Source organism: Arthrobacter sp. Soil761, from assembly GCF_001428325.1.
In the GTDB taxonomy this organism is placed as follows: domain Bacteria; phylum Actinomycetota; class Actinomycetes; order Actinomycetales; family Micrococcaceae; genus Arthrobacter.
In genome coordinates, this window is record NZ_LMSF01000005.1 from 56,797 (window position 1) to 112,527 (window position 55,731).

Annotated in this window: 53 protein-coding genes, 1 tRNA gene and 2 riboswitches (1 of these 56 only partly in view); of the genes, 18 read left to right on the top strand and 36 right to left on the bottom strand. The window is 66.7% G+C overall.

Features of this window, described 5'->3' with window-relative positions; genetic code table 11:
* The 8 genes from ASG79_RS05475 to ASG79_RS05510 form a co-directional block, all read right to left on the bottom strand.
* On the bottom strand, nucleotides 1–295 hold the start of the coding sequence (locus ASG79_RS05475; RefSeq protein WP_056389098.1) for an SDR family NAD(P)-dependent oxidoreductase. The gene continues 482 nt to the left of window position 1, outside the view; the window shows 295 of its 777 coding nt (coding positions 1–295); the start codon lies at nucleotides 293–295; its stop codon lies beyond the left edge, outside the window.
* A gap of 9 nt (nucleotides 296–304) precedes the next feature.
* Complete coding sequence (locus ASG79_RS05480) at nucleotides 305–1,654, bottom strand: MFS transporter (protein WP_026265817.1); 1,350 nt, start codon at nucleotides 1,652–1,654, stop codon at nucleotides 305–307.
* A 219-nt stretch (nucleotides 1,655–1,873) separates the two neighbouring features.
* Entirely contained in the window at nucleotides 1,874–2,605 is a 732-nt protein-coding gene (locus tag ASG79_RS05485; RefSeq protein WP_018769573.1) for a FadR/GntR family transcriptional regulator, read from the bottom strand.
* A 191-nt stretch (nucleotides 2,606–2,796) separates the two neighbouring features.
* Entirely contained in the window at nucleotides 2,797–3,699 is a 903-nt protein-coding gene (gene sucD / locus ASG79_RS05490; RefSeq protein ID WP_018769572.1) for a succinate--CoA ligase subunit alpha, read from the bottom strand.
* 11 nt (nucleotides 3,700–3,710) lie between these two features.
* Nucleotides 3,711–4,880 carry an ADP-forming succinate--CoA ligase subunit beta gene (gene sucC, locus ASG79_RS05495; protein ID WP_018769571.1) on the bottom strand — a complete coding sequence of 390 codons (1,170 nt, stop codon included), beginning with the start codon at nucleotides 4,878–4,880 and terminating at the stop codon, nucleotides 3,711–3,713.
* 225 nt (nucleotides 4,881–5,105) lie between these two features.
* A complete protein-coding gene (locus ASG79_RS05500; protein ID WP_026265816.1) occupies nucleotides 5,106–5,822 on the bottom strand; it encodes a hypothetical protein in 717 nt (238 codons plus the stop codon).
* A gap of 20 nt (nucleotides 5,823–5,842) precedes the next feature.
* A complete protein-coding gene (pcrA, locus tag ASG79_RS05505) occupies nucleotides 5,843–8,398 on the bottom strand; it encodes a DNA helicase PcrA (RefSeq protein WP_082581686.1) in 2,556 nt (851 codons plus the stop codon).
* Nucleotides 8,399–8,488: 90 nt separating this feature from the next.
* A complete protein-coding gene (locus ASG79_RS05510) occupies nucleotides 8,489–9,319 on the bottom strand; it encodes an inositol monophosphatase family protein (protein ID WP_056389107.1) in 831 nt (276 codons plus the stop codon).
* Between the two features lie 32 nt (nucleotides 9,320–9,351).
* On the opposite strand from ASG79_RS05510, the gene ASG79_RS05515 reads away from it, so the two are divergent.
* Nucleotides 9,352–9,978, top strand: coding sequence for a hypothetical protein (locus ASG79_RS05515; RefSeq protein WP_056389110.1), 627 nt, complete (start codon nucleotides 9,352–9,354; stop codon nucleotides 9,976–9,978).
* Here ASG79_RS05515 and ASG79_RS05520 read toward each other — a convergent pair.
* Complete coding sequence (locus tag ASG79_RS05520) at nucleotides 9,975–10,748, bottom strand: DUF998 domain-containing protein (RefSeq protein ID WP_056389113.1); 774 nt, start codon at nucleotides 10,746–10,748, stop codon at nucleotides 9,975–9,977. The two genes, ASG79_RS05515 and ASG79_RS05520, sit on opposite strands and share 4 nt — an antisense overlap.
* Nucleotides 10,749–10,831: 83 nt before the next feature.
* On the opposite strand from ASG79_RS05520, the gene ASG79_RS05525 reads away from it, so the two are divergent.
* The 3 genes from ASG79_RS05525 (at nucleotide 10,832) to ASG79_RS05535 (ending at nucleotide 11,834) form a co-directional block, all read left to right on the top strand.
* Nucleotides 10,832–10,904, top strand: a tRNA-Arg gene (locus ASG79_RS05525).
* Nucleotide 10,905: 1 nt separating this feature from the next.
* Complete coding sequence (locus tag ASG79_RS05530) at nucleotides 10,906–11,400, top strand: DUF6314 family protein (RefSeq protein WP_018769565.1); 495 nt, start codon at nucleotides 10,906–10,908, stop codon at nucleotides 11,398–11,400.
* The gene (locus ASG79_RS05535; protein ID WP_018769564.1) at nucleotides 11,397–11,834 is read left to right on the top strand and encodes an NUDIX hydrolase; all 438 of its coding nucleotides are present in this window, start codon (nucleotides 11,397–11,399) and stop codon (nucleotides 11,832–11,834) included. Before ASG79_RS05530 ends, ASG79_RS05535 begins: the two co-directional genes overlap by 4 nt.
* 10 nt (nucleotides 11,835–11,844) lie before the next feature.
* On the opposite strand, the gene ASG79_RS05540 is transcribed toward ASG79_RS05535, so the two are convergent.
* Both ASG79_RS05540 and ASG79_RS05545 read right to left on the bottom strand, forming a co-directional pair.
* Complete coding sequence (locus ASG79_RS05540; RefSeq protein ID WP_018769563.1) at nucleotides 11,845–13,758, bottom strand: ABC transporter ATP-binding protein; 1,914 nt, start codon at nucleotides 13,756–13,758, stop codon at nucleotides 11,845–11,847.
* On the bottom strand, nucleotides 13,755–15,422 hold the full coding sequence (locus ASG79_RS05545; protein ID WP_056389119.1) for an ABC-F family ATP-binding cassette domain-containing protein: 1,668 nt from the start codon (nucleotides 15,420–15,422) through the stop codon (nucleotides 13,755–13,757). The genes ASG79_RS05540 and ASG79_RS05545 overlap by 4 nt, the downstream gene beginning before the upstream one ends.
* A gap of 250 nt (nucleotides 15,423–15,672) precedes the next feature.
* Between ASG79_RS05545 and ASG79_RS05550 the strand changes: the two genes are divergently transcribed.
* Complete coding sequence (locus ASG79_RS05550) at nucleotides 15,673–16,404, top strand: hypothetical protein (protein WP_056389121.1); 732 nt, start codon at nucleotides 15,673–15,675, stop codon at nucleotides 16,402–16,404.
* A complete protein-coding gene (locus ASG79_RS05555; RefSeq protein ID WP_056389124.1) occupies nucleotides 16,401–17,138 on the top strand; it encodes a hypothetical protein in 738 nt (245 codons plus the stop codon). The genes ASG79_RS05550 and ASG79_RS05555 overlap by 4 nt, the downstream gene beginning before the upstream one ends.
* Nucleotides 17,139–17,350: 212 nt before the next feature.
* Here the strand turns inward: ASG79_RS05555 and ASG79_RS05560 are convergent, their stop codons facing one another.
* The 10 genes from ASG79_RS05560 to ASG79_RS05605 form a co-directional block, all read right to left on the bottom strand.
* Nucleotides 17,351–20,383, bottom strand: coding sequence for an alpha-mannosidase (locus tag ASG79_RS05560; protein ID WP_056389126.1), 3,033 nt, complete (start codon nucleotides 20,381–20,383; stop codon nucleotides 17,351–17,353).
* Nucleotides 20,384–20,508: 125 nt separating this feature from the next.
* Entirely contained in the window at nucleotides 20,509–21,387 is an 879-nt protein-coding gene (gene fdhD / locus ASG79_RS05565) for a formate dehydrogenase accessory sulfurtransferase FdhD (protein ID WP_056389129.1), read from the bottom strand.
* Between the two features lie 50 nt (nucleotides 21,388–21,437).
* Nucleotides 21,438–22,946, bottom strand: a complete 1,509-nt coding sequence (locus tag ASG79_RS05570; protein WP_056389132.1) for a molybdopterin molybdotransferase MoeA — start codon at nucleotides 22,944–22,946, stop codon at nucleotides 21,438–21,440.
* Nucleotides 22,943–23,239, bottom strand: a complete 297-nt coding sequence (locus ASG79_RS24020) for a DUF6457 domain-containing protein (RefSeq protein WP_018769556.1) — start codon at nucleotides 23,237–23,239, stop codon at nucleotides 22,943–22,945. Before ASG79_RS24020 ends, ASG79_RS05570 begins: the two co-directional genes overlap by 4 nt.
* Nucleotides 23,236–23,910, bottom strand: coding sequence for a molybdenum cofactor guanylyltransferase (locus tag ASG79_RS05580; RefSeq protein WP_056389135.1), 675 nt, complete (start codon nucleotides 23,908–23,910; stop codon nucleotides 23,236–23,238). Before ASG79_RS05580 ends, ASG79_RS24020 begins: the two co-directional genes overlap by 4 nt.
* Nucleotides 23,911–24,005: 95 nt before the next feature.
* Nucleotides 24,006–24,506: an HNH endonuclease gene (locus ASG79_RS05585; protein ID WP_018769554.1), complete on the bottom strand. Its 501-nt coding sequence runs from the start codon at nucleotides 24,504–24,506 to the stop codon at nucleotides 24,006–24,008.
* A gap of 268 nt (nucleotides 24,507–24,774) precedes the next feature.
* A complete protein-coding gene (locus ASG79_RS05590; RefSeq protein ID WP_018769553.1) occupies nucleotides 24,775–25,542 on the bottom strand; it encodes an NlpC/P60 family protein in 768 nt (255 codons plus the stop codon).
* Nucleotides 25,543–25,705: 163 nt separating this feature from the next.
* Entirely contained in the window at nucleotides 25,706–26,383 is a 678-nt protein-coding gene (locus tag ASG79_RS05595; RefSeq protein ID WP_018769552.1) for a C40 family peptidase, read from the bottom strand.
* Between the two features lie 70 nt (nucleotides 26,384–26,453).
* Nucleotides 26,454–26,649, bottom strand: a riboswitch (cyclic di-AMP (ydaO/yuaA leader).
* A 112-nt stretch (nucleotides 26,650–26,761) separates the two neighbouring features.
* Entirely contained in the window at nucleotides 26,762–27,583 is an 822-nt protein-coding gene (locus ASG79_RS05600; protein WP_082581687.1) for a M23 family metallopeptidase, read from the bottom strand.
* A 10-nt stretch (nucleotides 27,584–27,593) separates the two neighbouring features.
* A riboswitch (cyclic di-AMP (ydaO/yuaA leader) is annotated at nucleotides 27,594–27,838 on the bottom strand.
* Between the two features lie 107 nt (nucleotides 27,839–27,945).
* Nucleotides 27,946–28,647 (bottom strand): metal-dependent transcriptional regulator, encoded by a 702-nt coding sequence (locus ASG79_RS05605; RefSeq protein WP_018769550.1) that lies wholly within the window; start codon nucleotides 28,645–28,647, stop codon nucleotides 27,946–27,948.
* A 293-nt stretch (nucleotides 28,648–28,940) separates the two neighbouring features.
* Between ASG79_RS05605 and serC the strand changes: the two genes are divergently transcribed.
* Nucleotides 28,941–30,071, top strand: a complete 1,131-nt coding sequence (gene serC / locus ASG79_RS05610; protein WP_056389141.1) for a phosphoserine transaminase — start codon at nucleotides 28,941–28,943, stop codon at nucleotides 30,069–30,071.
* A gap of 60 nt (nucleotides 30,072–30,131) precedes the next feature.
* Here serC and ASG79_RS05615 read toward each other — a convergent pair whose 3' ends face one another.
* Complete coding sequence (locus tag ASG79_RS05615) at nucleotides 30,132–30,680, bottom strand: DUF3027 domain-containing protein (RefSeq protein WP_056389144.1); 549 nt, start codon at nucleotides 30,678–30,680, stop codon at nucleotides 30,132–30,134.
* 7 nt (nucleotides 30,681–30,687) lie between these two features.
* A complete protein-coding gene (locus ASG79_RS05620; protein ID WP_018762148.1) occupies nucleotides 30,688–31,071 on the bottom strand; it encodes a cold-shock protein in 384 nt (127 codons plus the stop codon).
* Between the two features lie 226 nt (nucleotides 31,072–31,297).
* Here ASG79_RS05620 and ASG79_RS05625 point away from each other — a divergent pair, with 226 nt between their 5' ends.
* From ASG79_RS05625 to ASG79_RS05635, 3 genes are read left to right on the top strand one after another with little or no spacing between them, the layout of a single operon-like run.
* Entirely contained in the window at nucleotides 31,298–31,531 is a 234-nt protein-coding gene (locus tag ASG79_RS05625) for a hypothetical protein (protein ID WP_056389147.1), read from the top strand.
* Between the two features lie 10 nt (nucleotides 31,532–31,541).
* Nucleotides 31,542–34,016 carry a helicase-associated domain-containing protein gene (locus ASG79_RS05630; protein WP_056389150.1) on the top strand — a complete coding sequence of 825 codons (2,475 nt, stop codon included), beginning with the start codon at nucleotides 31,542–31,544 and terminating at the stop codon, nucleotides 34,014–34,016.
* Nucleotides 34,017–34,028: 12 nt separating this feature from the next.
* Nucleotides 34,029–35,675 (top strand): DNA repair helicase XPB, encoded by a 1,647-nt coding sequence (locus tag ASG79_RS05635; RefSeq protein WP_018769544.1) that lies wholly within the window; start codon nucleotides 34,029–34,031, stop codon nucleotides 35,673–35,675.
* Nucleotides 35,676–35,694: 19 nt separating this feature from the next.
* Here the strand turns inward: ASG79_RS05635 and ASG79_RS05640 are convergent, their stop codons facing one another.
* Nucleotides 35,695–36,564 (bottom strand): FHA domain-containing protein, encoded by an 870-nt coding sequence (locus ASG79_RS05640; RefSeq protein ID WP_056389153.1) that lies wholly within the window; start codon nucleotides 36,562–36,564, stop codon nucleotides 35,695–35,697.
* Between the two features lie 5 nt (nucleotides 36,565–36,569).
* A complete protein-coding gene (locus ASG79_RS05645; protein ID WP_056389156.1) occupies nucleotides 36,570–36,827 on the bottom strand; it encodes a hypothetical protein in 258 nt (85 codons plus the stop codon).
* 245 nt (nucleotides 36,828–37,072) lie between these two features.
* Between ASG79_RS05645 and ASG79_RS05650 the strand changes: the two genes are divergently transcribed.
* The 4 genes from ASG79_RS05650 (at nucleotide 37,073) to ASG79_RS05665 (ending at nucleotide 40,265) form a co-directional block, all read left to right on the top strand.
* Nucleotides 37,073–37,573, top strand: coding sequence for a DUF427 domain-containing protein (locus tag ASG79_RS05650; protein WP_026265813.1), 501 nt, complete (start codon nucleotides 37,073–37,075; stop codon nucleotides 37,571–37,573).
* A gap of 73 nt (nucleotides 37,574–37,646) precedes the next feature.
* A complete protein-coding gene (locus ASG79_RS05655; RefSeq protein WP_018769540.1) occupies nucleotides 37,647–38,357 on the top strand; it encodes a response regulator transcription factor in 711 nt (236 codons plus the stop codon).
* Nucleotides 38,358–38,359: 2 nt separating this feature from the next.
* Nucleotides 38,360–39,871, top strand: coding sequence for a sensor histidine kinase (locus tag ASG79_RS05660; protein WP_018769539.1), 1,512 nt, complete (start codon nucleotides 38,360–38,362; stop codon nucleotides 39,869–39,871).
* 106 nt (nucleotides 39,872–39,977) lie between these two features.
* Nucleotides 39,978–40,265, top strand: a complete 288-nt coding sequence (locus ASG79_RS05665) for a WXG100 family type VII secretion target (protein ID WP_018769538.1) — start codon at nucleotides 39,978–39,980, stop codon at nucleotides 40,263–40,265.
* A 25-nt stretch (nucleotides 40,266–40,290) separates the two neighbouring features.
* Here the strand turns inward: ASG79_RS05665 and ASG79_RS05670 are convergent, their stop codons facing one another.
* Nucleotides 40,291–41,412, bottom strand: a complete 1,122-nt coding sequence (locus tag ASG79_RS05670) for a ribonuclease HI family protein (protein WP_056389159.1) — start codon at nucleotides 41,410–41,412, stop codon at nucleotides 40,291–40,293.
* Between the two features lie 293 nt (nucleotides 41,413–41,705).
* Between ASG79_RS05670 and ASG79_RS05675 the strand changes: the two genes are divergently transcribed.
* Nucleotides 41,706–43,016, top strand: coding sequence for an ABC transporter substrate-binding protein (locus tag ASG79_RS05675; protein ID WP_056389162.1), 1,311 nt, complete (start codon nucleotides 41,706–41,708; stop codon nucleotides 43,014–43,016).
* A gap of 150 nt (nucleotides 43,017–43,166) precedes the next feature.
* On the opposite strand, the gene groL is transcribed toward ASG79_RS05675, so the two are convergent.
* From groL to ASG79_RS05700, 5 genes are all read right to left on the bottom strand, one after another.
* Complete coding sequence (groL, locus tag ASG79_RS05680) at nucleotides 43,167–44,801, bottom strand: chaperonin GroEL (RefSeq protein ID WP_018769535.1); 1,635 nt, start codon at nucleotides 44,799–44,801, stop codon at nucleotides 43,167–43,169.
* A gap of 290 nt (nucleotides 44,802–45,091) precedes the next feature.
* A complete protein-coding gene (locus ASG79_RS05685; protein ID WP_056389165.1) occupies nucleotides 45,092–46,405 on the bottom strand; it encodes an ABC transporter substrate-binding protein in 1,314 nt (437 codons plus the stop codon).
* Entirely contained in the window at nucleotides 46,405–46,611 is a 207-nt protein-coding gene (locus ASG79_RS05690) for a cold-shock protein (RefSeq protein ID WP_134165653.1), read from the bottom strand. The genes ASG79_RS05685 and ASG79_RS05690 overlap by 1 nt, the downstream gene beginning before the upstream one ends.
* Nucleotides 46,612–46,664: 53 nt before the next feature.
* Entirely contained in the window at nucleotides 46,665–47,303 is a 639-nt protein-coding gene (locus ASG79_RS05695) for a LytR C-terminal domain-containing protein (RefSeq protein WP_056389168.1), read from the bottom strand.
* A gap of 51 nt (nucleotides 47,304–47,354) precedes the next feature.
* Entirely contained in the window at nucleotides 47,355–47,684 is a 330-nt protein-coding gene (locus ASG79_RS05700) for a DUF3263 domain-containing protein (protein ID WP_018769531.1), read from the bottom strand.
* 140 nt (nucleotides 47,685–47,824) lie between these two features.
* On the opposite strand from ASG79_RS05700, the gene ASG79_RS05705 reads away from it, so the two are divergent.
* Nucleotides 47,825–48,595 (top strand): uracil-DNA glycosylase, encoded by a 771-nt coding sequence (locus tag ASG79_RS05705; protein ID WP_056389170.1) that lies wholly within the window; start codon nucleotides 47,825–47,827, stop codon nucleotides 48,593–48,595.
* 14 nt (nucleotides 48,596–48,609) lie between these two features.
* Nucleotides 48,610–49,449 carry a siderophore-interacting protein gene (locus tag ASG79_RS05710; RefSeq protein ID WP_018769529.1) on the top strand — a complete coding sequence of 280 codons (840 nt, stop codon included), beginning with the start codon at nucleotides 48,610–48,612 and terminating at the stop codon, nucleotides 49,447–49,449.
* Here ASG79_RS05710 and ASG79_RS05715 read toward each other — a convergent pair.
* From ASG79_RS05715 to ASG79_RS05725, 3 genes are all read right to left on the bottom strand, one after another.
* Nucleotides 49,446–50,933 carry a threonine/serine ThrE exporter family protein gene (locus tag ASG79_RS05715; RefSeq protein WP_018769528.1) on the bottom strand — a complete coding sequence of 496 codons (1,488 nt, stop codon included), beginning with the start codon at nucleotides 50,931–50,933 and terminating at the stop codon, nucleotides 49,446–49,448. The two genes, ASG79_RS05710 and ASG79_RS05715, sit on opposite strands and share 4 nt — an antisense overlap.
* A gap of 34 nt (nucleotides 50,934–50,967) precedes the next feature.
* Nucleotides 50,968–52,284, bottom strand: coding sequence for a peptidoglycan bridge formation glycyltransferase FemA/FemB family protein (locus ASG79_RS05720; RefSeq protein ID WP_056389173.1), 1,317 nt, complete (start codon nucleotides 52,282–52,284; stop codon nucleotides 50,968–50,970).
* A gap of 132 nt (nucleotides 52,285–52,416) precedes the next feature.
* Nucleotides 52,417–53,550: a lipid II:glycine glycyltransferase FemX gene (locus ASG79_RS05725; RefSeq protein WP_056389176.1), complete on the bottom strand. Its 1,134-nt coding sequence runs from the start codon at nucleotides 53,548–53,550 to the stop codon at nucleotides 52,417–52,419.
* A gap of 121 nt (nucleotides 53,551–53,671) precedes the next feature.
* Here ASG79_RS05725 and ASG79_RS05730 point away from each other — a divergent pair, with 121 nt between their 5' ends.
* Nucleotides 53,672–54,217: a TspO/MBR family protein gene (locus tag ASG79_RS05730; protein ID WP_056389195.1), complete on the top strand. Its 546-nt coding sequence runs from the start codon at nucleotides 53,672–53,674 to the stop codon at nucleotides 54,215–54,217.
* Nucleotides 54,218–54,263: 46 nt separating this feature from the next.
* On the opposite strand, the gene ASG79_RS23815 is transcribed toward ASG79_RS05730, so the two are convergent.
* Nucleotides 54,264–54,371: an L-serine ammonia-lyase, iron-sulfur-dependent, subunit alpha gene (locus tag ASG79_RS23815; RefSeq protein ID WP_156400172.1), complete on the bottom strand. Its 108-nt coding sequence runs from the start codon at nucleotides 54,369–54,371 to the stop codon at nucleotides 54,264–54,266.
* A partial coding sequence (locus ASG79_RS05735; RefSeq protein WP_056389197.1) for an L-serine ammonia-lyase occupies nucleotides 54,365–55,731 on the bottom strand: 1,367 nt, incomplete at its 5' end. The genes ASG79_RS23815 and ASG79_RS05735, both read right to left, overlap by 7 nt.

Genomic DNA, 55,731 nt, shown 5'->3' on the forward strand with positions numbered 1-55,731 from the left:
CGGCCAGGTTGACCAGTCCGACGATGGGCGGAAGCGCCTCCTCAATTTCCGTGATGGCGCGGTCAACCGATCCCTCGTCGGAGACGTCGGCGCCCACGCCGATGGCCTTGACGGCACGGCTGGAGCCGATTTCGGCAGCCGCGGCCTTCGCGTCTTCGGCATTGATGTCCAGGATGGCGATGGACCAGCCCTCGCTGGCCAGCCGGTCAGCGGTTGCCCGGCCAATGCCGCGGGCAGATGCTGCCCCGGTGAGGACAGCGGTGCGCTCTGCGGGGAAGGTGTGCTGTGTAGTCATTGATGCGTCCTAGTGGGTTTCGGCGGCAGGAACTGTGACCCCGGGGGCGGAGACACCCTCCGGCCGCTTGCGTGCGTAAAGGTAGGTGGCGGCGGCGGTCACGGCGAGGCAGGCGGCCAGGAAGACCAGCCCGCTCTGGCTGTTTCCGGTGGCGTCCTTGAGGATGCCCACGATGTAGGGCGCCACGAAGCCGCCCAGGTTGCCAAGGGAGTTGACCATGGCGAGGCCGGCGGCGGCTGCAGCACCGGTGAGGGCTGCGGAGGGCATGGCAAGGAACGGCGCGATGGCGGAGTAGATGCCCATGGCCGCGAGGGTCAGGAACACCATGGCGAGCACGGCATTGACCGGCAGCAGGTAGCCTGCGCCCAAGAGGCCGACGGCGGCGAGCACCATGCTCATGCTGGCATGCCATACCCGGTTGCCGGTGCGGTCCGAGCGCTTGCTCCAGAAGTAGACGAAGACGGCAGCGATGGCGTACGGGATAAAGACGATGAAGCCCACCTGGGTCGAGTCGAACTTGCCCAGCGCCTTGACGATGGTGGGCAGCCAGAGGCCCAGGCCGTAGATGCCGCATACCAGGCCGAAGTACAGGGCCGAGTATGCGATGGTGCGGGGGTCCTTCAATCCGGCAAGGAAGTTGTGGTTGCCGGACTTCTGCTTGTGGGCCAGTTCGGCGCTCATGGTGTTGGAGAGCCACTCACGCTCTTCCGGCTTGAGCCACTTGGCGTGTTCGGGCCGGTCCGTCATGACGAAGGGGGTGATGATGCCCAACAGGATGGCGGGAATGCCTTCCAGGATGTAGAGCCACTGCCAGCCGTGCAGGCCTGCCACGCCCTCCAGGTTCAGGAGCATGCCGGACACCGGGGCGCCGAGGGCGTTGGAGATGGGCTGGGCCAGGATGAAGATGCCCAGCACCGTCACGCGCTGCGCCGCGGGGAACCACAGGGTCAGGTAGAAGAGGATGGCCGGGAAGAAGCCTGCCTCGGCGGCTCCGAGGAGGAAGCGGATGATGTAGAACGTCGCTTCACCGTTCACCAGGAACATGGCGGTGGCAAAGATGCCCCAGCTGATGAGGATGCGGGCGATCCACTTGCGGGCGCCATAGCGGTACATGCCGCCGTTCGACGGGATCTCAAGCAGTGCGTAGCCGAGGAAGAAGATGCCGGCGCCCAGGCCGTAGGCGGCCTCGGTCAGTCCGATGTCCCCCTGCATGCCGAGCTTGGCGAAACCAACGTTGTTCCGGTCCAGGTAGGCAATGAAGTACAGGAGGACGATCAGGGGCATGAGCCTCCGACGAACCTTGCGGAGGGTGGTCTCGCCCAACTCGCTGAGAGCGGGGGCAGCAGCACGGGAGGTCATCGCAGGCCTCCCAGGGTGGTGTGGGGACCCTCGAAAAGGGAATGCGCGCGCATGACGACTCCTTTGGCTGGCGGCATTTTTTGGGGGTGATATCAGATGTCTGATGTCTGTATGAGATTCTAATCACAGGGGACGGGAGCGTCAACACGGCTGCGGACGCGCCCTGGTGGGGATGCCGCTGACAGGGAATACCCCGATGGGACGGGCCCGGACAGGCGGCTAGCGGGCCGCGGCTCCGCTACGGCTGGACACGGCAAGGTAGTGCTCGTAATCCTCGAAAGTCTGGGTAATATGTGCATCCATGGTGGAGCGGGCGGTGGCCGGGTCTCCGGCGGCGATGGCGGCCAGGACCATCTTGTGGTGGTGGATGGCGTGCCGCTGCACGTCGGGGAACGCCGAGGTTTCGCGCCGCATGGCGTACAGCAGGGTGGACAGCTGGCCCAGCAGGGCCGGCACGAACGGGTTGCCGGACGCGCGCAGAACGGTGTCGTGGAAGGCGATGTCTGCCACGGTCAGCGCGTCCACGTCGCCGGCATGGTGGGCCGCTTCCATCTGCTCCACGCTGTCCTGCAGCGCGGCGAGGTCAGCCGGCCGGTGCCGGGAGGCAGCGAGTTCGGCCGCGCCGGTCTCCACCATGCGGCGGACCTCGAGCAAACGGAGTGCCACCTGGTCCGAGGCCACTCCCCTGGAGGCTGCGCGCATGATGGCGTCCAGTCCGGTCCAGCGCTCGGGCGGGTTGACGAAGGTGCCCAGGCCGCGCCGGACGTACACCACGTCCTGCGCTTTCAATACCTTCATGGCCTCGCGGGCCGTCAGCCTGCTGACACCGGACTCCTTGGCGATATCCGCTTCAGGCGGCAGGGCGTCGTCGGCCTTGATCTCTCCGCTGAGGATGTGCTCAAGGACTTTGTCGACGACGGCGTCGACCAGGGTCGGTCGCTTCTCTGCCATCCGTCATCCCCTGCCTGCGCGCGCAAGGCGCCCTGATTTTCCTTCCTCAACATTACTCGACGCACTCGGGCGCGCGCTGCCCGCCGTCGTCGTGCGTCAAACAGTCAGGTGGGTTAAACAGCAAACGCGGGGCCGCCCTGCCGGCCCCCAAAGGGGAACCGGGCCGGGTGGCCCCGCGTTGTGCAGGACTGCTAGAGGGCTGCGTAGACCTCACGGAGCAGCTTGGCTGTCTCGGACGGCGTCTTGCCGACCTTGACACCGGCAGCCTCGAGGGCTTCCTTCTTGGCCTGGGCGGTACCGGCGGAACCGGAGACGATGGCACCTGCGTGGCCCATGGTCTTGCCTTCGGGCGCGGTGAAGCCGGCCACATAGCCGACGACCGGCTTGGTGACGTTGGCCTTGATGAAGTCGGCTGCACGCTCTTCGGCGTCGCCGCCGATTTCGCCGATCATCACGATGGCCTTGGTCTCGGGGTCAGCCTCGAACGCGGCCAGGGCGTCGATGTGCGTGGTGCCGATGATGGGGTCGCCGCCGATGCCGATGGCGGTGGAGAAGCCCAGGTCGCGCAGTTCGTACATCATCTGGTAGGTCAGGGTACCCGACTTGGAAACCAGGCCGATGGGGCCCTTGCCGGTGATGTTGGCCGGGGTGATGCCAACCAGCGCTTCGCCGGGGGTGATGATGCCGGGGCAGTTCGGGCCGATGATGCGGGTGACCTGGTTGCCGTCGGCATCCACCTTGGACTGGGCCAGGGCCCAGAATTCGGCGGAGTCCTGGACGGGGACGCCTTCGGTGATGACCACGACCAGGCCGATGCCGGCCTCGATGGCTTCCACAACGGCGTTCTTGGTGAATGCCGGCGGCACGAAGACGATGGAGACGTCGGCGCCGGTTTCCGCCATGGCTTCCTTGACGGTGCCGTAGACGTTGATTTCCTTGTCGCCGTGCAGGACCGTGGTGCCGGCCTTGCGGGCGTTGACGCCGCCGACGATGTTGGTGCCCGCCTTAAGCATCAGCGCGGTGTGCTTGGTGCCTTCGCCGCCGGTGATGCCCTGGACGATGACCTTGGAGTCCTTGTTCAGATAGATAGACATGGTGCGTCCCTTTACTTAGCTGCGTTGGCGAGCTCGGCGGCCTTGTCGGCGCCCTCGTCCATGGTGGCGGCCAGGGTTACCAGCGGGTGGTTGGCCTCGGTGAGGATGCGGCGGCCTTCCTCGACGTTGTTGCCGTCAAGGCGGACTACCAGCGGCTTGTTGGCGGAGTGGCCCAGCTCGGCCAGCGCGCCAACGATGCCCTTGGCGACGGCGTCGCACGCGGTGATGCCACCGAAGACGTTGACGAACACGGACTTGACCTGCTCGTCACCCAGGATGACGTCCAGGCCTGCGGCCATGACCTCTGCGGAGGCTCCGCCGCCGATGTCCAGGAAGTTGGCGGGCTTGACGTTGCCGTGGTTCTCGCCGGCGTAGGCCACGACGTCGAGGGTGGACATGACCAGGCCGGCGCCGTTGCCGATGATGCCTACTTCGCCGTCGAGCTTGACGTAGTTGAGGTCCTGCGCCTTTGCCTTGGCCTCAAGCGGGTCCGCTGCGTCCTTGTCCTCGAGCTGCGCGTGCTTCGGGTGGCGGAAGTCGGCGTTCTCGTCGAGGGAAACCTTGCCATCGAGGGCCAGGATGTCACCGTTGCCGGTCTTGACCAGCGGGTTGACCTCCACCAGGGTGGCGTCTTCCTTCTTGAAGACGTCCCAGAGCTTCAGGATGACGCCGGCCACCTGGCCGCGGAGTTCCTCGGCGAAGCCTGCAGCTGCGACGATCTCGTCCGCCTTGGCCTGGTCGATGCCCACGGCGGGGTCGATGGCAATCTTGGCCAGCGCTTCGGGGCGTTCGACGGCGAGCTGTTCGATTTCCATGCCGCCCTCAACCGAGCACATGGCCAGGTAGTTGCGGTTGGCCCGGTCCAGCAGGACGGAGAAGTAGTATTCCTCGGCGATGTCCGCACCCTGGGCAATCATCACCTTGTTAACGGTGTGGCCCTTGATGTCCATGCCCAGGATGTTGGTGGCGTGCTCAAACGCTTCGTCGGCGGACTTTGCCACCTTGACGCCGCCGGCCTTGCCGCGGCCGCCTACCTTGACCTGTGCCTTGACAACGGTTACGCCGCCGATCTTCTCGGCGGCTGCCTTTGCTTCTTCTGGGGTGTACGCCACGATGCCGGCAAGCACGGGTACACCGTGCGCCTCGAACATATCGCGCGCCTGGTATTCAAACAGGTCCACGGTTTAGTGTCCTTCTACGTCGAAGTAGTTTCTGTACAGTCGGACACCATCCGAAAAGACGATGACCGGGCTGCGGATTGCACGCACCGGCGGCCTGTCTGGAAACGAGCCACGCGGCGTAATGCTCCATGGGGAACTCTAGTCCTTTGGAGGGACCGGGCCGTCCCAGACTACCTCTTATGTGAGTAAGCACACTATTCTATGGAGCGTAGAAAAACCGCGGATTTACGGGGTTTTTGGGCCCTCTGCCTGCGGGGATGCACTGCTTTTGGCGGGGCCCGGGACCAGTTCGTAACGTTCGGGGGAGATGAAGAATCCCACGCCGGCGGAGACGTTTCCGCACGCCACGCCGCCGTTGTAGGCGGAACAGCGCAGCCCGTTCCGTTCGAGGTTCTGACCGTCCGCAAGCACAGGCAGCTGGGCCAGCGGGCCGGCCTTGGTCCCCTTGGGTCCGTAGGCCGCTTCCATCGACGTGACGCCGGAGCGGCATTCGCCGTAGCGTGCACTGTCCGGGGCCAGCAGGGCCACGCCGCCCAGGTAGCCCAGGTGGGTTCCGGCGCAGTCATCCCTAACGTCCCCGGGTTGGGGAGGCTGATAGGTGGCCAGCTCGCAGTGGGCCACCGGGACAATGGGCAGCTTGTTGTTGGCAGCGTCGCCGTAGCGGTTCTGCTGGTACGGCAGGTTCACGTGGTCCCCGCGCGCGGACGTCAATGAACAGGCGATGGTGCGGTCCGCGGTGATGAAGGAGAGGACGTCGCCACCGCTGGAGTATGTCTTGGCGTCGGCCAAGGGCGCCTTTTCCAGTTGTTCCATGGGCGGCAGCGGGGCCGGTGGAACGTAGGAGGGGTCCTTGGTGGTCACGCTGCATCCCGTGGCGGTGACAGCAATGAGGAGGAGAAGGGCGGCGAGCATCCCCCAGACATTCCGTCGCATGGGCTCCATTATGCCCGGCCGGGGGCGGCTTAGGCGTCGAGCTTGGTCAGCGGCGCGTACCGCAGCAACAGGCGCTTCTCGCCGACGTCGAACTTCACCTTGGCCACGGTCTTGTCCCCCACTCCTTCAAGCGCCAGGACCGTGCCGTTGCCGAAGCTGGTGTGGTTGACCTTGTCTCCCACGCTGACGGCGATGATTTCCTTTTGCGGCTGCACCCGGTTCTTGGCGATGAACGCCGGAACGTCGGCGTTGAATCCCGCCGAGGAGTCCGCTGCCGCGCCACGGGCAGTGCCGGCGCCCCAGAAGGACCCGCTGTAGCGGCCGGACCCGATGGAACCGCCGCCCCAGCCGCCGGCCTGCCTGCTGGTTCCTTCACGCTTCCATTCCAGGAGCTCCGCCGGGATTTCCTCGAGGAACTGGCTGGCGGGGTTGTACTGGCTCTGGCCCCACATGCTGCGCACCTCGGACCGGGTCACGTAGAGCCGCTTGCGGGCACGGGTCAGTCCCACGTACGCCAGGCGTCGTTCCTCGGCCAGTTCCTTGGGGTCGGTGGCGGAGCGCTGGTGCGGGAAGAGGCCGTGCTCCATGCCGGTCAGGAAGACCACGGGGAATTCCAGGCCCTTGGCCGTGTGCAGGGTCATGAGGGTCACCACGCCCAGCCGTTTGGCCTCGGCGACGGCGGCGTCGATGTCCGCACCGGGAGCATCCGGGATCTGGTCGGCGTCCGCTACCAGGGAGACCTGTTCCAGGAACGCGCCAAGGCTTCCTTCCGGGTTCTCCTGCTCGTACTCGCGAACTACGGCCACGAGTTCAGCCAGGTTCTCCACGCGGGACTCGTCCTGCGGATCGGTGCTGGATCGCAGCGCGGCAAGGTAGCCCGTCTGTTCCAGCACGGCTTCCAGGGCGGCGGCCGCTCCGGATCCGGAGGCAACCTCGGCCAGGTCGTCCAGCATCTTCACGAAGCCCAGGACGGCGTTGACGGACCGGGTGGCCATGCCGGGCGCCTGGTCGGCGCGGCGGGCCGCCTCCATGAACGACGTCCGCTCACGCTGGGCCAGGGCCGCGACGGCGCCTTCGGCGCGGTCGCCGATGCCGCGTTTGGGCTCATTCAATACACGGCGGAGGTTGACGTCGTCATCCGGGTTGACCAGGACGCGCAGGTACGCCAGGGCGTCCTTGATTTCCTTCCGCTCGTAAAAGCGGGTGCCGCCCACCACCTTGTACGGCAGGCCCACGCGCACCAGGACGTCTTCGATGGAGCGGGACTGGGCGTTGGTCCGGTAGAAGATGGCAACATCGCCGGGGCGCAGGTTTTCCTCGTCCTGGAGCCGGTCGATCTCCTTGGCAATGAACTGCGCTTCGTCGTGTTCATTTTCGCCGACGTAGCCGATGATCTTGTGGCCTTCGCCCTCGGCGGTCCACAACCGTTTTTCCGGACGGTTGGGGTTGCGGGAGATGACCGAGTTCGCCGCGCTCAGGATGTTTTGGGTGGAGCGGTAGTTCTGCTCCAGCTTGATGGTGCGGGCCTCCGGGTAGTCCTTTTCGAACTCCACGATGTTCCGGATGTCCGCCCCCCGGAAGGCGTAGATGGACTGGTCCGAGTCACCCACCACGGTGAGTTCCGACGCGCCCGGGCCCTCCCCCACGATTTCCCGCACCAGGGCGTACTGGGCGTGGTTGGTGTCCTGGTATTCGTCCACCAGCACGTGGCGGAACCGGCGGCGGTAGGACTCGGCGAGCGCGGGGAAGGCACGGAACATGTAGACGGTCTCGGCGATCAGGTCGTCGAAGTCCATGGCGTTGGCCTGCCGGAGGCGCTGGGTGTAGCCCTTGTAAACGTCCGCGACCGCATGTTCGAAGGGGTCGTTGTAATTGGCTGCCGAGGCAAAGGAATCGGCGTCGATGAGCTCGTTCTTCAACGCCGAGATCTTGTGCTGGATGGCCTTGGGCGCAAACTTTTTGGGGTCCAGGTCCAGGGCCTTGGAGACCTGGGTGACCAGCCGCAGGGAGTCGGCGGAGTCGTAGATGGAGAAATTGGATTTCAGGCCGACGTTGGCCGCTTCCTGCCGCAGGATCCGCACGCAGGAGGAATGGAACGTGGAGATCCACATGATCTTGGCGCGTCCGCCCACCAGCGCCTCTATGCGCTCCCGCATTTCCGCGGCGGCCTTGTTGGTGAAGGTGATGGCCAGGATTTCGCCGTGGTGGGCACGGCCGGTGGCGATCAGGTACGCGATCCTGTTGCTGAGCACCCGGGTCTTTCCGGATCCGGCACCGGCGACGATCAGCAGCGCCGGCCCGGCATGCTTGACCGCTTCCTCCTGCTGGGGGTTCAGCCCCTCCAGCAGCTGGGCAGCGTCCGGGCGGTGGCTGCCTTGGTGCCGGCCGCCGTCGTGCCTGTCCGTGCTGTTCCGGTCCGGGTGGTGCCGGTCCCCGTTGTTCTGCTGCCAGCCGGCCTGGCTGCCCGGCATTCCGCCGGGCCCGGCCGTGGTGGCAACGCCTTCCGGCCCCGTCCTGGTGCGGGCGGTGGCGGCAGGAGCGGCCTTGAACGGTCCGTCAGAGTACGGGTCAAACAACATATCCATGGTGCATACAAGTCTAGGCGGTGGGACCGACAACGCCTTCCAGCCTGTGGATTACTGCCGCTGACCCGTGAACCAGTGCCGGCAACCGCCTCAGGCCACCGAGCCTGACTGAAGGGCTGCACGCAACTCCTGAACCGCCGTCGTTCCTCCTGCCAGGAACCACTCCAGCCCGTTGACGCGGACTGTGTCCACGGCGCCCCCCGCCGCCCGGACGATCGCCTTGCCCGGCAGCCAGTCCCATTCCGGGCAGCTGTGCTGGAACCAGCACCCCAGCTGCCCGTCTGCGACACGGCCCAGGTCGCAGGACCCGGACCCCAGCATGCGGAGGGACGCAGCGGAGGTGGCGGCCGCGTGCCAGGGCATGGCGCACATGGGATCCATCAGCCAGGTGGGGTGGATGTAGGTGGCGGCCCCAAGCTCGGCGACGCTGGTGGCGTTGCGTTTGCCGCCGTCGTCGTTGAAACCGGTGAGGAGGCCACCGTTCAGGGTGGCGGCCCGGTCACGGCCGCCAAGCCACAGTTTGTCCTCCTCCGGCTGGAAGACGGCGCCCAGCAGCACATCATCGCGGTCCTTCAGGGCAATGGCGGAACACCAGTAGGTGGATCCGTGCAGGAAGTTGTAGGTGCCGTCCACGGGGTCGATCACCCAGGTACGGCCGCTGGTTCCCTGGACGGAGGCGCCTTCCTCGCCCAGGATGCCGTCATCCGGCCGGCAACGCTGGAGCTGCTCCAGCACGTAGGCCTCGGCGGCGTGGTCCGCCGCCGTCACCACGTCCGAGACGGAGGTCTTTTGTTCCGACTGCAGGCCGGCCATGCGCATGAGGAGCGCCAGTTGCCCGGCTTCGCGGACCAGCGCGGCCGCCAGTTCGTAGTCGTCCAGTGCGGGATCAAGAACAGCTGCGCTGTGTCGGCCAGTGGTCATGGCTTCAGTTTATGGGGCGGGATAATGGTGCCATGGCCAAAACCCCTGCCCAGAGGATCAAGAAGCACGGCGACAAAGCGGTTGTGCCGCAGCACCACCTTCCACCTGTGGTGAACCCCACCACGGCGCGGACGCCGCAGAAGGCTCAGGGCAACAGCAACCTGATTGTGGTTGCCGGCGTGGTGGCAAGCCTGTTCCTGTTCTGGTACCTGCACCTGCTGACCCTGGACCAGCTCACCCAGCTCACCAAGGGCCTGGCTATGCCCGATTCGCTGGTGGGCGGGTTCGATCCCGGCTACATCGGCCGCCTGCAGGCAGCGATGGACGGCGATGCCCTGGGCCAGCTGAACTATGTCCACAAGACCGCGGGGACCCTCTTCCCGCTGATCTTCGGCTTCACGTGGCTGCTGCTCATCGGGACCAATGTGGCACGGAAGGGGCTGCGCTGGGCGTTGTGGGCCTTGCCCATGCTGTTCGTTGTGGTCCGGTTGTGGGGGAACGTGGCCATAGACGCCATGATGGCCTCGGAAGGTCCCGACGCCGGCCAGGTTGCCCTGGCGTCCGGCCTCACGGTTGCCGGGTGGGTGCTTTTGGTCCTGAGCCTCCTGGCCGGGGCCGCAGCTGTATTCCTGAACAGCCGGAAACGGAACGAGACCTAGCCGGCAGTTACCCGGGCCGCCGCAGCCGCTGCCCGCTGTTCCTTCCGGTGCCGGTGCACCCGCTGTGCAATGACAAGCCCGGCGGCGGCCATGCCCACTGTCACGGGGTACCCCATGAGCCGCTCCAGCGTCCCGGGCTCGGGAACCATCATGCGGGTAAGCCCGCCGGTTGCCACCGCGGCCAGTGACACGCCGCCGCAGGCCACCAGGAACCACGCCATCCCGGTCTTCCGGAGCCACAGGAGTCCCAGGACCAGCAGGGCCGCACCACCCGTCACGAAGTACGTGACGGCGCCGGCATAATGCCAGGGTGAGCCGGCGTCCTCCGGGACCAGGCCCACAACCACCGTCCCTGCCCCGGCAGCTCCGGTGAGCAGCCGGACCGCGGCGGCCGCGAGCCAGGGTCCCCTGCGGCCCCAGCCGACCCTGGTCCCGGGGCGGGCACCCACGCGCAGCAGCCCGGACGTCAGCATCACCGCCCCCACCAGCAGGCCAAGGCCCTGGACCACGAACGAGGCATTCATCAGCCAGTTCAGGGGTGAGCAGACGTCCCGGCCTGAGAACGTCCCGCAGTGGAGGGCACCGAGGTCACTGATGTACCCGGTCCGCAGGTCGTAGGGACGGGGTCCGGCCCACGCCATGGCCACGGCTGCCTCCGCGGCGAAATACTGCAGCACGCTCAGGATTGCCCAGGCCCCGATGTACTGCCGGGTGGACGCAACGTTCGGAATGAAGGCGGCGGCGGGAGCGGCAGTGGGGGCTGGACTCATGCCATGAGCGTAGTACGGCCCGGCACCTTGTATGCTTGTAACCGTGTCCGGACGGACCGGCCCCGCCGAACCACCGGATGCCCGCCCTCGTAGCTCAGTGGATAGAGCACGGCTCTCCTAAAGCCGGTGTCGTTGGTTCGATTCCAATCGAGGGCACTTGAACTCCCGTGTCCCGGAGCCCAGCCTCCGCGCCTACCTCCTGGGCAACCAGCCGGCCGGCGCCGCAAGCCACGACACCCACCCGGGCCGCTGGCTGGTGGAGCGCGACCTGCTGGACAGGTCGGAGGGCACCCGCGGAACCTTTTCCGGCGTCGTCCTTTTCATCCCCACGGACGACGGCGGCCTGGCCCTTCGCGAGGAAGGCACCATGCGCTGGCCTGCTTTTTCCGGCCCCGCCTCACGCGAGTACCTGCTGCGGACCACCGGGCGCCCTGACGCGCTGGACTTCTTCTTCCCCGATGGCCGCCCCTTCCACCGGATGAGCTTCACGCCGGAAGCCAACCTGGACAGCCACTGGTGTGATCCCGACACCTACCGGGTGACCTACACCTTGGAGGGCCCTGACCACTTCAGCTACAGCTGGGATGTCACCGGTCCGCGCAAGGACCTGCTGCTGACTTCACACCTGGTGCGGACGCAGGCACCGGCATGAAACACCGCATCGTGGTTTCCGCCGTCTGCGTGTTCGACCACACCGGCCGCCTGCTGACCGTGCGGAAGCGCGGCACCACCATGTTCATGCACCCGGGCGGCAAGCCGGAACCGGGCGAGACAGCTGTGCAGGCCGCAGCCCGGGAGCTTGAGGAAGAAGTGGGCATCACCATCGACCCGCGCGAATTGGTGTTGATGGGCGTGTGGATCGCCGACGCAGCCAACGAGGCCGCCACTGACATTGAAGCCACCGTCTATACCGCTCCGGGCACCTGGTCAGCACACCCTTCAGCTGAGATTGCCGAGATCCGCTGGCTGGACCTGGACGTCCTGGCTTCCGGCGCCGGACAGGCCCGGGACCTGGCGCCACTGCTGACGGACCACATCCTGCCCCTGCTGGCCGCCCGGGCAGTCCCGGGAGCCGCGCAGGCTTAGCTGATCAACCCTAGAACTCGGGGACGGACTCCTGGGCCACGGCGGTGGCCTCCGCGAACTGCGTCCGGTAGAGCTCGGCGTAGCGGCCGCCGGCGGCCAGGAGCTCCGTGTGGGTTCCGCGTTCCACAATTTGACCGCCCTCGACCACCAGGATGGCGTCGGCCGCGCGGACGGTGGACAGCCGGTGGGCAATCACGACGGCGGTCCGCCCCTCGAGTGCGGCGCCCAGGGCTGCCTGCACGGCGGCTTCATTCGTGGAGTCCAGGGCAGCGGTGGCCTCGTCGAGGATGACGACGCGGGGCTGCGCGATCAGGAGCCGGGCAATGGTCAGCCGCTGGCGTTCGCCGCCGGAAAGCCGGTAGCCGCGCTCCCCCACCACCGTTTCCAGCCCGTCCGGCAGGGACCTGATCATCGTCTCCAGCCGTGCCTGCCGCAGCACGTCCCACATGTCCTCTTCGGTTGCGTCGGGCTTGGCCAGCCGAAGGTTGGACGCGATGGTTTCATGGAACAGGTGGCCGTCCTGGGTCACCATGCCCAGGGTGTCCCGCAGCGAATCGAAGGTGGCGTCCCGCACGTCCAGCCCCGTGCCCCGCGCAGTGCCGCCGAGACGCACTGCGCCGGAGTCGACGTCGTACAACCGCGACAGCAGCTGGGCGATGGTGGACTTGCCGGCGCCGGAGGAACCCACCAGCGCCACCGTCTGGCCCGGTTCCACCCGGAAGCTCACGCCGTGCAGCACTTCCTCGCCGCCGCGGGTGTCCAGGGTGGAGACTTCCTCCAGCGAGGCCAGCGAGACCTTATCCGCGGACGGGTAGGCGAAGCGGACGTTGTCGAATTCGACGGACACGGGGCCGGCAGGAACGGGCTTCGCGTCCGGCTTCTGCTGGATCAGCGGCTGCAGGTCCAGGATCTCGAAGACGCGTTCAAAGCTGACCAGGGCGCTCATGACTTCCACCCGGGCGTTGGACAGGGCCGTGAGCGGAGCGTAGAGCCGGGTCAGCAGCAGTGCCAGCACCACCACATCCCCGGGTGCCAGCTGGCCGCCCAGGGCAAGCCAGCCGCCCAGGCCGTACACCAGTGCCAGTGCAAGCGCGGACACCAGGGTCAGGGCCGTGACGAAGGTGAACTGCAGCATCGCCATGCGGACGCCGATGTCCCGGACGCGGCCAGCGCGGGCAGCGAATTCGCGGGATTCCTCGTCAGGCCGTCCGAACAACTTGACCAGGGTTGCGCCCGGCGCCGAGAACCGCTCGGTCATTTGGGTGCCCATGGCGGCGTTGTGCGCGGCAGCTTCCCGGCGCAGGTCAGCCAGCTTGGAGCCCATGCGCCGGGCCGGAATCAGGAAGATCGGCAGCAGCACCATGGCGAGGACGGTCACCAGCCACGACGTATTGAGCATCACGGCCAGCGTCAGGGCCAGCGCCACCGAGTTGCTCACCACCCCGGAAAGGGTTCCGGCGAAGGCGGACTGGGCGCCGATGACATCGTTGTTGAGGCGGCTGACCAGCGCGCCCGTGCGGGTCCGCGTGAAGAAGGCAATGGGCATCCGCTGCACGTGGTCGAACACCCGCGTGCGCAGGTCCACGATGACGCCTTCGCCGATGGTCGAGGACAGCCAGCGGGTCAAGAGCCCCACCCCGGCCTCACCGACGGCCACGATGGCGATCAGCACTGCCAGCCAGATGACCGTGTCAACGCCGGTCTTGGCGATGATGGCGTCAACCACCTTGCCGGCAAGCACCGGGGTGGCGACGGCCAGGAAGGCAGCCGCAATGGAGGAGAGCACAAAGGCGATGAGCTTGCCCTTGTGGGGGGCGGCAAAGGCCAGCACCCGCTTCAGGGTCTCTTTGGAAAATGGCTTCGAAGCGCTCTTTGCGGTGCTGATGTTGTAGAGCGAACTCCAGGCTACGCGGTCCATGCTCATGGCTGTTTCTCCTGGGTTGCAGTGTGGTGGAGTTCCTGGACCGTGCCGTTTTCCAGGTGCCACCGGTAGTCGAGTCGAACGTTTTCCAGCAGCCGGCGGTCGTGGGTGACCAGCAGCAGCGCTCCGTCGTAGCTTTCAAGGGCCTCTTCCAGCTGTTCTATGGCCGGCAGGTCGAGGTGGTTGGTGGGTTCGTCCAGCACCAGCAGGTTCACGCCGCGGGCCTGGAGCAGCGCCAGGGCCGCCCGCGTCCGCTCACCCGGTGACAGGGAATCCACGGTCCTCGACGTGTGGTCCGCCTTGAGGCCGAACTTGGCCAGGAGCGTGCGAACGTCGGCACTGTTCCAGTCCGCCAGCAGCGCTTCGACAGCGTCGCCCAGCGGCAGGGCGCCGTCCAGCAGCCCGCGGGCCTGGTCTATTTCGCCGACGGCGACGGAGGCACCCGTGGAGGCATCGCCGTCGTCCGGCGCCTGGGTGCCCAGCAGCAGGCGCAGGAGGGTGGATTTCCCGGCGCCGTTGGGGCCGGTGATGCCCACGCGCTCGCCGCCGTTGAGCTGGAGGCTGACCGGTCCCAGCGTGAAGTCGCCCTGGCGTGCCACGGCCTTGCGCAAGGTGGCGACGACGGCGCTGGAGCGCGGTGCCTGGCCGATGCTGAACTGGAGCTGCCATTCCTTCCGGGGCTCCTCCACCGCGTCCAGACGGGCGATCCGGGATTCCATCTGCCGGACCTTCTGGGCCTGCTTTTCGGAGGATTCGGTACTGGCGGCGCGCCGGATCTTGTCGTTGTCGGGGTTCTTCTTCATGGCATTGCGAACGCCCTGCGAACTCCACTCCCGCTGCGTCCGTGCCCGCGCGACCAGGTCTGCCTTGGTGGCGGCAAACTCCTCGTACTTCTCGCGGGCGTGCCGCCGCATCACGGCACGTTCCTCGAGGAAGGCGTCGTAGCCGCCGTCGTAGACAGCCACACTGTTCTGTGCCAGGTCAAGTTCGACGACGCGGGTCACACAGCGCGCCAGGAATTCGCGGTCATGGCTGACCAGCACCACGCCGCCGCGCAGCCCCGTTACGAAGTTCTCCAAGGTGGCCAGCCCCGCGAGGTCGAGGTCGTTGGTGGGCTCGTCCAGGAGCACCACATCGAAGCGGCTCAGCAGGAGGGCCGCCAGGGCCACCCGGGCGGCCTGGCCGCCCGAAAGACCCGTCATCAGCGCATCGGCGCCGGCGTCCAGCCCGAGGTCTGCCAGCACCGCCGGGACACGGTCGTCCAGGTCAGCGGCGCCGGAGGCCATCCAGCGGTCAAAGGCACGGGCGTAGGCGTCATCCGCCCCCGGAGCGCCGGAACCGAGTGCTTCCGCGGTGGACTCCATGTCGGCGGTCGCTTCCGCGCAGCCGGTCCGGCGGGCAATGTAGGCCGCCACTGTTTCGCCGGCAATGCGCTCGTGCTCCTGTGGCAGCCATCCAACGAAGGCATCGGACGGCGCAAGGTTGACCGAGCCCTGCTGGGGCTGGTCGACACCGGCCAGGAGGCGCAGCAGCGTCGATTTACCGGCACCGTTGGCACCCACCACGCCCACCACGTCGCCGGGGGCAACCGTCAGCGAGAGCCCGGAAAAGAGCACCCGGTGGCCGTGGCCACCGGAGATGTCCTTCGCAACAAGGGTTGCAGTCATCGAATCGTCCTTTCGCCGCTGCCCGGACAGCCGCCGACGGCCGGCAGAGGCGGCGAAAACCGGGCCGCGGCGCCGCTGGGGCTGCAGGACATAGAAGAACCCGCTGGTCCGGACTTGGGGGGTGTACGGACCAGCGGGCTCGACCATCAACTATAGGCGAAGGTGGACCATGGGCAAAATCGGCGGCACGGCCGGGGCGGGGACGGCACGGTAAAATCGTCCTCACCACCCGTTCTGCAGAGAGCACTCCATGACCCTTCCTGCCAAGGCGTTCCAGCGCTGGCTGCAAGGCATCGCGCCAGATGCCAGCACTGCAGACGTCTGCAGGGTCTCCGGAATCAAGCGGACCACGCTGGCCCAGCAGCTGGTCCGGGGCAAAGTCTCCGTGAGCACGGTGGTCAGCATCAGCCGCGCGTACAACATCAACCCCGTCGACGCACTGTCCGGGTTTGACGCCTACAGCGCCCTGGGAAGCCCGCCGCGTCCACCCACCCGCAGCGAGCTGGTCAGCCAGATTTCCACGCCGGACCTCCTGCGGGCGCTCCTGGCCCGCCCCGCAATGGACGCGGCCCGGGGAGCAGCCTCTCCCGCCCTCACTCCTGCCCCGCACGCCACCTCCGTGAAGAACTGGGTCGATGCCATAGACGACGGCGAGGTCCGGCACCGCGTGTCCGCCTCCACGGGAGTGGCGCCGCAAAACTATTCCGCCCAGTTGACCGCCAACCGGCTGTCCCCGGAGCTCGCCTTAGCGACGGCATTGGCGGCCGGAGTGGGACCCGCCGGCGGACTGGTGGCCACGGGAATCATTACGGAGGAGGAGGCCGGCTGGCCTCCCGGTGCCCGGCAGGCGGCGCTGGACAGCCTCACCGACGGAGAACTCACAGCCCTTGCTGGAGACCGGCTTCAGGCAATGGGCAAAGTACTGCGCCGCCAGGAGCAGGACCAAGCGCAGACAGAAAAAATTTGGGAGAACCTGGGATGATCGAAACCCTTCAATGGAGCACGCTGGCCATTTGCGCCCTTATTGCGGTGGCCCGCGTCCCCAGCACACTCAGAGGAGAAAACCGTTCCCTTTTCGGCATCTTTGCCTTGATGACCCTGGCCATCCTGTTGAGCATCCAGGGGCCGTACATCGTCATCGACCAGGCGCTGGGCGGGATCAACCTGGCCAACCTGTTGCTGCGCTTCGTCATTTTCGGCGCCATCTTCTTCATGGGTATCCGCGTTTCCAGGGGCTTCGGTGCCGGCAGTGCCTACCGTCTCATAACCGGAAGGGCCGGCATCATTGTCCTGCTCGCTGTCTCGGCTGTCGTGATTTCACTGTTCTTCTCCATGGACACCGCCGGGTCATCGGCAGGACTAAGCGCCATCTCGGGTAAGGATGCGCGTCATTTCGCGCTGGTTGAGTACTACGGTGCGGCTGGACGCGCCTATCCCGCCTTCGTCGCCCTGGTCCTCGTGCCGGCCATGGTGCGGGCAGTGCGGGAACGGCTGCCGGTCCTGGTACGCATCGCCGCTGCGTTACTGGCCCTGGGCGGAGTGGCGGTGACCCTTACGCTGCTCTTCCCTCTTATCCCGCCCAGCATCGGCCAGATAGAATTCATCATCAACTACACGGCCGTGCTGTGCTTCGTCGTCGGGCTGGCCCTGATCTGGGCCTCAAGGGTGGTTAACCGGCGGACTGCGGCACGGCGCAGGACATCTACCGAAATGTAACCTTCGTGCGCTTTCACAAAATCATTAGAATGTGAAACAATCATGAATGTGTGAAGGCGGGGCTGCCAAGCGTTTTCGAACGGGGATAAATTCCAAAGCGCCGGCCGCCCCGGGGGCCTTTGCACGCATTGGGGGGATGAGTGGTGGCGGATCGTTGGGGACCGCCCCCACTCAGCCTATTTAAGGACCCTGGCCCCTAAGGGACACTGATCCTATTTCCTGGTAAACCTCAATGTCACCAACTGGAACGGCCGGAGCGCGAGCTCGGCACCGGTATCTGCCGGAACAATTCCGGGCGCCTCGGCGGCACGCTCCAGGAGATCCGTCGGCACCACGCCATTGACAGGGAAGTTGGCTGTGAGAGTTCCCACGGACCGCTGCCCCAACGACTCATAGAGCCGGACCACCACATCGCCCGATCCGTCCTGGGCCAGCTTCACCGCTTCAATGACCAGGGCCGGATTGCTGACGGAGAAGAGCGGCTCCACCGCGGTGCCGCCGCTGACCAGCCGGGGCGCCAGATTGGTGCGGTACCCTTCCTGGACGGCGGCCGCAATGTCAGCACCTGGGCGGATGGTCACCGTCAACTCCTGGTGTCCGCGGTCGGCGTCGGGGTCGGGGAACTTAGGAGCCCGTAGCAGGGACAGGCGCACCGTAGTGGTGGTTCCGCCGTCGGATTCCCTGATGCTTCTGCCCACGTCGTGGCCGTATGTGGAGGAGTTGGCCACCGCCACCCCGTACCCGGGCTCCCCCACGTGGATCCACCGGTGGGCACAGATTTCGAACTTCGCGGCTTCCCAGGAGGTGTTGTTGTGGGTGGGCCTGAAGACGTGGCCGAACTGTGTTTCGGCAGCTGACCGGTCTGCCCGCACGTCGAGGGCAAAGCCGAGTTTCAGCAGCTTTTCGCGCTCCTGCCAGTCCACGGCCGTGGTGATTTCCAGTGACGGGCTGCCGGGGGCCAATGTGATGCGCTGGGTCAGCGGCGAGCTCCCTGCCAGCCGTTCCACCACCACCACGGCGCTGCCGTCTTCATTGGCCAGCCGGACCGACTCCGCGTGGACCAGCGGAGTGACATTGCGGCGGTAGAACTCGTCGATGTCCCAGGCATCCCATTCGTTGGGGGTGTCGCGGTGCAGTTCCAGCAGGTTGCCGCGCTGGCCAGGGGCGATGGCCTCTCGTCCGGTGGCGTAGTCACGCAGGGACGCGAGGAGTCCATCGGCGTCCACCTCGACCCGGATAATCCCGTTGTCCAGGATGTAGCCGCCGTGGTGTGGCGTGGCGAGCACCGGCCCAGGGAGCGGCGTTGGTTCCGCTGCCGCAAGGGCGGGGACTCCATTCCTTGCGTGCGGCGCAGCGTTAAGCAGGAACTGCCGGTCCCCGGAGCCCAGCATGGCGGCAGCTGCCTGGCTGATGATTGCTTCAAGCGCCTTTTCGATGGCCTGGTAGTTACGCTCGGCGTCCTGGTGGACCCAGGCAATGGAGCTGCCGGGAAGGATGTCGTGGAACTGCTGCAGCAGTACCAGTTGCCAGAGCCGCTTGAGCTCGGCATCCGGATAGTCGTATGCGCCGGCCGACCGGACTGCAGCCGTGGAACACCACAGTTCCGCTTCACGCAGCAGGTGCTCGCTGCGCCGGTTGCCCTTCTTGGTCCGCGCCTGGCTGGTGTACGTGCCGCGGTGCAACTCCAGGTACATTTCGCCCACCCAGACAGGCAGTGCCGGGTAGTCTTCCTCGGCCTGCCGGAAGAAACTCTCCGCAGAGCCGATCCTGACCCTGGGCGATCCCTCCAGATTCGCGGTGCGGGCAGCCGCCGCAAGCATTTCGCGGGTGGGTCCGCCGCCGCCGTCGCCATAGCCGAAGGGCACCAACGACACCGTCCCGCGGCCGTGGTCCCGGTAGTTGCGCTCGGCGTGGGCAAGGTCCCTGCCGCTGAGGTCCGAGTTGTAGCTGTCCACCGGCGGAAAGTGGGTGAACAGCCGGGTGCCGTCGATTCCCTCCCAATTAAAGGTGTGGTGCGGCATCCTGTTTGTCTGGTTCCAGGAGATCTTTTGGGTAAGGAACCAGCGGCTGCCCGCGGCTTTCACGATCTGGGGCAGGGCGGCACTGTATCCAAACGAGTCCGGGAGCCACGCCTCCCTGCACTCAATGCCGAACTCCGCCAGGAAGAAGCCCTTGCCCTCCACGAACTGCCGCGCCATGGCTTCGCCGCCGGGCATGTTGGTATCCGATTCCACCCACATGCCGCCGACGGGCACGAACTGGCCTGCCCGGACCTTTTCCCGGATCCGGCTGTACAGCTCCGGGTACAGCTCCTTGATCCATGCCAGCTGCTGCGCGGACGAACAGGAGAAGACGAAAGTCGGGTCTTCATCCATCAGTGCCACCACGTTGGAGAACGTCCGGGCGCATTTGCGGATGGTTTCACGGACCGGCCAGAGCCAGGCCGAGTCGATGTGGGCATGGCCCGTAGCAACCAGTTGATGCGCGGAAGCGTAGGCGGGGCGGGCAAGGACTTCGGCGAGCTCCTGCCGTCCTGCCGGCGCGGTCCCGGCAACATCGTCAGGGTCCATCACATCCATCATGCGTTCGAAGGCCCGGAGGATCTCATGGCGGCGGGGAAGCTCCAGGGGGAGTTGTTCCATGAGGCCGGCCAGCGTCCACACGTCCTGCTGGAGTTCCCACACGCACTGGTTGAGTTCAGCGATGGCGATGTTGCCCAGCCGGTACTGGGGTGCTCCCCCGGCGGTCGCCTTGTCTCCCAGCGGGGTGGCGGCAAAGGTCCAGCCTTGCGCCATGTCCGGGTTCGCGGCCGCCTCCACGTAGAAGTCCACGGCCATGCCGCCGCCCAGCAGCTTCAGGGGAATGTACTGGTTGCGGGGTGAGATGGCCTTGATGATGGTCCCGTCAGGCCGCCAGGCGATGCCCTCGCACTGAAACCCGGGCGCTTCGGTGGTGAACCCAAGATCCACCACCACCTCCACGGTGGTGTCCGGGCCGCCGCCCCAGGATTCCGGCACCTCCCCTTGCAGCCGGAGCCAGGTGGTCCCCCACGGCCGGCCCCAGGCGGCGCCGTGCTCCTGCGGCTGGAACTCCTGCCGCATCGCTTCGAGCGCGGGGACCGGTTCACCGGGGGCGTCCCAACTGCTCAGGGCAAGCGGGACCGTCCGGCTGTAGACGGCAGGGGCGATGCGCTCGCGCACAAACCTGGCCAGGCGGACTTCCGTGATCCTGCGGTCGTCATGCAAAATAAGTCCTCTTTAGGCTCGGGGCTGGATCATCGCGTCCATTCGATGGACAAATCTACCCTCCGGCAGCATTGCATCCAACCCCCTTGCCCGGGCAGCCACGTCCCAGCCGTGCATTGGCCCTCCTAGCCACTGGGCACGGCTGGTGCAGGGCGCAGGATCCGCGAGTCCCCGGCGTAGACGTTAAAGCTGGTGTGCCGGCTGAAACCCGCCAGCGTCAAGCCGTTCGCCTCGGCCAGTTCCACGGCAAGACTGGAAGGGGCACTCACGGCAGCCAGGACGGGAATGCCCGCAAGGGATGCTTTCTGGACCAGCTCGAAGGACGCCCTGCCAGATACCTGGAGGACGGTTCCGGTAAGAGGCAGGAGGCCCTCGCGCAGTGCCCAGCCCACCACTTTATCCACGGCATTGTGGCGTCCCACGTCCTCGCGCAGGCACAGGAGCTGCGGCTCCCCGTCGTCATCGATCCTGAACAGGCCGGCCGCGTGCACGCCGCCGGTGTCCTCGAAGACACGCTGGGACTTCCGCAGCATTCCCGGCAGGGCGGCCAGGACTTCCGCGTCCACAGTCAACGGGTCCGTCCGGGGGCTGAAGTGGGAGGACTTTTGGACAGCTTCGATGGAGTCCGTTCCACAGATGCCGCAGGAGCTGGACGTGTAGACGTGGCGGCCGGTGTCGGGAAGTGGCACATCCGGCCGCAGCTGGGCCTCCACCACGTTGAATGTCTGGACACCGTTCTCGTCCTCGCCGGCACAGAATCGCAGCGAAACCAGCTGTTCGGGGGCCCATATGACCCCCTCGGACACCAGAAATCCAGCCACCAGGTCAAAGTCGTCCCCCGGGGTTCGCATGGTGACCGAATAGGAAAGCTTTCCCAGCCGGATCTCCAGCGGTTCCTCGACGGCGAGGACGTCTTCGCGGTGGCGGACCGGGTATTCCAGGGCTCCCGGCGAACCGTCCAGGACATACTTGTGCACCTTGCGGCGCTGGGTTACGCGTCCCATGTTCCACCCTGCTTGTTCATTACTCCATCATGGCACCAACAGGGGCCGCCTCAGCCCAGGAGGGCGCTCCAGTCCACGGGTCCGCTGGGTGCCGGCTTACCCTTGGGCTGGCCTGTCCGTGCGGCGCTTCTTGGCTTGGCTTTGGCCGGGCCGTCCTGGGTAGGAGGTATTGGCGGCCCCCATGGCAGGGCGAACGCGGGCACCGGCTCGCCGAGCTGCACGCCGTGCGGTGGCACTACCAGCACACCGTCCGCGGCGGCGAGCCCGCGCATCATCCCTGGCCCCGTATGCTGCGCCGGGGACGCCATGCCGTACAGCAGCCGGAACGGCATCAGCCGGGTACGCCCGGGGTCCGGCTCGATCATGGTCCCGCACGGCACCTCCTCCACCGCCGGCATGGGACGGTGCCCCAGTGCGGCCAGCAGCGGGGCCCCCACAGTGGAAAGGGCCATCATGGCCGCGAGCGGGTTGCCGGGAAGCCCCAAAACGAAGCGTCCGTCGGGCAGTTCGGCGAGCACGGCGGGGTGGCCGGGCCGCATGGCCACGCCATCGATGATGAGCCGGCCGCCGAGTTCGGCCACTGCCCTGCGGAGGTGGTCCGTTCCCGAGCGCCCGGTGCCACCGGTAGTAATGACGACGTCGGCCGGCAGGTCCGGCGCGTCCGGCACCTCCGGCAGCACGTCCTCGAGCGCCGCAAGCCATTCGTCATAGGAGTCGCCGATCCGCTGCTGCCCGACGGGTATGCCGCCCAGCATGGCGACGACATCCGGCAGCTGCGGGCCGAAGGTGTCGCGCACCTGGCCCGGGGCCGGCGTGCCGTGTTCCACCACTTCGGACCCGGTCAGGACCAGGCGCACCACGGGCTTTCCCTGGACCTGCACATCGTCGTAGCCTGCCAGCGCGGCAAGTGCCAGGTGGGCGGGATTGAGCTCCGCCCCCGCCTTGACCAGGATGTCCCCTTCCAGGGCTTCCTCCCCGGCTTTCCTGATGTGCTCTCCCGCGCGGGGCTCGCCCGGGCGGGCCTTGCCTCCGGTCATCAGGAGTGGGAGTCCTTCATCGTCCTGGCCAAGGACTGCGCTCTCGGTGCGAAGCACTGCCTTGCCGCCTGCAGGGATCAGGCCGCCGGTGGCGATGGGGCTGGCCTGGTGCGGTGCCAGCCGGGTGCCGGGTTCCACCGGGATCCAGGGGCCGCTTCCGTTGACTACCCAGCCGTCCATGGCCGAGGACGCATAGTGGGGCATGTCCTGGAGGGCCACGATGTCCTGGTCCAGTTTGCGGCCCAACGCGATACGCAGTGCCACTGGTCCGGGAGGAATGGGGGTTGCGGCGTCGAACGCCGCCTGCCGGGCCTCTTCCCACGTGTGGGCAGCATGGTGCTGGCCCGCATGCCCTGCTTCCGCCGTCCCGGCTTGGACTGCGCCGGAGTCAGTGGTTCCGGGTTCAGTGGGTCCGGGTCCAGTGGGTCCGGGTCCAGTGGGTCCGGGTCCAGCTATGCCGGCCGGCCCTTCCGCTTCGCTGCCAGGTGGCGCTTCCGGATCGCTTTGGGGTTCCGCGGTCATTCGCCGGGAGTCCCGGCGGCAGCCTCGGCCTCGTAGTCCTTTGCCAGGGTGCGGGCAACGGCCAGGGCCGCATCCATTGATTCAGCGTCCATCTCCCTGCCGGGAGCCGAAGCCAGGCCCGCAGCGAACCCGGCGATGAAAGTGGTGAGCGGAGCGGCTGGCCGGACCACAGCATGGGCGGCGACGCCCGCAAGCGCCAGCACCGCGTTGACGTCCACCTGGACGTCCTCAAGCTTGTACGCCTGGAGAAGTGCCCTGCACCACTCTTCCAGTGTTTCGTCCTGGCTCTTCACGAATTGCCTCCCACGTTTGCTCCGCCCGTCTGCCGGTCCTGGCGTTCGCTCTGGTTCCCGGCGGCAATCCCCAGCGCGGCAGCGTCATCCCAGGTATCCACATCGGAGGTGGACCCGGCAGGGACTGTGACAAGCTGCACGTCCAGATTAGCAAGGAGCGACCTGACAGAGCCGTTGACCAGCGCCCCGCGGGCAGCGAGGTCCCTGCACGCCTTTGTTAACTCAGGCGTGCGGTAAAAACCCACCAGTGGCTGTGGGCGGTCGCCTTCGGCAGCCATGACATTTGCCGGGTCCGCCGCCGTGGACATCTGCAAAGCTTCCTGAAGCGCTGCCACCGCTTGGGATGCCAGCGGCATGTCGCAGGCCAGCACCAGGAGGTAGGGCGCACCCTCGCCGATGTCCGCCAGCGCATCCAGCCCGGCCGCTATGGCTGCCGCCGGGCCCGCGAAGTGCGGCTGCTCCCTGCAGCTCAGCAGGTTGGGAGGCCAGATTGGCAGGGAAGCCATCTCGCCCACAACTGCCACATGCCGGGCCCCCGCGGCGGCAGCGACAGCGCGTTCGAGGAGGGATTGGCCTTGGAAGACGAGCGACTGCTTGGGTACGCCGCCCAGCCGCGATGACCTCCCCCCGGCCAGGATCACGGCATCAAAGGCAAGCCCGTTCACTTCCACTCCCCCAGCCTAGCGACCGGCAGCGTAGGGGCCGCACTGCGGGTCAGAACGTCCGGCGCACCGGAGCATCACGGCAACTCAGGCAGCGCGGGGTGTCAGGCAGCGCGTTCCGGAAGCAGGAAGGGGTCCCAGGCCGGCGTGGGCTTCTCCAGTTCCTTGATCTGCCAGATGGTTCCGTGCGGCGGTTCGGGCACGAACCGCAGGGTCCATCCCATCTCGGCTGGAGTGTGGTCGCCCTTGACGTTGTTGCAGCGCAGGCAGGCGGCCACCAGGTTCTCCCACGAATCGGCACCGCCCCGGGACTTGGGGTGAACATGGTCAATGGTGTGCGCCGCTTTCCCGCAGTAGGCGCATTTATGCCCGTCGCGCCGGAGTACGCCCCTGCGGCTGACGGCCGTGGAGTGGTTGTACCGGGGCCGGATGTAGCGGTTGAGGAGGATCACGGACGGGCGGCCCAGAATGTCAGTAGGGCCCACCACGGGGTCGTCACCTTCGGCAACCACACTTGCCTTGCCCGTGAGCACAAGCACCAGCGCCCGGCGGAAAGTAATAACCGCCAGCGGTTCATATCCAGCATTCAGAACGAGAGTGCGCATGCACTTACCTCTTCACGGCCGCACCCGTCAGGGGCACGAGGGCCGGCTGCCCTCGGCATGTCCAGGCTATGGATCGACATCACAAGAGTAAACAAAGAAGTGCAGAATCGGGTAATCGCCACTCTGGAGCAGGACAACGGCTGGACACCGCGGGAGGGTCGGCCGCGGGCGGCGCGGGCCGATTAAGCGCGAAGGACCCCCACCGGGATGGCGGGGGTCCTTGGGGGCATTGCCTGGCCTGCGGCCGTTCAGGCCTGCCTTGGGATGCTTAGTTGACGCGGATGAACACGGGGCCGGAACCCACGTTTGCGCTGAAGACCACAGTCTGGTTTCCGTTGTAGCCGCCGTGGACTGCCATGCCGTTTCCGGCGTAGACAGCAATGTGGGCCATGCCCGCGCCGCCGTCAGCGTAGTAGATCAGGTCGCCCGGCTGCGCTTCGGCTGCACTCACGGTGCGGCCCAGGGACAGGTAGCCGGCGGGCCAGTCATGGAAGTGGATGCCGACGGCGGCCAGCGAGTTGGTGACCAGCATGGTGCAGTCCTGCATAACGCCGAGCTGGGCGTAGGCGGCCGAGAGGATTGCAGCGCCCTTGCCGCTGGCGGAAGCCTGGGCAGCGGGAGCGGCCGGAGCAGCAGCGGTGGCAACCTTGGCGGTGACCTTGGGAGCCGCAACGGGCTCGGCGGCAGGAGCAGCTTCCTGCACCTCGACCTGGGGCTCAGGCTCGGCGACGGGAGCCGGCGTGGTGGTGACAGCGGGCTTCTCGTAGCTGATGGCGATGGTGGAAGCCGCGGAAATCGGGGCGTCGATTGCGGATTCAACTTCCAGTGCGGACGCCGGAGCGGAATCACGCTTGACGTTGGCGTCGGCAGCGTTGGCCGCGATGCCGCTGGTCAGGACCAGGCCGGAAGCGGCAGCGATAACCGCAGCCTGGCGGCCCATGCCGCCTGCGTTGTCGCTGACGGCCTTTGCAATAACAGCGATCGAGTTGGTTTTGGTGACCTCGGCGCGATGCCGTGCGGTGGCACGAGTCGTCATCAGTTCTCTCTTTCGTTTTTCCCTCAAACCGCTTGTAGGCAGGCGAAGGTTGTTGGACGCGCCGGCATCTTGGGGGTACGTCGGCGCGTCCCGAACGGGGATGTGGTTTCTAGCGAAAAAGCCTTGGGCAAAGAAATAGCCCTTGGAGCGTTAAGCCCAAGAACTAGTTGCCGTAGTGGTAGTACGAGGAGGTGCCAGTGGCTGCAGGCGAGTGGAGCAGCGTGCCCTGGGAGGGGTTGAGTGCGCTGATCATCATGCCGTTGCCGACGTAGATGCCGACGTGCGCGCCACCGTTCTGGACAACCAGGTCACCCGGCTGCGGGGTGGAGGTGGGAGTCATGATGCTCCACGCATTGGTGCGGGGGATGCTGATTCCGGCCTGGGCGTAAACCCACTGCACGAACCCGGAGCAGTCCCAGCCGGTGACCGGGCTGGTGCCGCCCCACACGTAGGAGTGGCCGATGCCGGTGTAGGCGATGGCAGCGATGCCCGAGGTTGCCGCAGCGGATACGGTCTCCGCCGTCTTGGCGGCCGGAGACGCCTCCTGGCCTGTGGTGGTGGCGCGGTTCGCCGATGCCGTGGACTGGGTACGCACCGCTTCCACCTTCGGAGCAGCGGTGGTCTTGACGACCGGACGCTCGAAGGACACCGTGGCCGTGGGTGCGGCCGTGACAGCGAGGGCTGCCTGGGACGAGCCGGACTCGGTGGAGGCAGAGACACCGGCCGTGGTGTCAGCTGCCGTGGCGGGCAGGCCCATGCTCAGGATGAGGCCGGAAGCCGCTGCCACAACGGCAGCCTGGCGGCCTACGGTCCCGGCATTTGCACTGACGGCCTTGGACATGGCGTCCAGGGGGTTGGTGCGAACCGTTTGCGCACGGTGGCGCGCAGAATGATGGCGTGAAGACACGAAGGTAGCCTCTCCCAATGCCTGCGAGGTGAGCTGTCGGATTCGGATGGGAGTCACCCGGCCACGCTGCTTCCTGGGAAGCTTGTGACTTAACCCCAAGGCCTTCTGAACATGAAGGCCAAAATTGGTTCCCCCGCCCCTGCCAGACGATGAAATGCGAACGGACCTTGAGCGGTGGCAGAGTTAGGCAATCCACTCAAGAGCGTCAACTTCGGAAAAGTTGACGCGAGTTAGACGGTACAGCAGTTTTGCTTCAATGTCACATTCAGGTCACGGCGCGTCGCGGACATGTGAGAGCGGGCAACCATTTGGTTACAGCCAGCCCATGGGATCGACAACTTCGCCATTGACCTGCACCTCGAAGTGGAGGTGGCAGCCGGTGGATGCGCCCGTGGTACCGCTCAGTGCCACCACGTCCCCGCGGGAGACGGTCTGGCCCACCTTGACGTTGAAGGACGAGAGATGGTTGTAGGTGGTCTCCAGCCCGTTGCCGTGGTCAATGACCACGCGGTTTCCGCCACCGAACTGGTGCCAGCCGGCAAAGGTCACGGTACCTGTCGCGGCGGCCAGGACCGAGGTCCCGCACTGCGCCACGAAGTCCTGGCCCCGGTGGAAGTCTCCGGAGCCTCCGGTGATGGGACTGACCCGGTAGCCGAAGGGGGAAGCGGTGGTGAGGGAGGCGAGGGGTGCAGCCAGGGTGCCGGCCGAAGCGGCACGCGTGACGGAGCCGGCGGACTGGGCGCTCAGGAGTTGCTTCAGCTTCCCGTCCGGGTCGGCCTGGGTCACCACGGCCGACCGGCTGAAGTCGATCTGTGCTCCGACATCGGCCGAGATCTGGGGCTGGGGGCTGACGGCGGACGCGGCCATGGGGGCACTGCCGGCGGTATCCGTGGCCATGACGGGACTCGTGGCGGGCACCGTGACCGTCAGCACCAGGCCTGTGGCGGCAAGGGCAATGCCGGCTTTTTGGCCAATACCGCTGGCGGCGGCAAACTCCGTCATCTGCCGGAAGGGACCCCGGCGGCGGCGCGCGTCACGATGCAGGTCGCGGGGGCGCTCCGCTGCGACAACTTCGGCAACCCGGGGTGCCGAAGGGGGGCCGGCCGCGCGGCGGCGGCCCCGGGAGGTCTGCATGGTCAAGAAGGGTTCCTCTCTGGAAGAAGCCTGCGGAGTTAGCTGTCGGATTCGGGTCAGAGAGATCAAAGACCCGGTCCGCCTTAGGCAAGCTTCTGCACAGGGGGTATTCCCGGAAGAATCCTTCACTGGAGAGGCTTGCTGCTGACGGACTTCACCCCAAGGCAGTCCCCCGCTGCCGCTTGTGGTTCCCCCGCCTCTGCCAGTAACGACTCGTGCACCTGGCCCGCTGGCAGAGCTCGGCTCCGGATCAGGTAACGCTTATGTATCAACGCTTGGTTCCACTATAGGGGCTTAAGACCCTAGGTAACAATTCCGTTACCTTTGCGTGGTTGCCCCTCCGTGGGGTATGGGCGCCCCGATCAGGGCTGGCTGATGGCCACGAAGACGTGGGCGGCAACCTCGGGCGGCAGCTCCAATGCGCCTTCGATTCCGGGGACCCGCACGGAGATGTATTCGCCCACGCGTTCCAGCGCCACGGCGGCACCCGGCCGGATACCGCCCTCGTCCAGCTGCGCCAGCAGTTCCGGTTCCACCTGGATCGGCTCCGCCAGGCGGCTGATGGTCACTCCGGAGGCGGGCCCGTAATTCTTCATCGCTTCCACCAGGCTGATGGCGCCGTCGGCAAAGCCGGGCCCCGCCTGGCCGCCCAGCGCCGCAAGGCCAGGAATGGGGTTGCCGTACGGCGACTCGGTGGGGTGGTCCAGCATCTCGTAGATGCGGCGCTCCACGCGCTCGCTCATGACATGTTCCCAGCGGCAGGCTTCGTCGTGGACGTAGGCCCAGTCCAGGCCAATGACGTCTGCCAGCAGGCGTTCGGCCAGCCGGTGCTTGCGCATGACCTCCGTGGCGCGCTTGCGGCCCGTGTCCGTGAGTTCCAGGTGCCGGTCGCCGGACACCACCACCAGCCCGTCCCGCTCCATGCGGCCGATGGTCTGGGAAACGGTGGGACCGGAGTGGCGCAGACGCTCGGCGATACGGGCCCGAAGGGCAACGATGTTTTCTTCCTCAAGCTCCAGAATGGTCCTGAGGTACATCTCCGTAGTGTCGATCAGATCCGTCATCCAGCTCAGCTCCTCGAGCGCAGTACCTTGCGTTGTCCCACCGTATCGCCTCTTCGCGCAAAGTAGTCCGGGGGAAAGCTTAGCCTATTTTGACTTTGTCCGAATAGCCGCGCCCCGAGGGGCTGCGCGGGGACGGCACGTCTCACTGTCCGGACTATGACGGGCCTGGCTCCCGCCCCCGGCGGCGGTTCAGGCAGAATGGGAATGGCCCGCAGCGCAGCCACCGGCGCTGCCGGCCACCGACCGCCCGCCCTTCCGGACCAAACTTTTGTCCCCGCCGAATTGGAGCACCTGTGAGCGACACCAGCATCACGATCCCCGCCGACCTCCTGCCCCAGGACGGGCGGTTCGGAGCCGGCCCGTCAAAGGTCCGGCAGGAGCAGATCGACGCGCTGGCAGCAGCTTCCAAGACGATCCTTGGCACATCGCACCGGCAGGCCCCGGTCAAGAACCTGGTCGGAGCGGTCCGTGAAGGGCTGAGCCAGTTCTTCCGCGCCCCGGAAGGCTACGAGGTGGTCCTCGGCGTCGGCGGCTCCACGGCTTTCTGGGACATCGCGAGCTTCGGCCTCGTGGAGAAGAAGGCCCAGCACCTGTCCTTCGGTGAGTTCGGGTCCAAGTTCGCCGCCGCCACCAACAAGGCGCCCTTCCTGGAAGCCTCCTCCATCATCAAGTCCGAGCCCGGCACCCGGCCCGCAGCCAAGGCCGAGGCCGGCGTGGACGTCTACGCCTGGCCGCAGAACGAGACCTCCACCGGCGTCGCCGCCCCCGTCAAGCGGGTAGCCGGAGCCGACGAGGGATCACTGGTCCTCGTGGACGCCACATCGGCGGCCGGCGGACTGGACGTGGACGTTGCCGAGAGCGATGTCTACTACTTCGCCCCGCAGAAGAACTTTGCCTCCGACGGCGGCCTCTGGCTTGGCCTGTTCTCCCCCGCAGCGCTGGAACGCGCCGCGCGCATCAAGGCCAGCGGCCGCTGGATCCCGGATTTCCTGGACCTGCAGACCGCGATCGATAACTCCCGCCTGAACCAGACCTACAACACCCCGTCGCTGTCCACGCTGGTGACGCTGAATGCCCAGGTCCAGTGGCTGAACTCCAACGGCGGCCTGGACTTCGCGGCTGCACGGACGGCCGATTCAGCCGGCCGCATCTACAGCTGGGCGGAAGCGTCCGGCTTCGCCACCCCGTTCGTGGCCAAGCCCGAGGAACGCTCCAACGTGATCGCCACGATCGACTTCGACGAATCGATTGATGCCGCCACCGTGGCCAAGGTCCTGCGCGCCAACGGCATCGTGGACACCGAGCCTTACCGGAAGCTGGGCCGCAACCAGCTGCGCATCGCCACCTTCGTGGCCATCGAGCCCAGCGACGTCTCCGCCCTGCTGGCCAGCATCGACTACGTGGTGGGCGAGCTGCGCAAGTAACCACAGTTAAAGCACGACGGCGCCGCCCGGGTTTCCCCGGACGGCGCCGTTTGTTTGTGGTCAGGAAGTCCTTGTTTCGGCGTCAGGCTCCGCGCCGTCGTCGGCCGGCCCTTCATCCCCGGGTTCCCGCTCCGCTGCCGGAAGCCCATCCGGGGTCCCCTGCCCGGGCTCCTGCTGTTCCGGTTCCTGCTGTTCCGGCTCCTGCTGCTGTTCGTCCTCGGGACGGACGCGTTCGGCCCACGGCACCCACTCCGGGGCCAGGACGGAGTCCCCGGACGGCAGCAGGCCCAACTCGTTGACCGTGACCACCTTGGAGCGCGAGTTACGGGTCAGTACCGCATACCACTGCCAGCCCACATAGCCGGGCAGCCGGGATTCGAACAGGTGCGTGACCAGCCGGTCGCCCTCGCTCTTGGCTGCCAGGTGCGGCCCGATGGTGCCGGCCGGGGTGATGCCCTCCACTGCAGCCCGGGCGGTGTCCACCGCCGCGGCCAGGAAAGCATCGGGCTTGCCCGTGCGCCACACGGGCACGCCTGCCTTGCGCTTGGGCTGGGTCTTGGCAGCCTGCTCCTGCACTGGCGTGCCCGGCTGATCAGGTTGGGGGTCCATGGGCAGCCTAAACGTCCAGCTCGTCGGCAACCTTACGCAGGGCGGCAGCAATGGCCTTGCCCTTGTTGCCGTCCGGGTACTTGCCCTTGGACAAGGTTCCGGACAGGTTGTCCAGGACGGTCACCAGGTCCTGAACCAGCGGGGCGAGGTCCTTCGCGCTGGGGCGCTTGGCCTTGGCGATGGACGGGGTCTTGTCCAGCACCCGCAAGCCCAGGGCCTGGGCGCCCTTGCGGCCGTCCGCAACCCCGAACTCCACCCGGGTGCCCGCTTTCAGTTCCGTCACGCCCTCGGGCAGCGACGACTTGGGCAGGAAGACCTCCTGGCCGTCTTCGCCCGCGAGGAACCCAAAGCCCTTGTCCTTGTCATACCACTTGACCTTGCCGGTAGGCACGTAATCAACCTTCTTCGTTCTGCTGTCATGAGACACGGCCGGCTGCCACCGCGTCCGCATTGTTGTGCGGGTTCAAGGTATGGCCAGCGCAAACCGTGTTGGTCTGTATCCTTCAAGGTTATCCTGCCGCGTGCCCTAATCACGCTTCGGGCCGCACCGTTCCGCCCCGGGCGCAAGCTCCCGGTGCTTTCACTTGCGGCGCTGCTGCCGCTGTAGCGTTACGTCCATGACTCCCTTGCGTTACCGGCGGCCGCTGATGGTCCTCGCCGCTGTTATGGCCGTGCTTTCCCTCATTGCTGTGGGAACTGTGATGGCGCTTGCCTTCGCCGACACGGTCGCCCCCGCCTGGGTCACCTACTCGGCCCTTTACGGCCTGCCGGCGGCCTTCATCCTGATGCTCCTGGTGGTCCTGGACGGCGTTGCCGCCAGGCGGCGGGCGGGGAAGCGGGAGCCGCGGTAACGTTGGACTGATGTCCCTCATTCGAGCGCTCGGCAAGGACCTGGAGGCGCGCAGCGACGACTCGTTGCGCGCGTTGTTCGCCGCGCGGCCGGACCTCATTTCCCCCTCTGTTCCAGACTTCGCCGCACTGGCGGCGCGTGCCAGTTCACGGGTCAGCGTCCAGCGTGCGCTGGAGCGCCTCACCCGGCCGCAGATGCAGGTGCTTGAGACCCTCCATCTGTGCACCAACACGGACACCGGGCACAGCGCCTCGGCGGAGGGCCTGCACCAGTTGATCCGGGGTTCATCCCTGGCCGTCATCGAACAGATCATGGACACCCTGCAGGAACTCGCTTTGGCGCATCCTGCGGTCCCCCCGCATGGCGCCCACGCCCAGGCTGCCGGGCACCACTACTACCTCCCCGTCGGCTCCCTCAAGGATGTGGTGGGAATCTATCCCGCCGGGCTGGGCCGCAGCTACACGGAGCTGGTCCGCCTGCAGCCGGCCTTCGCCCAGCGGGTGGTCCAGCTGGTCTCCGAACTGCACCGCGGCGGATTCGCGATCCACGATGCCAGCACGCCCATGGAGGCGGCGCTGGCGCTCCAGCATTGGACCTCCTCCCCCGAGGCACTGCGGGACATCCTCGCCAACGCCCCGGAACGGACGACGGCGTTGCTCGCCAGGTTCCGCAACTGGGCCATGGGTGCCGTCCCCCAGGCGCAACGGAAAGCGTCGGTCACCACGGAGGGTGCCGACGTCGGGCCCGTGGACTGGCTCCTTGCGCGCGGGCTGCTGGTTCCGCTGGATGCCGCCCATGTGGAGTTGCCGCACAGCGTGGGGCTGGCCCTGCGCGGCGGGGCGATCATCGACGACTTCACCCTGTCCCCGCCGGTCCCGGAGCTTGGCCGGACCACCGCGGCGCTGCGCAGGAATGCAGCGCTCAGCGCCATCTCTGAAACCCTGCGGCTGGTCTCCGAACTGCTGCATGCCGTCAGGGAGAACCCGCTGGCCACGCTGCGCAGCGGAGGCGTGGGGATACGCGAGATGCGCCGCCTGTCCGACCAGCTGCGCGTCGACCAGGGCGTGACGGGCCGGCTGCTGGAGCTGTGCGGCCTGGCGGGCCTGATCCGCCTCGACGTCGACTCGTCCTCATGGGTGCAGCCGCCGCAGCTGGAATGGCTGGTGCTGCCGAGGCAGGAACAATGGCTGTGGCTGGTCAACGCCTGGCTGGCCAGCGAGCGCGTGCCATCTATGGTGGGCCAGCCCATGAACACGGCAGCGGCAGCACCATCCCGGGGACCGTCAGGAGCCACCATCCCGGCGTTGTCCGCCGGTGCGCAGCGGCCTGACGCCCCGGTGGTCCGCAAGCGCATCCTGGAGATCCTGCACGAACTCACGCTCGAAGCTGCAGGACCGGACGGCACCGTGCCCGTGCTGGATGCCGCCGCGGTCCTGCAGCGTGCGGAATGGTCACAGCCGCGGATGGCCCGGCGGTTCAGTTCCCTCATCCGGGGAGTCCTCGCCGAGGCGGAGATGCTGGGCCTGGTGGGCTCAGGTGCGCTGAGCCAACTCGGAAGCGCGTTCGCCGAAGACCAGCCCGATGCTGCCCTTGCCATCCTTGGCGAGCACCTGCCGGCAGCCCTGAACCATGTGCTGTTGCAGGCAGACCTGACCGCCGTTGCCCCCGGCTACCTCGCTCCCGCCCTGACCGAAAAGCTCCTGGTCATGGCGGACGCCGAGGGGCAGGGCCCGGCCACCATCTACCGCTTCTCGTCGACGTCCATCAAACGGGCACTCGATGAGGGCTACGACGCCGCAGGCCTGCTGGCGTTTCTCCGGGAACACTCCGCCACCGCTGTCCCCCAGCCGCTGGAGTACCTGGTGGAGGACACGGCCTCCCGGCACGGCCAGCTCCGGGTGGGCCAGGCCGCAAGCTTTGTCCAGAGCGATGATGAAGCCGCACTCCGCGAGTTGCTGGGGGGGCCCAAAGCGGCGCAGCTCGGCCTGGCCCGCCTTTCCCCCACGGTCCTCACGTCGTCGGCACCGCCCCGCGAACTCGCCGCCGCACTTCGGAGCCTGGGCCTGTCCCCTTCTGTGGACGGCGTCGAACCCGCCGCCCACGTCCGCCGGTCTTCCGTACCGCAGGAAAGCCTGCGTCCCGTCTATACCGCCCCGCGGATGGCGCCCGCGGCGGAGGAGGTTGACGCCCAGCTGGACGTCCTGCGGCGGCCGGGCCCCGCCGTCGGACACCACCCCGGTACCGCCGCCGGCGGCGAGGCAGCAACCCAGCTGGGGCTTGAGGCACTGCAACGGGCCATCCGGCTGAAGCAGCGGATCCACATGAACGTGGTGGACAATCTGGGGAATGCAAGCCTGGAAATTGTTGTTCCGCTTTCTGTGAGCGGGGGCCGGGTCCGCGTGTTCGATCCTGCCAAGGACACCGAGCGGGTCCTGTCCGTCCATCGCATCATCGACATTGAGGCCGCAGAGGAACTGCGCCAGTAAAGGATTCCCCGCGTGACCGACGGACCCCTGATCGTCCAAAGCGATAAAACCATCCTCCTCGAGGTGGACCATGAGCTGGCCACCGAGGCCCGGCACGCCATTGCGCCGTTCGCCGAGCTGGAGCGGGCGCCCGAGCACATGCACAGCTACCGGCTGACCCCGTTGGGGCTGTGGAACGCCCGGGCCGCCGGGCTGGATGCGGAGAAGGTGCTGGATGCGCTGCTCAAGTACTCGCGTTTCCCGGTTCCGCATTCGCTGCTGATCGACGTCGAGGAGACCATGTCCCGGTATGGACGCCTCCGCCTCGAAAAGGACCCGCGCCACGGACTGGTCATGCGGACCGATGACTACCCCGTGCTGGAGGAAGTGATCCGGGCCAAAAAGATCGCACCGCTGCTAGGTCCAAGGATCGACGGCGAGACGGTGGTGGTGCATGCCTCCCAGCGTGGGCAGCTCAAGCAGCTGCTGCTGAAACTCGGCTGGCCGGCGGAGGACCTGGCCGGTTACGTGGACGGCACGCCGCACCTGATCTCCCTCAACGAGGACGGGTGGAAACTGCGGCCCTACCAGCGCCTGGCCAGCGAAAACTTCTGGGCGGGCGGCAGCGGGGTGGTGGTGCTGCCCTGCGGCGCCGGCAAAACCCTGGTGGGGGCCGCGGCCATGGCCACCGGTTCCACCACCACACTGATCCTGGTCACCAACACCGTGGCCGCCCGGCAGTGGAAGGACGAACTGCTCAGGCGCACCTCCCTTACAGAGGAGGAAGTGGGCGAATACTCCGGCGCCCTGAAAGAGGTCCGGCCGGTGACCATCGCCACCTACCAGGTGCTCACCACCAAGCGCGGCGGCATCTACCCCCACCTGGAACTGGTGGACGGCCACGACTGGGGACTCATCATCTACGACGAGGTCCATCTCCTGCCCGCACCGATCTTCAGGATGACGGCCGACCTGCAGGCCCGCCGCCGCCTTGGGCTGACCGCCACCCTGGTCCGGGAGGACGGGCGCGAGGGCGAGGTGTTCAGCCTGATCGGACCCAAGCGGTATGACGCACCCTGGAAGGACATCGAGTCCCAGGGCTACATCGCGCCGGCCGACTGCGTGGAGGTCCGCGTCGACCTGCCAAAGGACGAACGCGTGGCCTACGCCATGGCCGACGACGCGGACAAATACCGGCTGTGCGCCACCTCCGAATCCAAGACACACGTGGTGGAGCAGCTGGTGGCGCTGCACGCCGGCGAGCAGCTGCTGGTGATAGGCCAGTACATTGACCAGCTGGACGATCTGGGCGAGCGGCTGCAGGCACCGGTGATCAAGGGCGATACCTCCGTCAAGGTACGGCAGAAGCTCTTTGACGCGTTCCGCGCCGGGGAGCTGCAGACCCTTGTGGTGTCCAAGGTGGCCAACTTCTCCATCGACCTGCCGGAGGCCTCGGTGGCCATCCAGGTCTCAGGCTCCTTCGGCTCGCGGCAGGAGGAGGCGCAAAGGCTGGGCCGGCTGCTGCGGCCTAAGAAGGACGGCAGGGCGGCCCGCTTCTACTCACTCGTGGCACGGGACACCCTGGACCAGGAGTTCGCTGCCAGGCGCCAACGGTTCCTGGCCGAGCAGGGGTATGCCTACCGGATCATGGACGCCAAGGACGTGCACGCCGCGGACTGACCCGCAGCGTGCACGCCGTTCACGTCACGCCCTCGGAACTGTCGCGCTCCATGGTGCCCGTTCTGGGATCGAACTGCGGGCGTTCGTAGGCCAGTTCCCCGCCGCTGCGGCCGCCGTAGGGACGGCCGTGGTCCGCAAATTCCTCCCGGAAGAAGGCCAGGCACCATTGCCCCATCTGGATCCTTGCCCCGGTCCGCAGGACGGATGGTCCCGTCCGGGAGACGCTGCCGCTGACGGGACCGTTCGGTACCAGGACGTATTCATCCTGCCCGTCGTGCCTGATTTCGGCGTGCAGCTCCGCCAGGCCCTCGAGCCGGACGTCCGCGCCTGCGCCGCTCCCTATCGTTGTAACGTCTGCCGTGAGGGCCACCTCCCGCGGAATCTGCCCGGTCCAGGTGGCGGCGTCCTGGACAAAGATCAGCCGCGGCCGGCCACCGCCCCTGGCGTAGTGGGTGGTGGTGATGCGGCGGGTGATCTTCCGCTGGACAGTGGGCACCAGCGGCAAGGGAGTCGACGGCGGCAGCAGCCGCATTCCTTTGGGCCTCCGCCTGCCCTGGCGGACCAACGGCAGCAGGGAGCCGAGTTTGCCGAGCTTGATGTGGGGGGAACGCGTGACCAGCCGCTGGGAGGCAGGGCTGGCCACGTTGCCCAGGCTGAGGATGTTTCCGCCGGGGCCGGCCACGGTGACGCTCACCCCCTTGCGGGCCAGCAGCTCCGCCAGCGGTTTGATCTCCTCCAGGGAGGGCAGCCCGCCGCCGGTCAACGGCGCCAGGCCTTCCAGGGACACTGTTACCTCGGAGCCGGCGGCCCTGGCGCTGCCCGAGGTGACGGCACCGGACTCGTCCGTGTAGGAGAAGTCCAGATCAACGTCCAGACGGTACTGGGGCATGTCCGTCAGCCGCGGTTCGCGTCCGACCCGGCGGCATCCCTGTCGCTGGTGGTGACGCGCAGGCTGCCGTTGAGCTTCCATGTGGCGCGCGGCGCGTCCGGGCCGATGTCGCGTGGAACTTCAATGGTCATATCGACGAACTGGTAGTTGATCGCAGCACCCTTGCCGGTGAGATAGGACCACATCTCCTCGGCAAGGTCTGCCCAATCCCGGATGCTGCGTTCGTATACAGCTGCGTTTTCAGAAGCACTCAGGTCAGTCATGATGGTCTATCCCCTTCGATGGGCCAGGAACTATCGGGTTACTACCGTTGTTGGCGCGGGACCACCAGGGACGGGACGAGGCGGCAGCCGGTGATCCGTTGGAACGCTGGTGCCGGGCTTGACCGCCTGGCAAGCATCACTGTATTCCCGGCCGCAGGGCGGGGGAAGATGCCGGACGCGGAACGTTCTTGCCGTGAATTGGGTTCCCTGGTGCGTAACAGCGGTCTGCGACGCACACTGGAAGCATGAGTCCACGAATCATTCCCGTCGTGCCCGGGCCCGGGCAGGAGTCGGTCTGGGACTATCCCCGGCCGCCGCGGATCGAACCCAGCACGGAACGCATACGCATCGTCCTTGGAGGCGAGGTGATCCTTGACACCACCGACTCGCTGCGCGTTCTTGAGACCAGCCATCCACCGGTGTACTACGTCCGGCAGTCAGCATTCGTCTCCGGCGCGCTGGAGCCTGCTGCCGGCAGCAGCTTCTGCGAGTTCAAGGGCGCGGCCAATTACCTGACGGTGCGCGGCGGGGGTAAGGAGGCGGACGGCGCTGCCTGGTCCTACCCCGAGCCGGCGTCCGGGTTTGAGGCGCTCGCCGGGCGGGTGGCCGTCTACGCCGGGAGGATGGATTTCTGCGAAGTTGACGGGGAACGGGTGCAGGCGCAGCCGGGCCGCTTCTATGGTGGCTGGATCACCAGCCGCGTGGTGGGTCCCTTCAAAGGCGAGCCGGGAACAATGGACTGGTAAGCCCAAGCGGGCCTTCATCATGCTCACAACGAATATCCAGACAACTCCCAGAGACTGGGAGCATGATGGGAACATGAACAAGAACGGTCCAGAAGCCAGGCTGCTCGTCGTCGACGATGAACCCAACATCCGCGAGCTCCTCTCCACGTCATTGCGGTTCGCCGGCTTTGAAGTGGTCTCCGCTGCCAACGGGCGCGATGCCCTCGCCGCGGCCGACACGCACGCCCCTGACCTGGCCGTGCTGGACGTCATGCTGCCTGACATGGACGGCTTCACCGTGACCCGCCGGCTCCGTGCCGCCGGGAAGCACTTCCCGGTCCTCTTCCTGACCGCGAAGGACGACACCGAGGACAAGGTCACCGGCCTCACCGTGGGCGGTGACGACTATGTCACCAAGCCCTTCAGCCTCGACGAAGTGGTGGCCCGGATCCGCGCCGTCCTGCGCCGGACGCAGCCCCTGCTGGACGACGATGCGGTGATCCGCGTTGACGACCTCGAACTCGACGACGACGCCCACGAGGTGCGGCGCGGGGGCACTGTCATCGAGCTCTCCCCCACGGAATTCAAGCTGCTGCGCTACCTCATGCTCAATCCCAACCGGGTGCTGTCCAAATCGCAGATCCTGGACCATGTGTGGGAGTACAACTTCAACGGCGACGCGTCCATCGTGGAGTCCTACATTTCCTACCTTCGGCGGAAAGTGGACATCGACCCGGAGGCGCCGGCCCTGATCCAGACCAAGCGCGGCGTGGGCTACGTGCTCCGGACGGCTGAAAAGCGCTGACCTTGCTGAAGCGGTGGAAGTCGGCCTCGCTCAGGTCGCAGCTGGTGGCCATGATCATGGCCCTGCTGATTGTGGCCCTGACGGTGACCGGAGCGGTCACACTGACGCTGCTGCACAGCTATCTACAGGGGCAGGTGGACGACAAGCTGAATGCCGCCGTCGACTCTGCCCGGAAACAGCGCTCGTTCACGCAGCTGCAGGCGCCCAGCTCCATTCCCACCGACTATTCGCTGATGCTCTTCGCCCCGGGTGAGCAGCCGTACACCTTCGGCGGCGATCCGGACGACCACCCGGACATCAGCGCCATCACCGTGGAGCAGGCGCAGGCACGCGGGCTGGTTCCCTTCCAGGTCCGTGGAACGGACGGGGAAAACTGGCGGGTGGTGGCAGTGACCGTCCAGAACGGCCAGACCACCGCCGTGGTGGTCATCGGCCTCCCCCTGGAGAGCGTCGACGATGTCCTCAAGCACGCCACCCTGGTGGTCACCGGGGTGGGCCTGTTGACGCTGCTGCTGGCCTCGCTTATTGCCAGCTGGACCGTGTCGAGGTCCTTCCGGCCGCTGGCCCGTGTGGAGAAGACTGCGGCAGCGATTGCCGCCGGTGACCTCTCCCGCCGTGTGGAGGTGGAGAACCCTGCCACCGAGCTGGGCCGGTTGAGCAGCTCGCTGAACGCCATGCTGGCGCACATCGAGACCGCGTTCGCTGCACGGACCGCCTCAGAGGCACGGATGCGCCGCTTCGCCGCCGACGCGTCCCACGAACTGCGCACTCCCCTGGTCACCATCCGCGGGTTCTCCGAACTGTACCGCCACGGCGCCCTGGCGACGGACGAAGACGTGGCCACCGCCATGGGCCGGATCGAAAGCGAAGCCAAGCGCATGGGTTCGATGGTTGAGGACCTGCTCCTGCTGGCACGCCTCGACGAACAGCGGCCGCTGCAGCAGAAGCCCGTGGACCTGCAACTGATTGCGCACGACGCCGTGGTTGACACCCAGGCCAGCGACCGGTCCCGGCTGATCACGCTCACCGGACTCGACGGCGGACCGGCGGCACCGGCCCCGGTCCTTGGGGATGAGGCCAAGCTGCGCCAGGTGGTGGGCAACCTCGTGGGCAATGCCCTGCGCTATACCCCGGAGGGCAGCCCCATCGAAGTCGCCGTCGGGGTCCGCGGGACCGACGGCGAAGAACGTTCCATCATCGAAGTCCGGGACCATGGGCCGGGTATCTCGGAAGAGGACGCAGCCAAGGTCTTTGAACGCTTTTACCGGGCTGACACGTCCCGGACCAGGGAGACGGGCGGCAGCGGCCTCGGGCTCGCCATCGTGGCGGCCATCGTGGGGTCGCACGGCGGTTCGGTAAGGGTGGAAAAGACCGACGGCGGCGGCGCCACGCTGGTGGTGAGCCTTCCGCGGCGAGAGGATTCCGCCCGCACTGGCGGCGTGGACGGGCAGGAAACCACCGCCCGCAGTGCCGCAGGGGCCAAGGGCAGCGACGGGTCGGTTATCCACATATAGTCCTCCGGCCATGGCTGCCGCCCGGTTCTGCTCCATAGGCTCGTCCCAGCAGCCCGGATCCGCCGGGCGCGGGGGCGCTCCGCCCGCCGTATCGAAAGGCACAGCCATGAGCATTATTTCCGTCGACACCGAATTACTGCAGCTGAAGTCCGCGAACGTCCAGGCCACCGTGGACCGGATCAGCGCGGACGTGCACGCAATGAAGCGTGGCCTCGACGAACTGCAGGGATCATGGCGCGGTGCAGCGGCCACCAACTTCCAGGCGCTCATCACCGAATGGACCATCACCCAGGGCCGGGTGGAGGCGTCGCTGGCGTCCATCAACGCGGCCCTGGCCTCTGCAGCGGCCACGTATGCCCAGGCGGAGCAGGGAAACACGCAGCGGTTCAGCTGACGCCCGTGTGAGCTGAACGGTTCGCCTACGCTTCCGGCGTTCCCTGATGGAACCGCAGCCGCCACCGGCCGCCGTCGAGGACCCACAGGGAGCTGCGCAGCGTGGTGCCTGAGCGGGCGAAACTGCGGTAGGTCAGCAGGACCGCGCTGGTGCCGATGCGGTCAGCGCCCAGGATTTCGATATCGGTCCGTTCACCGGGATCCTCTTCGAGGGCCATCATCATGGCGTCCCGGGTCCAGACCCTTCCCGAGCTGCCAATCTCCATGAAGTCCGGGTGCAGCAGGACAGCCGTCCGGCCGATATCCCCCCGCACCAGTGGGCCCAGCAGCTCACGTTCGAGCTCTTCGACCAGCGCCTCAGGCGGGATGGCGCCGGCCTGTTGCGTTGCCTCGGCCATGTCAAGGGCGTCTGTGTCCAGTTCGCTGAACAGGTCAAGTTCATCGAAGGCCGGGAGCGGTTCAGGGGTGGCGCGCGGCCTGCCGGCGCCCGCGGCCGGTGCGCCGCCGCCGGCCCCTGGTACCGGGCGCCCAGGAGCAGCGGTCGGGATGTCCAGGGTGGCGGGCGGGAAGCCAATACCGGAGGGCTGCCCGTCGGCCGCATGTCCGGAGCCGGATGGGGTCGCAGCAGGTTGGTGTGCGGCTTCGTGGTGTGCAGCTGCGTGGTGCGCGCCAGGGTGGCGTCCGCCGGGGAACCCGGGCCCGGACCTTGCTGCCACGCCCTGCTGGTACGCCGTTGCCGCGGCCCTGGCCCGTTCGTCCGCAGCCTCGTTCAGCTCATGGCCGGCGTGGCCCTTGACCCACTCAAATGTGTAAACCCGGCCGGCCAGCTCGCGGTCGAGTTCCTTCAACAGTTCCACGTTCAGGACGGGTTTTCCGTCTGCCTTGCGCCAGCCCTTGCGCTTCCAGCCCGGCATCCATTTGGTAATTGAGTTGATCACGTACTGGCTGTCGCAAAGGATGCGCAGGTCCTCACCGGGCAGGTGGGCGGTGGCGCGCAGGAGGTCAAGGACAGCCATCAGCTCACCCTGGTTGTTGGTCCCGTGCGGCCAGCCCCCGGCCCGCCAGCAATCGTCATTCACATACCAGGCCCAGCCAGCCGGACCGGGATTTCCCAAGGCCGAACCATCAGCCGCTGCAGTAATCGTCACCAAACCATCCTGCCAGAAGCCACCGACATTGGACCGACGCCACAGCATCCCAGCCTGGGCGAGCTGCCGCACCCCTTCCGGCGCCCCGGCAGCGGGCTGTGCGAATGGTCGTAAGCGCAACTTTGACGGCCGAAGCGACAGGGGTTGGGAAAACGCTTACCGAAACTTCTTGACGTGAGCATGCCGGGCGCGACACAATCACTTCATCACTCGAGAAAACGGTTTCTGATCTTCGCCGGTCCGCGCATCACGGCGACCCCGGCGCACAAGGAGCCCATCCGGAAGGAACATCAATGACGATTCCAGTCGTAAGCCGGCGCCGCTTCCAGCTGGGCGCGGCCGCGCTGGCCCTCTCCATCCTGGCCACCGGCTGCGGGGCCCCCGGCGGTTCAGGCGACAACGGCCAGGTGACCTTGCGGTTCGCCTGGTGGGGCAATGAATACCTGAACGCACAGACAAACAAGGTCATCGCGGCCTTTGAGGCATCGCACCCGAACATCAAGATCAAAGCGGAGCCGGGAGAATGGTCCAGCTACTGGGACAAGCTGGCAACGAAGACCGCCGCCAACGATGCGCCCGACGTCATCCAGATGGACCAGAAATACATCGCCGAATACGGCGGCCGCGGGGCGCTGATGGACCTGTCCAGGCAAAACGGCATCGATACCTCAAAACTGGACAAGGAAGCGCTTGCGTCGGGCCAGTACGGGGGCGCCCAGTACGGGCTGAGCACAGGCCGGAACGCCTACGTCATCATGGCCAACACGAAAGTGTTCCAGGCAGCGGGAGTGCCCGTGCCGGACGACAAGACCTGGACGTGGAAAGACTTCGTGGACACGGCGGCGAAGATCAGCGCAGCAGGTGACGGGAAGAGTTACGGGGCCGCTTATGGCAGCAACGAAGCCGACCTGATCATCTGGCTGCGCCAGCACGGCGAGAATCTGTACTCAGGGGACGGCAAGCTCGACTTTGAAGCCGCGACTGCAGCGTCCTTCTGGGAACGGATCAAGGAACAGCGCGACTCCAAGGCCAGCCCGGCGGCCACCGTGGCAACCGAGGATGCAGGGGCAGGACTGGAGGAAAGCCTGTTCGGAACAAACCGGGTGGCCATGGCCTGGTGGTGGACCAACCAGCTTGGTTCCCTTGAAGCCACCACCGGCAGCAGCATAAAGATACTGCGGGCCCCCAGCGTCGACGGCGCCTCGGCCGGCAATGGCATGTACTACAAGCCCACCATGTTCTGGTCTGCATCCTCCCGTTCGAAGCATTCCCAGCAGGCCGCGGAGTTCATCAACTACCTCACCAACAGTCCGGAGGCGGGTGCCATCCTGATGACCGACAGGGGCGTCCCCACCAATCCGGACATCGTTTCGGGCATCACCCCGCAGCTTAAGCCGGCTGACACCACCGTGGTTGGATTCCTGAAGGACATAGCCCCGGACATCAAGGACGCACCGCCTGTCCCGCCCGTGGGTGCAGGGAGCGTCCAGAACGTCATCAGGAGGTACACGGATGAAGTGCTGTACGACCGGATGACCCCGCAGGCCGCGGCGGAAGCCTTCAAGAAGGAAGTCCAGGGGATGCTGGATTCGGCCCGGAAGTAACTCCCCTCCCACAGCTCCTTGTCCGGGCGGCCAAGCCGGCACAGGCCGCATCCGTGGCCGGGAACAAAACCTCCGGCACAAAAGTGCGGCCCCCTCGCAAACGAGGGGGCCGCACTTTGCGGTTGGCGGGAGAGGTCCCGGCAGGAGGGCTTAGAAGCCGCCCATGCCTCCCATGCCGCCCATGTCGTCTCCGCCTGCGGGGGCGGCGTTCTTCTCCGGCTTGTCAGCCACCACTGCTTCGGTGGTGAGGAACAGGCCAGCGATGGAAGCCGCGTTCTGCAGGGCAGAGCGGGTTACCTTGACGGGGTCGTTGACGCCGGCAGCCAGCAGGTCGACGTATTCGCCGGTGGCTGCGTTCAGGCCGTGGCCTGCGGGCAGGCCGCGGACCTTGTCCACCACGACGCCCGGCTCGAGGCCGGCGTTGAAGGCGATCTGCTTCAGCGGGGCGTCGATGGCAACGCGGACGATGTTGGCGCCGGTTGCTTCGTCGCCGGAGAGCTGCAGGTTGGCGAATGCCTTGGCACCGGCCTGGATGAGGGCCACGCCGCCACCGGCCACGATGCCTTCTTCAACTGCAGCCTTGGCGTTGCGGACTGCGTCCTCGATGCGGTGCTTGCGCTCCTTGAGCTCAACCTCGGTGGCGGCACCGGCCTTGATGACTGCAACGCCGCCGGCCAGCTTGGCCAGCCGCTCCTGCAGCTTCTCGCGGTCGTAGTCGGAGTCCGAATTCTCAATCTCGGCGCGGATCTGGGAAACGCGGCCGGCGATCTGGTCGGCGTCGCCGGCACCTTCAACGATGGTGGTCTCGTCCTTGGTGACAACAACCTTGCGGGCCTGGCCCAGGAGTTCCAGGCCGGCGTTCTCCAGCTTGAGTCCAACCTCTTCGGAGATGACCTGGCCGCCGGTGAGGACGGCGATGTCGGCCAGCTGGGCCTTGCGGCGGTCGCCGAAGCCCGGAGCCTTGACGGCGACAGACTTGAAGGTGCCACGGATCTTGTTGACGATCAGGGTGGCCAGGGCCTCGCCCTCGATGTCCTCGGCAATGATCAGCAGCGGCTTGTTGGACTGCATGACCTTTTCCAGGACAGCAACCAGTTCCTTGACGTTGGAGATCTTGGAGTTGACGATCAGGATGTACGGATCCTCAAGGACCGTTTCCTGGCGCTCGGCGTCCGTGACGAAGTAGGCGGAGATGTAGCCCTTGTCGAAGCGCATGCCTTCGGTGAGCTCGAGCTCCAGGCCGAAGGTGTTGGACTCCTCGACCGTGATAACGCCTTCCTTGCCCACCTTGTCCAGGGCTTCGGCGATGAGGGCACCGATTTCGTCGTCACCGGCGGAGATGGAGGCGGTGGCCGCGATCTCTTCCTTGGTTTCGATTTCCTTGGCGGAAGCCAGGAGTTCGCGGGTGACAGCCTCGACGGCCTTCTCGATGCCGCGCTTGAGGGACAGCGGGTCGGCGCCGGCGGCAACGTTGCGCAGGCCTTCCTTGACCAGGGCCTGTGCCAGGACGGTGGCCGTGGTGGTGCCGTCGCCGGCAACATCGTCGGTCTTCTTGGCAACTTCCTTGACCAGCTCAGCGCCGATCTTCTCGTAAGGATCGTCCAGCTCGATCTCCTTGGCGATGGAAACACCATCGTTGGTGATCGTGGGGGCGCCCCACTTCTTTTCGAGGACGACGTTGCGTCCACGCGGGCCGAGGGTGACCTTAACGGCGTCGGCGAGGGTGTTCAGGCCACGCTCAAGGCCGCGGCGTGCCTCTTCATCAAATGCAATGATCTTGGCCATAACGGCAGTAGTCCTTTCGGGACAGTCGTTAAGAATGAACCTTCGCTGCAGTGCCCGCGACGGACGATCCTTTGACGGCGGCCTCTGTATGCCTCCGGGAGGGGATCTCACTGAAGTGAGGTGTTTCTTTCGCTCCTCGTCCGGTGCCCCGCGCCGCCGGCCGGAACCAGGCTTTGCTTTAGCAGTCGGTACGTCAGAGTGCTAACTCAATAATTAGCACTCCCCAGGTGAGAGTGCAAGCGAAAAGACGCCGGACGGGCGGGTAGGGGCAGCGGCTTCGCCCAGGGCGATCAGCTTGAATGTCCGGCCGTCTCCCGGCCGGTGGGGGTGGGGTTGTTCTCGGGGCCGTAGGTGAATACGGAGAAAACGGCGGTGGTGATATCTCCGTTGGCGTCGAAGGCAACCGGTCCTGACTCGCCGTCGTAATTGATGTCCGGATTGGCAGCAAGGCCGCCCAGGCACTCCTTGTACGTCAGGCACGGGGCGGGCGGGGCCGTTGCCCCCGGGGCAGGCGTCCCTGCGGAGGGCATCCCCTGGGATGTGGTCCTGCCTGATGCGGCGCCACCCGAAACCGGAACCAGGTTGGCGGCGATGGAGCGTCCGGCATCGTCCTGGGCCCTTGCCGCCGCCAGGGCCGCCAGGGTCACGGCATCGTAGGTTTCAGCAGCATACGAGACGTCCTTCAGGGAAGGATCAACGGCCAGGAGCTTTCCCTGGAAGGCGGCGGTGGGCAGTTGGCCCGGGACGACGGCGCGGGCGCCGTCCAGGGCCCGGGAGGCGAGCCCTGATCCGTAGCGGGCAAAGGCGCCATCGCTGAGGAGAACTTTTGAACCCCTGAGGCCGGAGTTGTTCAGCTCGGCCAACGCGCCCTGCGCCCCTTCCCGGGCAACCAGGACCACGGCGTCAGGGCTGGCCTTGGCTGCGGAGCGTGCGGCTTCGGCGGCGGCGCCGGGCTTGAAGGCGGCTCCGGGCAGGACCGTCAGGCCGGACTGTTGCGCGGCTTTCGTGACGGCAGCCGACAGGTCCTTGCCGTAGGCACCTTCCTGGTACACCACGGTGATGCTGGCGGCCCCGGCGTCCTTGGCGAGTTTGGCCAGCACAGGACCTTGCGCGACGTCGGCCGCGGCCGTGCGGAAGTAGTAGCCTCCGCTGGCGATCCCGGAGAGGGCGGCAGCGGTGTTGGCCGGCGAGATGAGGGGTATGCGTGCGTGGGACAGGATGTCCACGGCGGCGGCCGCGTGGCTGGAATCGGTGGGTCCAATGACCACGTCCGCCTTGGCGGCCACCAGGTCCTTGGCCTGGCCTGCGGCTTCCTGGTCCGGATGCGCCGGCAGCAGCTCCACCGGCCGGCCTTTGTGTCCGCCGGCGGCGTTGATTTCCTGGACGGCCAGCTTGGCGGCCGCCAGCTGGGGCGCATTAAGGAAGGCATTGCCGCCGGTGTTGTCCAGGATCAGGCCCACCCGGAGGACGCCATCGCCGGAGGCTTCGACCGGGTCCACCCTGGCGTTGCCGCCGGCGCCCGAACATGCTGTGACCGCGAGGACTGCCCCCAGGGAAACGGCCAGCGCCGCTCGGCCGCGGACCGGGAAACGGTAAAACGGCATCACTGGGCGGGCCGGACGTTTTCTGCCTGGGGACCTTTTTCGCCCTCCCCGACTTCCAGCTGCACCCTCTGCCCCTCATCCAGTGCGCGGTAGCCCTCCCCCTGGATCGCGGACCAGTGGACAAAAACGTCATCACCGGAGCCGTCAACGGTGATGAAGCCATAGCCCTTTTCAGCGTTGAACCATTTGACGGTTCCCAGTGCCATGATGAACAACTCTTTCCGTTGGGGTTATGCAGCCGTGGGCGGAGCGGGTGCGGCTAGCGGTATCCGGGGCCAAGCACCACCACGAGCGGCACCTGGAATTCGGTGCTGTTCACCACGGTGGGGATGTTGAGCAGCCCGGCAAGCGCCTGTGCGTTTGCCAGTTGCTGGGGGCCGGAGTAGAAGATCACGGAGGATTTCTGCGGGGCGCCGGACCAGTTGCCTACCTGGCCGAGGCGCCATCCGTCCGCCTGGACGGTTCCGGCCACCCGGCTGGCCAGCCCTGCCGTGCCTGCCGCGTTGTAAACCGCCACTGCCTGCGTCCTGTCGACGGCTGCCTCCCGGGTGGCGGAAGGTGTGGCCTGGGGCTCCGGGTCACTGCTTTGGGTTGGTTCAGACGAAGCAGACGGAGACGGCGAAGCAGGAGGCGCGGATGCCTGCGTGGCCGATGGAGTGGTTCCGGTTCCGGCCAGCGGAGCTGACTCCACGCTCGCCGATGCCTGGCTCGCGGTGGCGCTGAATCCCAGCTTGGGAAGGATCAGGAAGGACACCAGCCCTATGGCAAGGGCCGCCATCCCCACTACCAGGATGGGCCACAGCCGCACCCGGGACGGGGCCGAGGCCGTCCGGTGGACACCTTGTCGCGACGCGGCCTCCGGGACCTTGTCGAATTCATCGCGGGCGTATCTGGTCATGGTGGAAGGACATCCTTGTTGATTGCGGCTGTTGTCCCGGCCTGGGGGTTGTTAAGCGTCGGATCCCAGGCGCCGGGCAGTGCGCGCACGGTGGCGCGACGTACGTAGTCTACGCAATCTCTTCACCAGCATGGGATCGTGTGCCAGCGCATCCTCGCGGTCGATCAGTGCGTTCAGGAGCTGGTAGTAATGGGTCGCGGAGAGGTCAAAGAGGTCGCGGATGGCCTGCTCCTTGGCCCCTGCGTACTTCCACCATTGCCGTTCCAGGGCCAGCATCTGCTGTTCGCGCTCGGAGAGGGAGGACTCACGGAGGGTGAAATCCGCCAAAAGGGACTTCCGTGGATCCTGCTCCGGCAGGTGTTCCCGGGCCGGTTCCGCCACGGCACACTCCTTCGCTGGTTACGGTAAATGTCTTACCCCCATGCTACCGGTCGAATAACACGGGTGTCATTCGCGCCCCGCGCCTGCACCGGCCCGGTGCCGCGGGCGGGCGTCCCCCGATGGCCTGCAAGAATGGAACGATGTTTGAATCGGATGCGCTGTTCGAGCTGCAGCAGGACCCGGCGGACGGCACCCGCTTCGCTGACCTGGCTGACCTGCCCCTGGCGGAGCTCATGGCGCCGGACTGGGCCGCGGCCCTGCAGGGAGTGGAGGGCAAGCTCCGGTCGGTCCTGGCCTTCCTGGCTGCCGAAGAGGCGGCCGGGCACCAACTCCTGCCGCCGCCGTCGAACGTCCTGCGCGCCTTCCGCCAGCCGCTCGCCGGCGTCAAGGTCCTCATCGTGGGCCAGGACCCCTACCCCACCCCGGGGCACGCAGTCGGGCTGTCGTTTTCCGTCGATGCCCGCACGCGCCCCCTCCCCCGCAGCCTGGTGAACATCTACCGCGAACTCGAATCGGACCTCGGCATTCCGCCGCGCGTCCATGGCGACCTGTCGGCATGGACGGAGCAGGGCGTGCTGCTCCTGAACCGGGTACTCACGGTCAGGGCAGGATCTGCTGGGTCCCACCGAGGCAAAGGCTGGGAGGACATTACGACGGCGGCCGTCACCGCCCTGGCATGCCGCCGGGCCGCGGATGGGTCCAGGATGCCTTTGGTGGCGGTGTTGTGGGGCAAGGAGGCGGAGGGCCTCCAGCCGCTGCTGGCAGGCGCCCCCGCCGTCATCAGCCCGCACCCCAGCCCGCTGTCCGCCTCCCGCGGGTTCTTTGGCTCCAGGCCATTCAGCCGGGTGAACCAACTGTTGCGCGAACAGGGTGCAACGGCCGTAACCTGGGAACTCCCGCCGTCGCCCTAGCTTAGGCTTGCCTTATGAGCACCGTCCCCGCCGCCACCAGCGCCACGAAGAAGAGCCGCCCCCAGGTCACCCTGACCGTGCTGCGCAAGGAACAGCTGTCCCCGCACATGGTCCGGATCGTGGCCGGCGGGGAGGGCTTCAGCGACTTCGCCAACAACGGCTTCGTGGACCGGTACGTGAAGATCGTTTTCCCGCAGCCCGGGGTTGACTACCCCTCCCCGCTGGACCTGTGGGCCGTCCGGGAAACCATGCCGCGCGAGCAGTGGCCGTTCACCCGCACCTATACGCTGCGCTGGGTGGATCCGGAGGCGAGCGAACTCGCCATCGACTTCGTGGTCCACGGCGACGAGGGCCTGGCGGGTCCATGGGCGGCAGGGGCACAGCCGGGCGAGACACTGACCTTCACCGGACCCGGCGGCGCCTACAACCCCAACCCCGAGGCCGACTGGTACCTGTTCGCCGGTGATGAGGCAGCGCTTCCTGCCATCGCCGCATGCATCGAGGCCCTGCCCGCGGAGGCAACCGGGCTTGCCTTCCTGGAGGTAGGTTCCGAGGCCGACATCCAGTCCGTTTCCGCCCCTGCCGGGCTGGAGATTACCTGGCTGGCCCGCAACGGCACACCGGCAGGTGCCAGCGACCTGCTGGTCAGGGCGGTGGCGGAGGCCGAATGGCCCACCGGCACCGTGGATGTGTTTGCACATGGCGAACGCGGCTATATGAAGGCCCTCCGCGAAATCTTCTTCAAGCAGCGCGGCCTGGACCGCCGGCAGGTGTCCCTCTCCGGTTACTGGGCGCAGGGCCGCGTGGAGGACGTGTTCCAGGCCGAGAAAAAGCTCCCGGTCGGCCAGATCTAGCGGCGGCGCGCCCGGCGCCGCTCGTTGCTTGCCAGGCTGCGGGTCAGGGGCCGGGCCAGCACGTCGCCCAGGACGATCCCGCCGGCCGTTCCCAGCACGATGGCACCGGCGCTGAGCATTCCTCCGGCGCCGGCCAGGATCTCGGACTCCTCAACGGTGAGGACGTACATGGACCGGAATATCGTGAGGCCGGGCAGCAGGATCAGGGCTGCGGGAACTGCCACCACCAGCTGCGGCGCACCCATCCGCAGCGCCACCACCCGTGCCAGCAGGCCAATGACGACGGCGGCCATGGCAGGGGCGAAACGGTCCCCGATGCCCAGCAGGCCGCAGCCCAGCAGCACCAGGTAGCCCGCCACGCCTACGGCTGCGGTTGGCAGCAGGAGCTTCCAGGTGGTCTGTTCCGTAATGCCGATGGCCATCACGGCGGCGGCTACGAAGATGATGAGGACCCACAGATCGTAGGCGGGCGGGAAGGTCTGGGTGACGTCGATGCGCTGCAGCCCGGTCAGCTCCCCCACCACGAAGGCAACAGCGATCCCTGCCACGATGGCGCCGAACGTCAGCAGCGTGGACAGGAACCGTCCGGCCGCCGTCACCGGGAAGCCGTTGATGGCATCCTGCACGGAGGACACCAGGCGCCCGGTGGGAAGGAGCAGCAGGATGCCGCCCACCACCACGATGGACGGCGATGCGGTGAGCCCGAACTGCCAGAGCAGCAGCGCCAGCATGGTGACCACAAAAGAGCAGCTGGCGGTGATGAAGAAGTCCGGTACGCGCCAGCGTCCCAGCTGCCGGGCCAGCAGGCTGATGCCGATATTGGCCACGAACGCAACTGCCGAGGACACCGGACCGCCGCCCAGCACGCCAACGAACACGGCGGCGAAGATGCCGAAGGCGGCCGTGACCATCCAGCGCGGATAGGGTTTCGGGCTGGTGATGGCCTCGTTCAGCCGGCGGATCGCCTCATCCCGGCCCACGCCGCCGGCCACGATGTCCGTGACCAGCTGGTGCACCTTGGCCAGGCCCGCATAGTTGTTGGTCCAGGAGCGCACCACGCGCAGCAGGGCGATCGGCGTCTGGTCCTTGGGTGCGTAGTTGATACCCACGGACTGGTTGGTGATGTCCACCTCGATGTTTTTCAGCCCCAGGGCCGCGGTGACGGCAATGATGCTGGTTTCCACTTCCAGGGCGCCGGCGCCATACCGGAACATGGTCTCCGCCAGGTGCAGGGCGAAATCCAGGGTCTTCCGGGCGGAGGTGTCCACGCCACCCACCTGGATGGTGGGGTTGGCGTAGGGACTCCCCGCCAGCCGGTCCACGATGCTCAACGGGGCGGTTGGTGGATTCTCGCCCTGCACCAGGCGGCGCAGCATCCTCTTGGCGGCAGCGTCCTGCCGAAGCTGCGCAGGGGTCAGCGGTTCAGTCTTGGGCAGGCCGTCAGTCTTTGGCCTGTGCCCTGGCCGTTCGTGCCGTTCGGTCATGCCCGCTTCCTCCCTGTACGCGGTTTATGGACGGTCAGGCTGCACGCTTCAGCGGCAACTTGCCCAGCAGCGTGCGGGCGGCGGCCGCAGCGGACCTGGCGAGCCTGTTGGCATGGAAGACGGCGGGCCGCACCGGCACGACGAAGTCTCCCACCAGCTGGACCACTTCGCCGCCAAAGCCCTTCTTGAATTCGTAGCCGCCGTGGCCTTCCTCGTCCTGGCCGGAGATGCCGAAGGTGCCGTAGAAGTTGTACCGCGGGTATCCCTTCTCGAGGGCATGCAGCATCATTCCCCAGTACAGGGAGGTTGCGCCGTTGAAGTAGATGTAGTCCTGGACGGTGCCGCCGATGACGCACACCACCTCATCGCCGTAGCAAACGAAGTGGATGGCTGCCACGGTGGCCGTCCCCACGGAGTCGGGGAACCTTTCGATGTCCTTCAGGCTCCGCTCGTAGCTGTCCACCAGGTCCTGTACCACTTTGAGCCGGTTGGCCTTCTTTTTGCTGCCGGTCTCCTCCACCTCACGGCGGAGATCTGCTGCGGTGGCTGACTCCGTTGCCAGGCGCTCAGTGATGGATTTCCGGTAGGCCGGGATGTCGATCTTCGCCATCATCAGCTTGGTGAATTCCGGGGTGGTGGTCCGGAGCAGGTGTTCGTAGTAGGCGCGTTCGCGGTAGACGAATCCTTTTTCGTCACCGGCCCGGCTCAGGGCCCCGTAGAAGTCGTCCAGGGTGTCCAGGGTGGCCTGTTCCAGGAAGACGCCGTTCTTTTCCGCTTTGCGGATGGCTTTGCGCGTCCGGTAGCTGGTGCTCATGATCAGTTCTTCGGCGTCCTGGATGCCCACCAGGTTCTTGATGAACATCCAGTTGACGTTGACGAAGTTCATGTCCAGGCCCTGGTGCTTGAACCCCAGCCGTTCCAGGTCGGCCACCAGGGGCCGGTTGTCCTCGACGTCGGGGTGCTCGGCGCCGTCGGCGTCCCGGGCGATGTACCTGACGTTCGGCGAGATCCGCAGTTCAGCGGCTTTGCGGCCTGCCGCGTGCTTGCGGAGAAGCTCGACGACGGCGCCCACCAGGTTCCGGTCCGTGTAGTCCATAAGGGGGCCCTTGGCGCATTCACAGACGGTGTAGCCGAGGCGGTTTGTGGTGTAGTTGAGCTTTCCTGCCGCCACGAGTTCCCCGTTGCGCCGGACTCCGAAGAGTTCCACCTGCTGGCCGCGTGCTCGCTGGAAACGGGCAAAATCAATGGACTGCAGGAAACTGTTCTGCGGGTGCTTCAGGGCGAAGGCCTCAAAGTCGGCGTCGCTGAGGTTGGCGTATTCAAGCCCGGTAGCGGCGGAAACTGGATTCAAGGGGTGACCTTCTTCTGGACTCTTCGCGGCCTGGTGGGCGCGCGATGGGCGGGCGGTGTTCGGGGCGGCCGGCACGCGGGCGTGCTGGCCCGGCGGGGGTCGCGGGAGCTTTGCGGGTCTGGCGGCTGCAGGTCAGTAGAACTGCTGGCCGGTCCGTGCTGTTTCAATCCGGCGGAAGATCTTTTCGCCGCCTTTGACCCAAAGCCGGTGCCGCAGCGGGGACAGGACGTAGTCGTGGCAGCCCACGAAGTCGGTCACTGTCTTGGTGAAGCTGGTCTTGAACATGCCCATTCCGTAAAGGTTGTGGGTCTTGTCCTTGATGCGCGCAGCTGGAGGCGTGCCGCAGAAGTCGTACTCGGTGCAGCCGAGTTCCTGCATCCGGCGGATGGCCGCCCACTGGACCAGGTGCGAGTCACCGTACTGTTTGCGGTTCTGGGTGGAACCGCCGTCCTTGTAGGTTGCCTTGGCACCGTAGTTGATGACGAATGCGCCCACGCTGGGCTTTCCGTCCTCGTAGGTGAAGAAGAAGTTGCCCTGGCCGCGGTTGCTGAACTCATCCCAGAACTGTGCGTAGTAATCGTAGCTGCGCAGGGGCATGGATCCCTTGGCGCTGACGGTGTTGACCATCAGGTCGTACAGGGCGCGGTAGGTTTCAGGTCCGGGTTCCTGCCGGACCACCTGGCAGCCTTCGCGTTCGGCACGCCGGATGGCATTGCGGGCGCGCGAGGAGATGGCTTTGAATACTGCCTCTTCGGAGCCGGAGATATCCAGCAGGGCGGTGGAGTCGTTGGACTGGATATTGGGCGCTTTCACCAGGTTGGCCGCGCGCAGTTCCTTCTGCACCTCGTCGGAGTCGATAATGTCCGGTTCCACTTTGATGGTGAAGACATTCAGCTTCCTGCCGCGGACAAACGCGGCAACGGATTCAAGGACGGGGCCGAGGTCCGCTGCATCGGCCAGGTCGGGGCCCTTGATCAGATACCACAACCGTCCCAGGACGGGGAAGCTCTTCTCCAGCACCAGGTTGTAGCTGGAGTTTCCGGGGCTTTCCAGCACCAGGAACCGGACTTTCCAGCCGCTTCCGTTCTTGACCGATGCATAGGCGGCGGACTGCAGCATATTGCCGCCGTTCGGATTGGCCGTGACGTGCTTGTCCCAGTTTTCAATTTCCTCGGCGGTGGCAAAACGTGCGGTGAATTGTCGCAAGGGGGCCTTGTCCAATCGGGTCTGTGCGCGGTTTCGGTAGTTCTGGGTGCGTGCGGACATGCAGCCTCAAGTCTAAAGCCTGATGTGCTTACGGCTTTTCGCCGCCTTGCAGGGCATGCGGGCCAGCGGGGTTCAGGATGCCCGCTTGACGCCGCTGTTGGCGGTCAACAAGGGTGTAGGCATGAGGCCGGATGGGGAAGAGACTACAGCCCGCACGGGGAGCGACGGACAGCCCTACAGCGCCGGGGTGCAGGTGGCCGCGCTTATCGGATTCCTGGTGGCGTCACTGTTGGTGGCGGCGCTGGGCGGCCTGGCCTCGGCGGCCAATGTCTCCGGCTGGTACGCCACCGCTGACAAGGCGCCCTGGTCCCCGCCCAACGGCGTGTTTGGTCCCGTCTGGACCGTCCTCTATGCGGCAATGGCTGTCGCAGCGTGGCTGGTCTGGCGCCGGCGGACCAGCAGGACACGTCCGGCAATGGCCGCCTACGCCGTCCAGCTGGTCCTCAATCTTGCCTGGACCCCCGCGTTTTTCGCCCTTTACCCCGCCCTTGGCACGCCGGCCCTGTGGCTGGGGCTGGCCATCATCCTTGCCCTGATCGCCGCCGTCGCAGTAACCGTTGTGTATTTTGGTCCCATCAGCCGCACGGCCGGGCTGCTCCTGCTGCCCTACGTGTCATGGCTGGTGTTTGCGGCCAGCCTGAACTGGTGGGCCGCGGCGCATAACTAAGCGATGGTCTCCGCGTGGCCTGTGGCGTCGCGTTGCCAGGTGGGGATCAGCATTCGACGACGTTGACGGCGAGGCCGCCCATGGCGGTTTCTTTGTATTTGGAGGACATGTCCTTGCCGGTTTCGCGCATGGTGATGATGACTTCGGTCAGCATTCGACGACGTTGACGGCGAGGCCGCCCATGGCGGTTTCTTTGTATTTGGAGGACATGTCCTTGCCGGTTTCGCGCATGGTGATGATGACTTCGTCCAAGGACACGCGGTGGGTGCCGTCGCCCCAGAGCGCCATTTTCGCGGCGTTGATCGCTTTCGCGGCCGCGATCGCGTTCCGTTCGATGCAGGGGACCTGSACCAGCCCGCCGATCGGGTCRCAGGTCAGGCCCAGGTTGTGTTCCATCGCGATTTCCGCGGCGTTCTCCACCTGCGCCGGGGTCCCGCCCATGACCTCGGCCAGGCCCGCGGCCGCCATCGAGGACGCCGACCCCACCTCGCCCTGGCAGCCGACCTCGGCCCCGGAGATCGAGGCCTGTTCCTTGTACAGCACCCCCACCGCGCCCGCGGCCAGCAGGAACCGCACCACCACAGCGTCCCGGTCCTCCTGGGTGGCCTTGTCCATGCCCGGGGCGAAATGCAGGGCGTAGAACAGCACCGCGGGGATGATCCCGGCCGCCCCGTTCGTCGGGGCGGTGACCACCCGCCCGCCGGAGGCGTTCTCCTCRTTCACCGCCAACGCCACCAAATTAACCCACTCCTGCCAATACCTGGCATCGAACGGGCCCGCGTCCCACGCCGCATCCGTCTCCTCGACCGGGGCGCCCGCGGATTCCTTCTTCAACCGGTCGTACCAGTCAGGGGCGCGGCGGCGGACCTTCAACCCGCCCGGCAGCACCCCTTCCCGCCTCAACGAGGCGGCCACGCAGCCCTCCATCACCGACCAGATCTGCAGCAACCCCGCSCGGATCTGCTCCTCGTCCCGGGAGACTTTTTCGTTCACGAGCATCACGTCGGCGATGCCCAGCCCGGTCACCGCGCAGTGCCCCAGCAGCTCCGCCGCGGTCCGGAACGGCAGCGGCAGCTCCTGTTTGGACGCGTCCAGTTCCTGCTGCGCCGCGTCCTCCTCGCCCTCCCGGACGATGAACCCGCCACCCACCGAGAAAAACGTCGCCGCATGCAGCACCTCCCCGGCCGCATCAGTGACCGTGAACGTCATCCCGTTCGTGTGCCGCGGCAACACCGTCAACGGCCGCAGCACCATATCCTTCACCCCGTACGGCAAGGCCACCGCACCGGCCAGGTTCAGCACCCCGGTCYCCGCGATCGASGCCARCCGCTCCTCCACCTCGGCGGGCAGGATCAACTCCGGATGGAACCCCTCCAACCCCAACAAAACGGCGGTCATCGTCCCATGCCCATGACCCGTCGCCGCCAACGACCCATACAAATCAACCCGCAMCCCCGCCACATCACCCAGGACACCCAGGCCCTTGAGCTCCTCAGCGAACACCGCAGCAGCCC

Coding starts and splice junctions, on each gene's coding strand:
- groL (WP_018769535.1), bottom strand. CDS start 44,801: ATGGCCAAGATCATTGCATTTGATGAAGAGGCACGCCGCGGCCTTGAG.
- ASG79_RS05555 (WP_056389124.1), top strand. CDS start 16,401: ATGATCGAAACCCTTCAATGGAGCACGCTGGCCATTTGCGCCCTTATT.
- ASG79_RS05710 (WP_018769529.1), top strand. CDS start 48,610: ATGAGCACCGTCCCCGCCGCCACCAGCGCCACGAAGAAGAGCCGCCCC.
- ASG79_RS05715 (WP_018769528.1), bottom strand. CDS start 50,933: ATGACCGAACGGCACGAACGGCCAGGGCACAGGCCAAAGACTGACGGC.
- ASG79_RS05500 (WP_026265816.1), bottom strand. CDS start 5,822: ATGGAGCCCATGCGACGGAATGTCTGGGGGATGCTCGCCGCCCTTCTC.
- ASG79_RS05725 (WP_056389176.1), bottom strand. CDS start 53,550: ATGTCCGCACGCACCCAGAACTACCGAAACCGCGCACAGACCCGATTG.
- ASG79_RS05515 (WP_056389110.1), top strand. CDS start 9,352: ATGGCCAAAACCCCTGCCCAGAGGATCAAGAAGCACGGCGACAAAGCG.
- ASG79_RS05640 (WP_056389153.1), bottom strand. CDS start 36,564: ATGCCCCAGTACCGTCTGGACGTTGATCTGGACTTCTCCTACACGGAC.
- ASG79_RS05665 (WP_018769538.1), top strand. CDS start 39,978: ATGAGCATTATTTCCGTCGACACCGAATTACTGCAGCTGAAGTCCGCG.
- ASG79_RS05690 (WP_134165653.1), bottom strand. CDS start 46,611: ATGGCACTGGGAACCGTCAAATGGTTCAACGCTGAAAAGGGCTATGGC.
- ASG79_RS05520 (WP_056389113.1), bottom strand. CDS start 10,748: ATGAGTCCAGCCCCCACTGCCGCTCCCGCCGCCGCCTTCATTCCGAAC.
- ASG79_RS05650 (WP_026265813.1), top strand. CDS start 37,073: ATGAGTCCACGAATCATTCCCGTCGTGCCCGGGCCCGGGCAGGAGTCG.
- ASG79_RS05510 (WP_056389107.1), bottom strand. CDS start 9,319: ATGACCACTGGCCGACACAGCGCAGCTGTTCTTGATCCCGCACTGGAC.
- ASG79_RS05685 (WP_056389165.1), bottom strand. CDS start 46,405: ATGCCGTTTTACCGTTTCCCGGTCCGCGGCCGAGCGGCGCTGGCCGTT.
- ASG79_RS05550 (WP_056389121.1), top strand. CDS start 15,673: ATGACCCTTCCTGCCAAGGCGTTCCAGCGCTGGCTGCAAGGCATCGCG.
- pcrA (WP_082581686.1), bottom strand. CDS start 8,398: ATGGATATGTTGTTTGACCCGTACTCTGACGGACCGTTCAAGGCCGCT.
- ASG79_RS05570 (WP_056389132.1), bottom strand. CDS start 22,946: ATGACCGCGGAACCCCAAAGCGATCCGGAAGCGCCACCTGGCAGCGAA.
- ASG79_RS05695 (WP_056389168.1), bottom strand. CDS start 47,303: ATGACCAGATACGCCCGCGATGAATTCGACAAGGTCCCGGAGGCCGCG.
- ASG79_RS05535 (WP_018769564.1), top strand. CDS start 11,397: ATGAAACACCGCATCGTGGTTTCCGCCGTCTGCGTGTTCGACCACACC.
- sucD (WP_018769572.1), bottom strand. CDS start 3,699: ATGTCTATCTATCTGAACAAGGACTCCAAGGTCATCGTCCAGGGCATC.
- ASG79_RS23815 (WP_156400172.1), bottom strand. CDS start 54,371: ATGCTGACCGAAGTCATCATCACCATGCGCGAAACCGGCAAGGACATG.
- ASG79_RS05705 (WP_056389170.1), top strand. CDS start 47,825: ATGTTTGAATCGGATGCGCTGTTCGAGCTGCAGCAGGACCCGGCGGAC.
- ASG79_RS05655 (WP_018769540.1), top strand. CDS start 37,647: ATGAACAAGAACGGTCCAGAAGCCAGGCTGCTCGTCGTCGACGATGAA.
- ASG79_RS05605 (WP_018769550.1), bottom strand. CDS start 28,647: ATGACGGATCTGATCGACACTACGGAGATGTACCTCAGGACCATTCTG.
- ASG79_RS05540 (WP_018769563.1), bottom strand. CDS start 13,758: ATGAGCATGGACCGCGTAGCCTGGAGTTCGCTCTACAACATCAGCACC.
- ASG79_RS05730 (WP_056389195.1), top strand. CDS start 53,672: ATGAGGCCGGATGGGGAAGAGACTACAGCCCGCACGGGGAGCGACGGA.
- ASG79_RS05630 (WP_056389150.1), top strand. CDS start 31,542: ATGTCCCTCATTCGAGCGCTCGGCAAGGACCTGGAGGCGCGCAGCGAC.
- ASG79_RS05485 (WP_018769573.1), bottom strand. CDS start 2,605: ATGGCAGAGAAGCGACCGACCCTGGTCGACGCCGTCGTCGACAAAGTC.
- ASG79_RS05585 (WP_018769554.1), bottom strand. CDS start 24,506: ATGCGCACTCTCGTTCTGAATGCTGGATATGAACCGCTGGCGGTTATT.
- ASG79_RS05480 (WP_026265817.1), bottom strand. CDS start 1,654: ATGACCTCCCGTGCTGCTGCCCCCGCTCTCAGCGAGTTGGGCGAGACC.
- ASG79_RS05625 (WP_056389147.1), top strand. CDS start 31,298: ATGACTCCCTTGCGTTACCGGCGGCCGCTGATGGTCCTCGCCGCTGTT.
- ASG79_RS05615 (WP_056389144.1), bottom strand. CDS start 30,680: ATGGACCCCCAACCTGATCAGCCGGGCACGCCAGTGCAGGAGCAGGCT.
- ASG79_RS05590 (WP_018769553.1), bottom strand. CDS start 25,542: ATGACGACTCGTGCCACCGCACGGCATCGCGCCGAGGTCACCAAAACC.
- ASG79_RS05645 (WP_056389156.1), bottom strand. CDS start 36,827: ATGACTGACCTGAGTGCTTCTGAAAACGCAGCTGTATACGAACGCAGC.
- ASG79_RS05675 (WP_056389162.1), top strand. CDS start 41,706: ATGACGATTCCAGTCGTAAGCCGGCGCCGCTTCCAGCTGGGCGCGGCC.
- ASG79_RS05600 (WP_082581687.1), bottom strand. CDS start 27,583: ATGCAGACCTCCCGGGGCCGCCGCCGCGCGGCCGGCCCCCCTTCGGCA.
- ASG79_RS05595 (WP_018769552.1), bottom strand. CDS start 26,383: ATGTCCAAGGCCGTCAGTGCAAATGCCGGGACCGTAGGCCGCCAGGCT.
- ASG79_RS05545 (WP_056389119.1), bottom strand. CDS start 15,422: ATGACTGCAACCCTTGTTGCGAAGGACATCTCCGGTGGCCACGGCCAC.
- fdhD (WP_056389129.1), bottom strand. CDS start 21,387: ATGGGACGCGTAACCCAGCGCCGCAAGGTGCACAAGTATGTCCTGGAC.